Below are 57,671 nucleotides of genomic sequence, written 5' to 3'. Positions count from 1 at the left end.
GTACGTTTGGCAATATCCATTTTTAAATCGGCAATTTGTAGCACTGTATTGGCGTAATCGGTTTGATTGACGCGGCGCAATAGGTTTTTGATTCTGACCAATAACTCAGCAAAGGCAAAAGGTTTGGTCAGATAATCATCGCCGCCGATTTCTATGCCCTTTACGCGGTCGCTTAAATCATCTTTCGCGGTCAAAAACAGCACTGGCGTCAGTTTGCCCGCCGCCCGATAATTGCGCACCAACTCAAAACCACTCACATCAGGCAACATCACATCCATGATGACCACATTAAAATCCTCGGTCATCAAGGCATGATAGCCACCAAGTCCTGTCGTTTGATGCTCAACGATAAAGCCCGCTTCACTCAAACCCTTTTTAATATAATCACCAAGTGACAGCTCATCTTCCACCAATAGTATTTTCATAGCGTACTCATGCCCGTTATTTATAATTTTTATGCGATTGCATCATATACAAGTTGCAAACCTCCAATCATAGAGCAATGCCAGCGCTATGCCTATGCTAGACGGCTAAGATGACAACATTGTCATCTTAGCGTCATCTCATTGTCAGGCTGATACTGCTATCATTTTTGGATAAAAATCAACAAGGTTATTTTGCGCTTTATAAAGCCATGCGTGCAAACAAAGACAGTACAAACCAAGTATACGCGGATGTTGAGTCTGTTAAGCAGCAGTTATAAGCTCATAAAATGCAATAAAAACCTTTTAGTAATTGGCTAGCCTTTAAATAGCCTAAGTAATATAAATTAATAAAAATAATATAAACAACGTAGCGGGAGACTACCTTATGCAGCACTCTAAAGAAGAAAAAATGAACCCGTATGTCAGATTTTCATTGATGATTTTAACGTCGACCATCGTCATGTATATCATGATGTACTTTAATACTTACAAGTGGGATCACGTTTATTTTAGCGAAACCAGAGCTTATATGGCGCTGTATATGGGCGCCGCTATGTCGGTCATCATGTTGGCGTTTATGAGCCATATGTACAAAAAAACCAAAGTCAATCTTATGATTTATGGGCTGAGCATCGTGATGTTTGCCGTCGGTCTTTGGGGCGTCAGATCCCAAGCGACCGTTGATCAAGTTGACTGGATGCAGGCGATGATACCGCACCATTCGATTGCTATTTTGACCAGTACCCGCGCCGATATCGACGACCCGAGAGTGCGTAAGCTTGCTGATGATATCATCGAGGCGCAAGAGCGCGAAATTGGCGAAATGCAAGAGCTGATCGAAGAGCTTAAATAAATTAAAGAAATACATTAGCTTAGAGGCTTAAAAACCCTAGAAGTTAAAGATCTTAGTTCTTAAAGCGCTAGGGTAAGTTAAGAATTCACTAAATATTTTAATAAATGCTCGTAGTTAAATGGCTGTATTTAACGCAGTCATTTAGCTATTTTTTTTCGGCAAATTTTTCTTAATTTGCCATTTTTATGCTTTATTTAAATAAAGGATACACCATGAAAATTATTAACCATTCACGCCTAGCATTGCTTAGTGCTAGTATCAGTGCTGCCTTGCTTATCAGTGCTTGTCAGCCTGCAAATGAAAACGCTGCGCCTGCTACAGAAGAAGCAATCGTCACTGACACGGCAACCAACACAGCGACCAGCCCGCACGCCAATCATGATATGGCAGCGATGAGCACAGATACTGAGCACATGTCGGTGACGCACAAAGCGTACAATGACTCGATGGTAAAAATGCACGATGCGATGATGATTGGGATGAATTACAACGATCCCGATGCCGCGTTTGCGCAAGGGATGCTCGGTCATCATGTCGGTGCGGTTGAAATGGCGGAGATTCAGCTAAAATATGGTACGGATAAAGAGATGCGTCAACTGGCGCAAGAAATCATCGACGCCCAGCAATCTGAGATTGAGCAAATGCAAAACTGGCTGGCCAGTCATCCTGACGCAGCTGAAGCCACGCCTGATACCAAAGCCATGCAGCAAGCCTACGCTGATGGGATGGACGCTATGCACGATGAGATGATGGCGGGTATCGCGGACCCTAAACCTGATATGGCCTTTGCGCGTGGTATGTTACCGCATCATAAGGGTGCCGTTGATATGGCGGAAGTAGAACTAAAATATGGCAAAGATGCCGAAATGCGTGAGCTGGCGCAAGCGGTTATCGACGCGCAGCAGGCTGAAATTGAGCAAATGCAAAATTGGATCGCCAAAAATGGCGGCTAGTATTTTTATATAAAATACTAGGTTTGTTAAGTATGAAAAGTCTGTTCCTTAAATTAAAAAACCCAGCTAAGAATCTTAGCTGGGTTTTTTTTACGAATAATAATTTCTTAAACTTTAAACAATAATGGCATGCTGTTAGACATTTTTACCATGTTGCTTTTGCTGAATGTCTTTTGCCAAGTTATAGCATTCATTGATATGGTCGGTGGCGATTTTTTTAAAAATCATATAGCCCATGGTCGCGGCGACCATTTGTCCGCCTAAAGGAATGAACTTAGTCACTTGCTTAGCAGCGATACGACCACCGAAACCTTGGACGGTCTTTTTCACGATACCACGTGTCGCCATTAAACCTGCAAAATCAACCGTACGGTCTTTTAAGGCTTGCCAATGGATGGCACGTGATTCTAAATCGACGGCAGATTGACGCCCTTCAATCAGTCCAAAACGCTCACTGATTTCAGGTAGCAGAACGGTTAGCATGCTGGCATCGACTGCCACGTCAAAAAATGGAATAGGTACGATTGCAACACCAGCAGAAAGTTTGGCGCGTTTTTTGACCAATTTTTCGCACTCCTTTTTGACTTTATCTAGGTCTAGATTAGGATCGATGGTATTAGGCAGTTTTTCAGCGGTTGGGGTGGTTTTCATAACGCGTCCTTAAAATGTTTAAAAAATAGAAAGTAATTAATATAACAAAAGCAAACATGGCAAAAATGATGAGTATCTTATAATTTTCCAATAAGTCATCTTCTCATAACTCAACTTGAATATTTACCATTTTATGGCTTTATAAGCGCCATACAATCATTGCTTTGTAGCAAAATGCAGAAAATTGCAGGCTCTCTGCACCGTTTTTGTAAATAAAGGGCAGGTTGGCAAGCAAGCGTTCAAACATTCGCCATATATAGCCTTTGTGTTTCCTACATGATATGTCATATAAATTACGCCATAAGGCATAATTGGGCAATCGCCAAACCTAGACGATAGTGCTAAAAATTCCCATTGTGGCTATGTGTCAAAGCCAGTAGAATAGCACCATGCTAAATTTAACCCCCCGTTATACCTGCACTCGCATCGACGAGTTGCCCGCCGCGTTGCAACCACTTGCCGCCCAATCCTTTACCCTTGCTAGGCTTTATGCCGGTCGCGGTATCACTGCGCCTGATGAGTTAGAGACTGGCTTATCTGGTTTATTACCTGCTGAAATGCTGCATGGCGTCACCGAAGCGGTGCGTTTGTTAGATGTGGCCATCGACGAAGGTCAGCGTATCTTAATCGTCGGTGATTTTGATTGCGATGGGGCAACCAGTACCGCATTGATGATGCGCGCGCTAACAAAGATGGGCGCGGTGGTTGATTTTTTAGTCCCTGACCGTTTTAAATATGGCTATGGTCTAACGCCAGAGATTGTTGAATTAGGTATCAAAACTTATAAGCCCGACATGATTGTGACGGTCGATAATGGTATCTCAAGCCATGACGGCGTGGCGCGGGCGCAGGCTGATGGCATCACTGTCATTATTACTGATCATCACTTAATCACCAAAGAAACACCGCCCGCCGAAGCAGTGGTCAATCCCAATCAGCTTGATTGCAACTTTAGTAGTAAAGCCTTGGTTGGCGTCGGCGTGGCGTTTTATGTGCTCGGACGCTTGGCGAAACTGCGCCGCGAAGCAGGCAAGTCTAGCGTGCAAGTCAGCCAATATTTAGATTTGGTCGCACTTGGGACGATTGCCGATGTGGGTGTACTTGATAAAAACAATCGTATTTTAGTGCATCACGGTCTAAACGCCATTCGCCAAGGTCGCTGCTCGCTTGGGATATTGGCACTGCTTGAACAAGCAGGTCGCGACCCAAAACAATTACAGGCGCAAGATTTTGGTTTTGTTTTAGGTCCGCGTATCAATGCTGCGGGGCGCATGGATAATATGCGCATCGGTATCGAATGCTTATTGACCGATGACTGGAGTACCGCCCAGCGTTTGGCTCAAGAGCTTGAGCAGCTTAATCGTACGCGCCGTCATGTCGAAGGTGAGATGCGCGCGCAAGCAGATAGCATTGTGCAAGCGTTAGCTACTGCTGACTCTAATGCTAAGAAGGATGCTGACGAGAGCGATGAAACTCTTATCCAGCCTAAAACTGAAAAGTCGGCTATTGATAATCAAAACCGCAGCATCATTTTATATCAAGACGATTGGCATCAAGGGGTTATCGGTATCGTCGCTGGTCGTTTAAAAGAAAGTCACTATCTGCCCAGTATCGTTTTTGCGCCAGCGGATACAGAACGCACGGGTGACGACGATGCCATCAAAGGCTCGGCGCGCTCTATCGCAGGCGTGCATATTCGTGATGCGATTGAGCAAGTGGCCGAACGTTACCCTGATTTAATCAGCCACTTTGGTGGTCATGCCATGGCAGCAGGTTTAACTATCAAACGGCGTCATTTTGATGGCTTTGTGACCGCATTTAACGAAGTGATGGCGCAGATGGATGATGAGGTATTTGCCGAGCAGAAATTTACCGATGGACCATTGCAAGCGGCTGACTTTAGCTTATGGTTTGCGGAGCACTTAGCCAATGCCAGCATTTGGGGTCATGGCTTTGCGCCGCCGATATTTGACGGCGTATTTGAGGTGTTAAGCTTTAAGATATTAAAAGACAAACATCTTAAGTTGTCGCTACGTTATCCCGATGTGCAATATCCGATTGAGGCTATCCAATTCAATTTTGATAGTAGTGCTTGGGATTACCGCGCCGAAAAAGTGCATTTATTATTCCAGCTAGACATTAATGAGTGGAATGGCAAACAAAGCTTGCAGTTGATGGTCAAAGATTTGGCGCTGGTAAAAGAGACAGTAGAGGAAAGCAAGTAGTTGCTAGGCTTGAATACTTTAATATTTCCATTCAATGGTTGGAAATTGCCAGTCATAACGAATGGCAAGCATCCGCAAAGTAAAAATCGTCGCCATTGCTGAGATATCGGCAATCCAAGCGCTTACGCCAAGATTGTGCAGGGCAAAATAAAGAATGCCGCCCGTTAAAGACGCACTAATATAAATCTCTTGCTGTAGCACCAACGGAATCTCATTACAAATCATATCACGGATGATACCGCCGACAATAATCGTAATCACCCCGAGTAATAATGCCACTGGCACATTGGCACCCATACTATCAGCAACCTTGATACCGATTAAGGTAAAAGCTGATAGGCCAATAGTGTCGGAGAGCTTGAGGAATTTATCAACGCGCCTAGAGTTGGGATGAAAGAATATTTGCATCACTAACGACGAAACAGTAATAAGCGTCAAATAACTCATATCCACCATCCAAAACAGTGGATGACGATCCAAAATGACATCGCGCACCGTACCGCCGCCGATGGCAGTCACAATCGATACCAATAAGCAGCCAAAGACATCAAAGTTCTTATGCTTGGCCAATATCGTTCCCGAAATACTACAAGCGACAATCCCAATCATATCAAACAGATAAATGAGTGAACGCGGGTCAAAAGTAGTCATCAATTCAGAATCTAAAGCGATGGTGAGCATGCATTTTTCTCATTAAATCCCTTATATTAAAACATCAATATCAAAGCACTGGTATTTTTTGCCCATGAGGTTAAGCGGTAAAACGAAGAGTTAATCGACCAAACGAATAGAGGGCAGGTGCCAATCGAATTTAAGCGCCAGCATACGCACGGCAAAGATGATAAATAACATCATAAATTCATTGGCAACCGCATCAACGCCCCAGTAATCAAGCGCCAAATAGCTCAAGGATCCTGCAATACTAGCGGTGATATAAATCTCACGCTGTAGCAGCAGTGGTATTTCATTACAGATAATATCACGCAATAAACCACCGATAATCGCCGTCCAAACTCCCATCATAACCGCAATAACCGGCGATATATCTTGCGCCAACGCCACTTTAAAACCAATGACACTAAAAGCCGCTAGACCAATCGCGTCAAAGAATTTGAGGGCTTTATCAATCTTATGATACAGATGAAAGAAAATTTGTAGAATAAGCGAGGTAATAGTAATGACAATGACATAGTTGAGGTCAGTCATCCAAAATAGCGGATGACGATCGAGCGCCATATCGCGCAATGTACCACCGCCAATGGCATTGACCATAGAAACCAAAATACAGCCCGCAATATCAAAGCCTTTATGCTGCGCCAGCAAAGTGCCGGCAATGGCACAAGCAATGACGCCTACCATATCTAATAAATACAGCAAAACATCGGGGAAAATAAAGTGATTCATCATGACTTATTTTAGCCTCAACCGTCTTTTGCAAATAAAATCAGTCCTAGAATAATTAGCCCAATACCGACCAATCCCATTGCTGATGGTATGGCATTATCCAACAATAGTATACCACCAATCAAAGCAAAGATTACCTCGCTGGCTTGGGTGGAGTCAACGCCTGCGACTTCGCTTGACGTCACCGCTTGCTCACGCGCATAAAAAAATATGCTTGTCGCCGCTACTCCAGCCAGTAATGCTACTAGCAAGGTATTAAATAACTGGGTGGTTGCAGGTGGTTCAGGCTGGATAAAAGCGCCTAAAACCAGCCAAAATGGAAAGCTACCCAAGGTCATTAGCCAGACTTTATTAAAGGCATTTTGTAATAAGCTCGTCTCGATAACTGGAATGCGGGCGATGAAGTTTTGTAAAGGCGAAGAGGGTATGACTTCGATGCTAGAGGGGGTTTTTAAGGTAGCGTTGTTATCCGAAGTGCTAGACATGACAGCAGACAAATCGAAAGCTTCTGAGACAAGCGGTTGGTTAGCATTCTCGTGATAACTTTGTTCGCGATTGGGTTTATTTGCTTCTTTTGCTTGTTGCGTTTTAGCCTTATCTTTATGGGGATGGTGTTTGCGCGAGTTATGGGAAACTTGCCAGACCAGTTGATTGCCGATTGGGTAACTAAAAGCCGCAATTAGCGCAGGTAGGGCACCGTAAAGTAGCATTTCTGCCATCGGCGCGCTATCAATGTCGGCAAGGGCAGAGGCGCGTAAACCTTCGCTGACGTTGACCAATACCACCCCGATAAACACCAAAAACGCATAAATAATAAATTTCTTATCAAACCTTTGCCCAAATGCCAATAGTACGAGCAAACTGGTTACGACGGTAAACATAAAGGTAGCAGCAACGACCCAGCCTGCCACGTGGTCGCCTGCATAGCAAATACCAGTATAAAATACCCCAAAGCCAATACTGCCGGTAAGACACCAAAAGCGCCAGTGCTGACGAAAAATGCTCGCAAGCGCTTGAATACGTCCAACGCCATGTTGCAGGATAATAACGGCGCTGATAATCAGCCACATAAAGACATAGCGTAGGCTCGCTGACCAAAACCAATGGCCGCCAGCATTACTCATCAGCTCATTTAAAATAAATGTCGAGCTAAAGAACGCCCCCGCCAATAAGCCCAGTAAAATCAATTTGACCATGTATGCGTCCTTGCAGTCGGCTGGTTAGCTATAGTCAGAGCACTTTTAAACCGCTACGGTGTTACCCGCCCTAGATGTACTCAATTCAATGTACTATCTGCGGTCGGTCGCCTTGTAGCGATTCTAAAATCCCTTGACTATATTCAGAGGATGTTTAGTTTGGAATTTGGATTGCTTATTTATCCGATCTATTGATTTGTCCAATTCGCATCAAGATTAGGCGATTATTTACCTTTAGCATCGGCCCAAATAATCTTATGCAGTTGTAATTGGAAGCGGACGGGAATGGCGTCTGCCAGCATCCATTCAGCCAGCTCGCGTGCCAATACTGGCACATCGGGGCTGCTCAATGCTTCACTAGCAGCGACTTCTTCTGCGACAGTAAACATCGGTGAAAACCAAACCGTACCGACCAATTTATCAAGTTGATGCTCAAACAGTGTTGCCTTTGCCCACTCATAATCGGCGCGATTCATAATGACAAATTTGATTTGGTCGTGCTGGGTGAGATAGTCGAGGTTTGACCAAAGATTCTTATCGACTTCACCTGAGCTTGGCGTTTTCAGATCCATTACTTTGCTGACCGCAGGCGGTACATTTTTTACCGTCAGCGCCCCTGCGGTTTCAAGTGAAATCTCATAACCGTCATTTAACAAACGTTGCATCAATTCAACGGCGTTTGGCTGCGCTAACGGCTCGCCGCCAGTCAAGCAAATACGCTGACAAGGATAGCTTTTGATGGTCGCGACAATGGCTTCTAGCGATTGCCGCTCACCGCCACTAAAAGCGTACTCGGTATCACAATACACGCAGCGCAACGGGCAGCCAGTCAGGCGCACAAATATCGTCGGCAAGCCTGAGGTCAGCGCTTCACCTTGCAGCGAATAAAAAATCTCGGTCAAACGTAGCCCTGCTTCGGGATCAGTGACAGGAATTGCCGAGGTGCGTAAAGATAACTCACTCATAATATGTCAAATACAGATAAAGATTGATAATGCGGCGCGCATTGACCAAATAAAAAAGGGTTTAGTAGTTTGTTTAGCGCTAATATTTCTAGCGCCCAAACGAGGCAAGGATTATAACGTAATGTCTTGTATTAAGTTAAACTTAAACTGATATTGAACATTAAAAAAGATGCTGAAATTGGGTTTCAACATCTTTTTGATTGCCTGATATCTATGGAAGCTCTAGGAAAATTACATCACTAGGCCAAACGTAATAACTCATTGACCGAGGTTTTGGCTCGGGTTTGCGCATCGACTTTCTTCACGATGATAGCAGCGTACAAACTGTGCGTACCGTCTTCTGATGGCAAGCTACCGGGTACAACGACTGAGCCTGCTGGTACACGGCCGCGATGAATCTCGCCCGTTTCACGGTCATAAATGCGCGTTGATTGCCCGATAAACACGCCCATAGAAATTACTGAGCCTTCTTCTACTATCACGCCTTCAACGATTTCAGAGCGCGCGCCGATAAAGCAATTGTCTTCGATAATCGTTGGACTGGCTTGCAGCGGCTCTAAGACACCGCCGATACCGACGCCGCCTGATAGATGCACGTTTTTACCGATTTGGGCGCACGAACCAACCGTCGCCCACGTATCTACCATCGCGCCTTGGTCGACATAAGCGCCAATGTTGACGTACGATGGCATCAATACTGCTCCAGCTGCGATGTATGAGCCTTTACGAGCAACCGCTGGTGGTACCACGCGTACGCCAGCTGCTTTAAACTGCTCTTGAGTCCAGTCAGCAAACTTCGTCGGCACTTTGTCATAAAACTGCACGTGTTCGCCCGCCGCCTGCACATAGTTATCGTTTAAACGAAATGATAATAATACCGCTTTTTTAGCCCATTGATTGACCACCCATTCGCCATCTTTTTTCTCAGCAACACGCAAGCTACCGTTGTCTAATTGTTCAAGCACTTCGTTGATAGCGTCGCGTATGTCTTGTGGCATGGTAGCTGGGCTATAATCGTTACGATTTTCAAAGGCTTGCTCGATGGTTTGTTGCAATGTCATAAATATTCCTAAAGTTGGTGAAGGGTAAAAAAGATAATAAAAGTGGTCGTTTAAATTAATCAAGCATTTTGTTACTAGGCAGCAGTATTGCTATTTATCCAGTCTACAATATCTTGATAAACCTGCTGCTTATTTTGTTCATGAATCGGCTCATGGCGCATGTGCGGGTAGAGCTGTAGCGTGATATTGCTAAAGTTCTGTTTTTCTAAACGGCTGGCAATTTTGCGAATACCTTTGCCCATATCGCCGATCGGATCGTTCTCGCCACTGACCAGTAACATCGGAAAATCTTTGGCAATGGTCATTGCCCAGTTTTTATTAAGACCCGCTTCCATTAAGCTAAACAAGGTTAAAAATCCATTGTTGGTAAAATCAAAACCCGTCAATGGATCGGCTTCATAAGCTTCGATAGCTTGAGGGTCTTCATTAAGCCAAGCAAATTCTGAAGAAGAAATACGATTATCAAGTTTACTATTGAGTACCTTATTCATCACATTGGCGAAAACTGGGTTTGGCTTTTTGGGCGCTACTTTTGCCAGTACTTTATTAATGGGTAATAGCACTTTGGTCAATGGATTGGCATCAGCGGTACCCATTAAAATTGCACCAGTAAAGTTCTGGGCGTGATGTTTGAGAACATTGCGCACGATAAACGAGCCCATTGAATGACCCATAACGAAATGCGGCACATTAGGATGGCGCGCTTTCAAGCTGTCCGCCATGATAATAACGTCTTTTAATAACGATTGCACCGGATGTTCTTCAGCAAAAAAACCCAAATCATTGGCTGATTTGACCGTCTGCCCATGACCCAGCTGATCGTAAGTGGCGACCGCAATACCGTTATCTGCTAAAAACTGCGCAAGCTCTGCATAACGACCGCTGTGCTCGGCCATCCCATGCACAATCAATAGGGTAGCAGTAATCGGTGTGGTATTATCGCTTGGGTCAAAAAAAGTATGGTGTAGATAATGGGTGTTGTCAGAGGAGGTGATTTGCTCGGTGTTACTCATAAACGAATCCTAATATTGATATAAAAGAGACAGAAAAAACTTTATAGTCAAGCTTATATGAATTTGACTATAAAGCATTAAATTTTTTCTTAGTATGCTGTCATTATAGTTTTACTTTATCGGGCGCTGATAGATTATTTTACCTTCTTTAATGGTAGTGACCACATGAATATCTTTAAGTTTATCTGCATTTACCGTTAACGGATTGGCATCTAATATAACCAAATCAGCGAGCTTACCTTTAGTTAAGGTACCCTTACTATTTTCCTCATAATACTCATAAGCGGCATTGGTCGTGATGGCTTTGAGCGCTTGATAAGGGGTTGCGCGTTCATTGGCGCCGATAATCTTGCCTGAGCGCGAGGTGCGATAAACCGCTGACCAAACGGTAAATAACGGGTCGACAGGCGTCACGGTATCGTCAGAATGGTTGGTGTATTTTAACCCCATTTTATCCGCTGTCGCTATCGGACTTAAAAAATCAGCACGTTTTTTACCTAAATTTTGCACATGCACATCACCCCAAAAATAGGCATGATTGGTAAAAAATGACGGTAGCATCTTATATTTTTAAAGGCTTCTAGCTGATCGGGGCGCGCAAACTGAGCATGAATAGGCACCGTACGGCGATCTTTATCAGCGGCTTGCCCCGTCTTTTTAACCGCATATTCGTGGGCTTTAATAATCATATCTGTCGCGCCATCGCCATTATTATGGATAAACAACTGGTTATCGTGCTTATAAGCCTTGGCAAACATCTCATTGAGCGCATCTTGGCTGATACTCGGCAAACCGCGACAGTCTTTTTTGCAGTCTGGCACTGGCGTCAAATAAGGTTGACTGAAATAAGCTGTTTTACCTTGCGGCGAGCCATCGGCTATGATTTTAGTTCCTTGAACTTTAAAACCGTTTTGATAGGTCTTCCAAACAAAGTCTTTGTCCGCTAAGTTTTCATCTAAATCACTGCTGCCTGCCAGTGTGTAGTGGTCAACTAATTTAGGACACCTGATAAGAGGTTTTTGTTAAAATAGCGTCTCTCTGTTTCTAATGGTGTTAAGTAATTGTTGAAAGTATGGGGTCTCACAGTTTGATAATAGCCCCAAATATAGTCAGTGATAGCACTCTTAGCCTCAAAGATATCTTCATAACCACCCTTTGGCATCCATTCCGTTTTAAAGCTTCTAAAGAAGCGTTCAGTTGGCGCGTTGTCCCAGCAATTACCCTTTCTGCTCATGCTTTGAATCATGCCGTCACAACTAGCCACGGATTCAGCAAATGCCTTGCTAGTGTAATGCGTGCCTTGATCCGAGTGAAACAGCACCCTACTGGGTCTAAGTCTCGTCTGATATGCCATCTGTAGTGCTTTAGCAGTCAGCATACTGTCAGGAGAGTCTGATACGGCAAAGCCCACGACACGACGGGCAAACAGATCTAACACCACAGCTAGATAACACCAGCCGCTCTTGATACGGATATAGGTCACATCTCCCGTCCAGACTTGGTTAGGCATGCTTGGACTAAAATTGCGCTTTAGGATATTGTCGTGGGTTTTATGCATCTGATCAGCATGCTTATACTTGTGTGTCTTTTCCTGAGAGCTTTTAAGGTGCATACTCTTCATAAGACTACCTGCTAGGTAACGTGTCAGCCTGATGTTATGCTCATTCCATAAGATAGCGACAATAGTGCGAGCACCAGCCGATTGCTTGGAGTCATTGAATATCTGACGTATTAATGCTTTGAGTTTGACGCGTTCTATATCAATAGGCTTAGTCTTAATACCATAGTAGTAGCTGCTTCTAACGACACCAAACAGGTGGCATAGCTTACGCTTGCTCAGTCGTTTGTCTTGCTCTGCAAGCTTGCTGATCAGCGATAGACGTTCAGGCTGTCCAAGGCTAGCAGAGCCGAAGCCTTTTTTAGAATGTCGCGCTCCATAGTGAGTCGTTTAACTTGTTTACGTAGCTCTTGTAGTTCTCTTTGCTCATCGGTGAGGGCTAAACCTGCAGCTGGTGCAACCCCTTGCTACTCTTTTTTATACTTGCGTACCCAGTTATCTAGGGTTGATGCACCAATTCCTAAAGACTCTGCCACTTCTGCTACTTTGCGCTTATGATCAACGACTAAGCTGATAGCTTCTAATTTGAATTCTCGGGTATATTCTCTGCGGTTGCTAGTCATACTATGTTCCTTCTTTTGGGTTAGTATAACCTCTTAAGCGTGGTCCGATTTAATTATGCCACTACAATAATCTAAGACATAGTGTGAACACTAGGATCTAATTAATCTAAAGAAACTGTATAACCTATAGTTGTACTAGTTTCTTCATCGCTTTTTCTAAAAGGTAAAAACCAAATATTAATAACCTTTCCTTTTTGCCAAAATTTGAAAACCTTTTCCTGCTCTATAGTATAAGAGGATTTATTTTCTGAATCGACTATTGAGATAGTTAGCGAATCGAGACTATCTTCGAATAAATCATCTTTTACAACAAATGAAAGTGTAGATTGATAAGGACCAATATATATGTAACTAGATATTTTATGAGAGTATAATTCTATAGTGGAACCATGTGGCGGTGAAATATTATAGAGATTAAAAGTGACTTGAACGCTGTTATCTTTTTCAAAGCTATTTAAATAGAGACTATATTCTCTTTTTAAATCTGCCTGAATGAGTAAAAAATCTTTCTCGTCGAATTGTTGATAGTTAAATGCATTCATTGACTTCACCATATAAATATATGAAAAAACTAATAAGATTATTAGCGTAAATATAAGGAATGTGAGCTTTGGTTTTTTGTTAATCATATTATTTAGGACTGAATCTAGTCATTATTGAAGGTAATCCTGTAGGAGTGCTGGCAGCAACTGGTATTTTTAATCCACCCCCTTTTCGCCATAATGAATATCCAACTGTTCCTTCTGATACTGCCCCTCTAGGAATCCATCCCCACATATTTTTATAACCTTCACCCAATTCTGGATGTGTTAATGCTTCATAATTTTCTAATATAGAAATGACATCAATACTATTTGTTTTTCTCTTATTTTTGAGGTCTTCAGCTATTTTTTCAGCATCGTCTTTGGGGTTCAAAATATTACTATATAGTGTACGTTTATGAAATGCATAAAAATCGATATTGTGTCTATTTGCGAATAGTTGAGCAAAACTGTTATCAGGATCTGCCTCGCTAATGTCATCAAACGATCCTTGAGTCCTAAGTGTTACACTATCTGCCATTCCTGTTCTACAAGCATACGAACTAGCTTTAGCTGAACTAAGAAAGTTAGTGTTACCAATAGAATTTATATCTGAAGTAGTTAGGTCGATGTTAGGTCTGGCACTATAATTCAAGGTAATCTTTCCATTCAACCCATGGCAAAAAAAAGCTAAGTCTTTAATTTTGTAGTTTTCTCTATTCGCGTTTAATAGCTCTATAATTTTTGATTTGGTTTTCAACGCGACAAAAATTATATTATCAGTAAATTCTATTTCGTTTTTTAGCCCTTCAATAGCTAGTTTTTCTAAACGAGTATAGCCATAATCAACATAGGCAATAGTCACTTTATCACACGCTCTAAATTTTCTTCTATTTTTAATAAAAGGATAGGCAGCTGCGATAAACATATTTTTTAGCCAAAAGTTATTGTATTCGAATTCAGAACCAATAAATATAATATTCTCAGTTTTTGGTACTTTCGTACTTACTACTGCTCTATTAGTATTACTTCTTGGACTAGTTGATGACTGTCCAATTAATTCCCAATTATCAGCCATTAGAATCTTACCTCTATTTTAAGATCTTCAATTGCATAGCTTTCTATTACTTTTGTTCTGCCTTCATCATCTGTAATCCCTGTTTCAATACTTCCATCAGGTTTCGTAATTTTATAGTGACAGTTTGGTATAGGTTCTTGAGTATCTTCATCAACGATCACGAAACCTTCATCATATACAATTCTTAAGTTGTCATCTGTTTCTATCGATTTACTCGGCAACCCCGCCAAACTAAGCCCATCTATCCCACCCCCAGCCTTACTATGCTTCCCAGCTTTCTCCGTAAACTGCTTCGCTGTTATCGTAATATCACCACCATCTAAAATGATGCTCGCACCACCTGCCGTCAGCGTAATCTTATTCGTTGCTACTATCTCAACTTCCTTAGTCGAGGAGGCGATATTGACATCCTGCTTCGCTGTAGCTTCCAGTTTTCCTGTATGCGCTGAGAGAGTAATATTGTCTTTGGCATTGGTCATGCTAAATTTACCATCGGCTATTATATTGAGTGACTCGCTGCTGACTTGGTTATGGCTATTGCCACTACTAACCATCATGTTCGCTTGAGTAGTGGTTATCATTTCACCCATTGACCGGTGAATGAGTAGGTCATCACTGACATAACCGGTATCAGCCGCACTATCAATGAGCGTGAATGGCGTTGTTTGATGGGTTTTGGTGTGCTGTTCTTCTGCAATAGTCTCAAGTTGGGTTTTAATCGCCTTATGGTCATTCACTTGTCTGCCAAGTCCCGTTGCTAACTGCGTTAAACGCTCCGCTAGGTGCTGTCCACCAAGACCAGTTTGGGTGAGGGTCGGGGTGTGGTGCTGGTAGTTATGCTGTCCAGATTGTGTGTGGGTTTGCGGTTGAGTGGAAAGGGCTAAATATAAGAAACCACCCAAAGGTGGTTCAGATCGAAATATTAAAACTAAGCTTTCTCACCATCGAACTGCCAAATAACCTCACCCCAATTATTGTGAGGGTAATCGGGCATGATATCGCCCTGCTTAAAATAGGCTCTACTATCTTTCTTGGCAGGTGTGAACCAGTAACCAGATATAGGGCAGGGCTGATTTGCTGGGCAACGCCCTTTGGCTTGACTAGTGATTTCAGGTTTAGCGGTAGGCTGGTTCTCGTAGTAGGGCGTCATATCTTCGCCAGCCTCTTGACGCTTTATAAACTCTTCGTAAGTTATTTTATAGGGATCGATAGATACAAACTTGCTGGTATCAATACCTGTCTTTTCTAGTATGAGTGGTAGGGTGTAGTCAGGTTGATCTTGTTGGATTTTTAGACTCATTCTTATAGCGGAAGTTTCATTTTCTAATCTCCATAAGGCTAATTCTGGATAGATTTCTGTATAGGCATTCTGCCATCTGCCTCTGTCCTTAGAGTCTAAGTTTGTTTGAATTTTTTCTAATTCGTTATAAACATCTAAACTGATAAGGTAATGACGCTTACTAGTAGATGGGTCTGTTTGTCTATTTATCCTAATGTCCATATAAGTTTCTGTGCCATACTTTAATCGCCATAACTGTAGATCGCTAAGTTGCATCCAATCTTTAAAAGTAAGTGGGTAGCTGTAGTCAAGATATAATTCAGAGCCTTCTTCTGTTATTGCATAGGTAAAACTGTCTTTGGCAGTCAATCTAGGAGCACTGTTTGAATGGGCGTAAGTCCAACCTTTTTCTTGCAGTTCTTTAAATAAAGACATCATTTCTTTGTAAGCGCGTTCGTCTGTTATGCCACTTACTTTGTGATCAAACAAAAACCCAAGACTGATCTTAGATAGTCTATAGTTTTGCTGTTTATTATCGTCATAAGCTAAAATTGACATGACACCGTCAATACTTATTTCACCATTTGGGTATTTGATAGTAACGGTAGGCTCTTTATATCTTGGAAAATTATATCCTTGAAAAGTAACTCCCATAGGTTGAACATCACCTTCTTGAAACGCTTTATATTCAGGGTTTGCATCGTATAGTTCTTTTGCCGTCATGTTCAAGGCGATTTCTAACGGTTTATCAGGCATAGTAACCTCTGGTTTGGCTTGACAGGAAGTAGTTAGCAAGCTAATAAAAATATAAAGTATAAAATAACCCAGTTGTTTAAACATAATGATCTACTTTTCTAATTCAAATTAATCCAGCGATCTGCCTTGTTGTGCCATCCTGCCATAGTTTGGAGTTGTGTTTCCATATAGGTAGATTCATTTTGCATTAGCCCATGAAATTTCTCAGCCGCCTTCCTAATCCAGTCCATACGGCTTTCATAGTCATAAACGACAGTACCTTCAGGTGCCCGTGAGGTATACTTGCCAGTATTCGTAGAACAGTCGCTAGTAAAAAATAGCGCTACTTCTGGCGTAAACCAACTAAACAGTCCCATTGAGTCAATTTCACGCCTGTTTCTCCACCCTTCATATATTAATGGCTGTAAAATTTTGCCTTGCTCATGTTCAGCTATTATCAATACATTTTGATATTGAGCTAGAATTTTTCTATCTTTATTGCTACTAGTTTCGAACTTTTGAACTTCACTAAAACCTTTTTTTATGAAGTCATTACTTTTAAGGTTATTAATTTTGGATAATGAACCTTTTGCCCAGTCTGCTTTATAGATAGCTGATTTTATTTCAGGAACAAGTGTATTAGTGTTTCGCTTACTCATACAATTGAAAAAAACTTCAGACCCAAACTTACTGTAATAATGATGCCACCCTGCGATATCTTGGAACAGCCAAAAATTGCCTTGGCCAAACCAATCACTAGCAGTAACGACAATGCCATGCTTAGTTGATGTCAGTGTCCAATGCTCTAGCGTACAAGCTACAGTTTTGCTCGCAAAAGCCCCGAGCGCCATCCAATAGAAGCGACCTTTTTTACTTGAATTACCATTTTCTTCAGTTTCCAAATAAAACCTTGCATAAGTACCTGCTATTCGTCTTGCTCTTACGCTATAACTGTCTACAAAATTGTAAGAGTTTGCTGATACTTCCTCACTTAAGCGTTTTAGGCAGAACTGTTGAGAGACAGACCATAACTCTTCACAGGTACATGTCGTTGGCAAACAGCTATTTAAAGTTGTATTGGTTTTAGCCTTTGCTTTGGTTACCATAGTTTTCCCTTATTTATTGTTTTTCTTATTAAACGTAGACCAAACTAGTTTTACCTTTAGTTCATCTTCTTTATCACCCGAGTCTACGCGAGGTGTCTTACCCTCAGTATCTGACTCTGACTTTATATTTACATTTTTACCCGTTAACAAGTATTTCATACTAGGTAATGGATTGCCCATTGGGTCAACCAACTGAATTTGCTCATCAAAGAATTCTTTTTCTAGCAGCTTATCAAAAGGTAGGCGCGATAAATAACTACTATCAACTCCGCCCCCAGTCTTACTATGCTTCCCTGCCTTCTCCGTAAACTGCTTAGCCGTAATGGTAATATCAGCACCATCAAGCGTGATACTGGCTCCACCAGCCGTCAGCGTAATTTTATTCGTCGCTACTATCTCAACTTCCTTAGTCGAGGAGGCGATATTTACATCTTGTTTTGCCGTGGCTTCCAGTTTTCCTGTATGCGCTGAGAGGGTGATATTGTCTTTGGCATTGGTCATACTAAATTGACCATCGGCTATTATATTGAGTGACTCGCTACTGACTTGGCTATGACTCTCCCCACTACTAACCATCATGTTCGCTTGAGTAGTAGTAATCATTTCACCCATTGAACGTTGAATGAGCATGTCTTGACTGACATAGCTACTATCAGCGGCACTATCAATGAGCGTGAATGGCGTTGTTTGATGGGTTTTGGTGTGCTGTTCTTCTGCAATAGTCTCAAGTTGGGTTTTAATCGCCTTATGGTCATTCACTTGTCTGCCAAGTCCCGTTGCTAACTGCGTTAAACGCTCCGCTAGGTGCTGTCCACCAAGACCAGTTTGGGTGAGGGTCGGGGTGTGGTGCTGGTAGTTATGCTGTCCAGATTGTGTGTGAGTCTGCGGCTGGGTTGATAGAACAAGTGCTTCGCCAGATTTGATACTGATTTGGGCATTGGTAGTGGCGCTGATGCCTTGACGTTTGGCGGTGTCTAATGGACTGATAACTCCCATTTTTAGACTGGCAGATATCCTGGCACTGTCTACTTTTAGCTGAGAGTAAGCTTGCTCTGTACGATGGTCAGTCACCCATTCAGATAGGCCGTTACCCGTGTTGCGATAACCGCTTTCGATCGCTTGTTCATTGTCAGTGGCAAATAGACTTGGGCGCGTAGATGACAATAGACTACCAATATTAATTAAATGTTCACCATCACCGATAGACTGCATGAGGGTTTGGTCATCTGCTCTATGGGTAAAGTGGCTACCATAATTGCTTCCTGCTTGGGCTTCAAGGCGATTGATAGGTTGGGCGGGGCTATCTAATAAATAGCTTTTGGTCGGCGTCATATGATTACGGCTATCAATTTCATTTTGCATTTCAGTAATGCCCGTCATTGGTGGCAACGCGTGTCTACTATAGAGCTGACCGACCCACGGAGTATTAGCAGTGATTAATCTAAGTTGGGTTAGGTGAGAGCCAGCCTCTAAAGAAGAGGCGTGACGCTGATGATGGCGGCGACTACTTGTTAATCCTGTCATATGAGCGAGGCTATTACGTGCTAAATGTACGATATGAGTGGTACGGTAATGCTGATTCAGTGCGCTATGCTCGGCTAATACAAAGGTATCAGCGATATTTAAATCTGTAGCATGGCTAAGAGCATGATAGACGCTATACTGACTTTGATGGCTGTTTGCGATGATAGCCGCCTCATCTATGGCCTCGGTATCCGTCACTGGAGCAAAGGCGGCAGGACTATCGAAAGTCAGCGTATTGTCGTTACCATTATTTTGCTTGGGGTTGTCATCGCCAAAAATAATCTCAGCCGTTTGAGTAGGGTGTGCAACCTTTGCGGCATTGAAGCGTTGCATGATGACAGAGTCAGGCTGTACCATAACATGCTCGCTGATTGCTAAGACAGGCGCATGAACACGATCGTGTAGTACTTGCTGATAGCGTAATGCGCCAATATTCTGACTGATGTTATCATTATCGCTTGGATATACTGAAGTTATGATCAGCTTCGGCGGGCGGTGCTCAGAAGTTTGCTGATGTCGCAGGTAAGCGGTTAAACCTTGACGCGAGAGCCGCTCACAAATATGTGACCAATCACTTATTTGCCATTGGGTCATACGCGCAGGTGCCCAGCTTGCATCTTCATCCCTGTTACTGTCATCGATGACTTCGATGTCTAGCGCCGCTGTGCGCTGTGCGACCATCGTTTGGACAGAAGTTTCAGTATCTATATGACTGCTTAAATGTTGATGCAAACGATAAGTAATAGGCTGTGCGAGTAGGCGGTAATAGCCATAGCTGCCATCATGATCCAATTGACAAATAGCGGTTAGATATAGATGGCGATAGCCGCTGCCATTCGGCGTATCAAAGCATAAGGTTAAAGGACTACCAATTAAATCCGTACAAGAAGAGAAGAACAAATGATGGCCTTCGTGAATGTAGACCTGTAGCACATAAGTGTCGATACCATGCTGTTGATGCTGATAACCGCTATTAGGATTTAAGCGCTCAATGATAGCTGCCTCATACTCGGCATTGAGCAATTCATCTTGCCATGTTTGATGAGCAACAATATCTTGTTTGGCACTGGCATAAGGAGCTTGGCTACTGCCTTCACTGGCATATAGCCTATCAAGATGCATGGGTAGCGCCGTATTAAGCAAACGTAGCATGATTGTTGTCCCATTTTATTAAGCAATGTAAAGCGGTGCTATGAAGCGTATAAATTGCCAAGTTTTATCATTCTGAGTGAGTTATCACTAATAATGGTTACTAGCAAATAAAGGTTATTCAGCAAGGGTAAACTCGATACGCCGATTACGCGTGCGTCCTTCTTCATTATCATTGCTAGCAATAGGGTCTAGATCCCCCTTGCCAGCAGTACTTAGGCGAGCAGCATCAATGTTGCGACCAATAAGATACTGTTTTACCGCTTCTGCACGCTGATTCGATAGTGTTAAATTACTAGCAGAATTACCGACATTGTCTGTATGTCCGGTGATAGTTACAGGTTTATCACCGACCCGCTGTAATACCCCTGCCATATCATCTAAGATACCAAGCCCCATTGGGGTTAAGTTGGCACTTCCTGATTCAAACTCAACGATACGATTGCCTAAAGTCTCATCTATGAGTTGTTGTTCGCCTTGAGTGACAACAAGCTGATTCTCTAATTGATAAAGATCGGTCAAACGCGTATGAATGCGGTTTTGGATGGCTTGTTTTTGTTCAAGGCTGCTGACTTTGCCATGTAGGCTAATAGTCGTACCATGAATATCTATCCGACCTTGACGTATATTGGCGATATCGCTGTCAATAATGGCAGTGGCTACTTGTTGCCAATTGGTCGGTATGTTGATATTTGAGCGCACCTCGATTTCATCTCTGACCGGTTTATCAGGGTACTGAGCCTTGAGCTTATCAAGAAGCTGCTGCTTATCTGAGCTTGTGGCAACGACGCCTTTTATAACCACAGGTACATCTTGATCGTTAGGTAGGCTATCTTGAGCAGCAAAGACCATCGCGCTCATAGATAAGGTAGTGATTGTTGCCAATAATAGGTTTTTTCTACTTCCTATTAGCCTAGAATTCTTGATTGAGAAACGAGTTAGCATGGCAGTACCCTTTTTTACTTCAATGTTTATCAGGTGTATAAATAGGAAAAAATAGACAATAAGCCTCATTGAGCTAAAAATATTTGCTTAAATAATTGTCTGGTGTCATACAAATAAAGATCGTCTTGCAACAATATTTTGTTGAATCGAGTCAAACCAATATCCTCATCGATATAGCTTTGTGTCCAACCACTATCTCCAATTGAGACCCAATCAGCAGGTAGAGTGTTCTTATGCGTTAATAATTGAGCAAGTAGCTGACTGTCCGGTTTGCTAAAGCTCAATAACAGCTGGTAATGCGCAGTGGTTCGATAAACATAGGTATTAAGCTGTAGTTGATGAGGCTGATAAAACCCATGAATCAAATCATGCCAAAAGGTTGCCATGTATATAGCAGTGGCCTTTTCAGCAGGTAGCGCCCAGCTTATAGATTTGTTTAACCCATGAAAGCCTTTAGCGTAAGTTGGTAAAAATAGTAAACCCGTGGCAATAATTTGTTGGACCAAATGCGCTTTATCGACACCTATTAAGTCTGCAATATCTTGCAGCGTGGTGGTATTGATGAAGTTGTAGTAGTGGGTACTGGCATTTTGATCGATAGCCAATGAGCAATCATTTAAATCTTCCATTACTTTGACAGTGTCGGTTTGAGATTTAGCGATCATTAAGGCGTCAGACACGTCATCCCATAAAGACAGAGACTTAATCGGTACATAATTCATCCAACTTTTGGGTTTATCGTGATACATCAGGCCAAAGCCAATCAAAGGGTAGCTGCGTTGATTGCTATCGTGACTGGATATCAGGACACCAGTGACGATTTTATTGGCCGTCGTATCGATGTGACTGAAATATAGCGCTGTGTCTTCTTTTACAGCGCCATTTCTTAAAGGTTCTTTCTCTAGTGAGTGCTCAGTTAATGCAGCTTGCGTCGTTGTGACTCCTAATATTTCTGATTCTGTTAGTGCCTGACTGACCCAAGTATCAATATCGTTGGTTTCACTGATATGAGTGCGCGTACGAATAAAGTCACCACGTGCAGGCAGTTTGCCAAAATATACTAATGGTAATGATTCAGAAGTCATGGATTTTGCTCCTGCGGCTCAGAGCTGGCATTAGCATCGCTAGTAGCAGTGTTCAAATGAGACGCTTCACTGACATCGTCATTGCCTGTTGCAGAGTTAGCTACGCCATTCGCCGCCCGTTCACTAGCATTCGGATTTTGCGATGCGGTGTTTGTGCGTGGCGAGCTACTCAAGGGTTGGTTTTGAGCGTTTGTATCACGCTCATTGGTATTACCACTATTGGATGCTGCTGTTGTAGGCTTTGCGGTACGCGTAACCCCAAGCCCAATCACTTCGTTAGGCAGTTTCATACCTGTAAAAGGATTGCTTGAGCGACCTTGACTGGCGGTGCTGCTATTGCCACTGATAATCCTAAAGCGGACGGAGACAGTGATACCATCACCTGACCATGCCATCTCAAAGATATTATCACCAAGCTCGGTGCGCCGCGCGCTATTGATAAGGCGCTCCACTCCAAAGCTACCAGCCTCTTCAAAGACAGTGTAGTCTTTGCCATCATAATCCTTGGCTCTAATACTCGCACCTGGCTGGCTACTAGGGTTTGGCCATACAAATGTCGTCCACGCCTGGGTGCCCATGCGATAACGCAACTGCTGACCATCGACGACAATGGTGTATTCTGTTAAGCCACTAACTGGTAATGGCATAATCTGAAAGGTGGTTTGATTCGAGGCACCATTAGCACCTGCGCTGCCGTTCGTGCCACTGCCATTACCACCAGTGTAATTGACGAAGTAGCGACCAAAGTCAGCCACAAACTTCGGACTGAGTCCCAAACCTGCACCATTCCAAATTTTGCTAGATATCTGATCACCGCGGCGAATGATAAAGGGCGACAAGGTTTCATTGACGAATTTTGCTACATAGCCATCCTCACCAAAGAACTGCCCAATCTCAGCAGGCGTGGCTTCTAAATTGGCATTGGCAGTAAACGGATATTTATTGCCCAAATTGTCAAGAAAAGGCTTATAGACCTGTGCTTGCCAAACTTTGTTAATCTCATCTTTGGTAGGCTTTAAAAGCATATTAAATGAGCGCGTAAGGGACTCACTTAATAATGGGCGTACCAATTGCTTCATCTCAGAGTTGGCTTGACTGAGTATTTGTTCATCTAATATCTGTAAAGATTTGGTAAGCTCTGAGCCTTCAGGACTTAAAGTTTGTGAGGCAAACAACAAGGCATCGGGACCAATATCATCACTACGAGCGATATTATTAAAGCGGGTTCTAATATGACCCAAACTTGCCAAGTAGTTATCCAACAAAGACAGGTTTTGGTTGTCTTCTCTTGGCGTGACCAAATTATGAATAGCGGAGAACTCTTGCGCAATCAAGCCTGAATTCACGGGTGCAGCCGTAGGATTAGGGCTTGATTGGTTGTTATCTATCATGGCTTCCGCCTGACGGAGCTCCGCTGGGCTTTGACGAAGAATGGTTTGCTTAAACCAAGTTACAAACGAGCGCCGAGATTGCGCGCCATCAGCCGAAGACGAGCTTGTGGATTTATTATCCCATTGGGTCTGGCGATCAACGGTTTCAAATAGAGTCTTTAAAGGGGATTCTGTGGCATTAGACAGCTGATTTAATAGTACCGCATGATCGTCAAAGCCTTTACTGTCACGAATATAGACTTGTGATAAAAACCGCTTCCATTCGCTGATATATTCCTGCTTATAACGACTGACCAAATATTGGCGTATTTGTTCAGGACTACCGGTCAAGGTCAAGTCGTTTTGGCTGCTGGTTGCCAATACCCAATCGTCAGCCACCATCTTATTGGTCGCCGCTTTATCGATTTCATCACTGATAAAGGATTCCCATGCTTGCTTGGTAAAGGTGCCAGAAATCACATAGCTACCTAATAATGCTTCGTTACCTGTATTTTGAATAATCTGTGCCACCGTCACTGCTGGAAAGCGTGCTGATGAGCGCATTTTTATCTCAGAATAAACACGCTCACGTGCAGGCTGGCCCTTACTGACTTTAGATAAGTTCATGCGGGTTTTATCAATCAATCCTAAGTCGTTTTGAATCAAAGGAAAGTTTGGGTCGTTAATATGAGCCAAGCTAAAACTTAAAATCCGTTCGGCTTGTCGAATCATTTTATCGCGCGGCATATCTGCGCGATTGGCCTCAAGCCAAGTACGCCAAAAGCGTGTCATCTGATCGCTCAAATGGCTGGTTTCTAAATGTTCGTGATTGCTTAGCATCAAATACGCTTTGAGCGCATTGTAAGCATCTTCAACATCGGTAGGGTCTGATTGAATATAGGTATCAGTATTGCCAGCTGCAGACTCACTTTCTTGCGCCTCTGGCTCTTTAACGGCTAGTTGTGCCGTATTGGCATTGACCTCAGTAAGGAATTTTTCTATATTTTGTTTGGTAGGTGCTAAGACAATGATGCCAATACCGTTATAGTATTCTGATAGCAGTTTTTCTTTGAGCTTGTCGCCTTGATATAAGCCAAAACTTAACGAGAGAGGGCGATTTTCTTCGTACGCCTCAAGCTGCTCTATGCGACTTTGTAAAATACTGAGTGATTCTAGTTGTGATTGCAAATCACCGTTTGAATTTTTTTGGATTTGAGCCACTTGTTGTAAATCTGCTGCTACCCGTTCAGTTAGCTGTTTATTATTGGCATATGACAATGTCCATAGCCCAGCCGCCGCGCAGAGCACCACGACCGATGCTAAGGTTGCCAAGGCGCGATGGCTACGTTTATCACGGTTCTTGTACTGCTTAACCAAATGTTTGTCTTTTAAAATAACCTTGGAAAAAAGATCGTTTAAAAAATAAGGTTTATCGGTGCTAGTTTGCTGAGAATTAAGAGGAACGGCTGGTGGCTGCAAATCAAAATTTTGTACCATTTGTAGCGTCATCTGACTGCTAACTTGGCCTTCTTGGAGCGAACTGGTGAAATAAAAGCCCCGCAATATCGGCTTAAATTGAAAAGGATTGTCTTCAAACAGAGCGTGCATGAGGGTACGTATCATAGGACGCAATGACTGAAATTCCATTGGAAATGTCATTAAACTTGGTGAGACAGTACGCTGATGGCGTAACGACAGTTTGGTGGTGCTTAAATCTTTTAGACCATTGACTAATACGCCAAAATGCTCTTCAAAAACATCTGTAATATTGATATTGTCGGGATCTTCTGGATAAGGAATGGTCGCTCCCCATACTTGCCCGCGATCTTCTTGCTCATAATCATGAAAGAAATCACGAAATCCTGATACCAAATCCATCTTGGTAAATACCACGTAAACAGGGGCATAAACTTCTAGTTGTTCGGTCAAATCCTGCACACGGCTACGTAAGTTTTTGGCCAAATCCAGCGCATAGCTAGGCTCGTTTTTAGTCAATTCTGCAATGCTAACGGCGATAATAATGCCATTAATAGGGGCCTTGGGACGGTTCTTTTTCAGTAGGTTTAAGAATGACAGCCATTCTGAACGATCGTCTTCATAAGCAGAATAACGCCCTGCGGTATCGAGTAGAATTCCTTCAGTAGAAAAAAACCAATCGCAATTACGCGTACCACCCACGCCTTTGACTGATAGCTTGTTGGTTTGCTCCATAAATGGAAACTTTAACCCAGAGTGCAGCACAGCCGAGCTTTTACCGGCTGCTGGATTACCGATGACCATATACCATGGCAGCTCATACAATGCTGCTTTACCAGTTTGATCGCCGATTTTTGATTTACGAATGGTTTTAATAGCGTCTTGCATTTGTTGACGTAATGCTTGTACCTCTTGCGCGTTCTCATCTTTAGCAATGGCGTCTTTATTATATTCGTCGCCATTGTCTTCTACCAAATTTGCCAAGTCTGCCGAGGCAAGTTTGCGTTTTTTCCAAAAATAGTAACCTAAGGTGGACAGTAGGGCACACGTAACGGTAACAGCAAGAATAATGATGAAGGTTTTTAGTGGCACATAATCGTAAAGTAAAACCAAAGCGACGATAACCCCTAAGACTAATAATACTCTTGGGTGGTAAATAAGATGAAAAAATCTTGCAAACATACTTGCTACCTAATGTAATCTTAAAATAGTAGGGAGTTATCAGATCAGAGTGAACGGCGACTATAATGTCAAATAATGAATAAAAACATACTTAAGCGGCTTCCGAAAAATATTTAAGCCATAGCATACAATTATTCTTATGTTTGGTAATTAAAAACGATAAGACTGACTCTTGTTTATCGAGTTCATCTTGAGAAACCAGTAAAGATAAGCTTATATATGTCTTTAACCATAGGTTTGATGGCATATAATGCCCTAAATGATGTTCGTTTACCAGTACGTCTTTTTCTATTAATGAGTCGATAAATGTCATAAACGCAGATAGGTTGTAAGCCTGCTCTAATGGATTAATGTCCGTTAGCGCGTTTATATTGTTTTTAGAGGTTATGGCTTTAATGGTTGATCCATCAGCAATAGGTTCAAGATTTTGTCTTTCTATGCTTTGCATTTTAGGTTTGTCAACGGGGGTTATAGTCGACGTACCATTTAGTAATAAGTGCTTTATCTTTTGTAGGTTTTTTGCGTAGTGCTGGCGAATATCTCGTTCAAGAGGAGTCGCCTCTAAAGAATCGGAGTCAGCATCTGTAGTATTGTCTAGCGAATTGAGAGTATCGTTAGGAACCTTAGTCAGTAAGATAGAGCTGTTATTTTCTAAATTAAGAGCTTCTTGAGCAGCTTTATTAGAAAAGAATAACAAGGTTCCTGCTTCAGTTGGTATCGTATTATCGAGCGCAGTTTCATATAGTGACGACTCTACCCAAGCCTCATTAATTTGGGAATCTACTGTGATAAGCATACAAGCTACAGGAGTAGTGGCTTTGGCAAGCGTTATAAGATGCTCATCGATAAAGTCGAGCGGCTGATGGGAGTCATCATCAGCAAGTATAATGCTGACCTCGAATGACGAATCTGCTATTCCATAATCAGCCAGTTGCTGTCTGATAAAACGTATCAGAAAATCAGCGTCAGCAAGGTTTGGTATACACAAATAAATAGATAATTTTGGCAGAGCTGGGGCAGGCAAGTCCTTACGTGATTCTTCATCGTCCATATCACTACTGTGATTACTATTATGATTACTGCTATTAGCACCCATAAGGTAATGCGGCTGCCAATCAGGATGGATATGAATGGCTGAATTTGGCTTGTCATTATCTTGTTCAAGATAAGAGAAATGTTGAGCGAGTAGGGAGAGTAACTCATCACTCAGTCGTAGCTGCTCATCAATTAAAGCGCACAAACGCAAGGTCAGCGTGTCTGTAGATTGCGCCCGATCTTCCTCATCGTCGTCGTTATATGTTTCGTCATAAATCTCATAATTGTCTGCTTCGATTTCAAAATCATTCTTATTTTGAGAAAGATATAACGGGTTTTGCTCAGTTATCACTCTCTCTATTGGCTTGATTAGAATCGGTAAACCATCAAAATCAGATAAATCTTCACTCAATACCGTGAGGTCGTTTTTATTATCTATTATCTCAGACCAGCTATTCCCTTCCGGTAAGCTGATGCTAGCTTTGATAAACAATCGGTAGGTTTCTAAAGACGATAGTTCTGCCTTTTCGTTGGTAATAAGCTCGGTTTTATTTTCTTTACTGTCAGACTTATCTCTAAACCATCTTAATATTAATATGAAACCAAACAAAGATATCGGGATAATGATAAACCAAAGTAATAGTCTAAAGGCAGTAAGTTGTACTGCATTGTCTTTAAAATACATCCAAGTCAATAGTAAGTAAGCAATAAAAATAAAGGTTAAAGCATATAATGCATAGCTTAATCGTTTCTTAGAATGCACTTCAATACCTCTGATAGAACAAATTTATGACAGGCAGTTTATGGTATTTTCTTTATTATGGCTACTAAATATACCTACTTTAGTTTGTCATGGTTTTTAGACTATATCTATCAACCGTTTATCAGTTATTTATTAAATAATATAACTAAGTTCGGTATTTTAAGAAAAAATTTTGTTTTGTCTATATAATAGCGGGCAGTTTTAACGGTAATAAGTAAGCGATAGAAGCATTTAGAAAGGTACTTGCTGCTTACTACGTATCTTAAGAGTCTGACGGAATAACGTATTTAGCCCTATGATTTATTTGATAACCACGATATTTACGCTTATTTCTATTGTAGTGATAGTCATGCTATTTGATCGTCAACTATACGGTCGTTTTTATCAAAAGGCTGGTCATACTTTTCAGTACTTATGGGTATTAAAGGACAAAATTTTTTTGCTCAAGTCACGAGTAAGGCCAAGTATTAAGCTTACGGCTGAGCCTAGTAACTCGAAGGTTAGCCTTGTTACTTTTAAAAGTTTGAATAATCAATCTTTGAATATGAGTGCTATGGCGATACCCGCCTTTAGTTTATTGATTGTCTTAGCAACGACAGTGCTTTGTTATTTTCTAGTGACGCATAATTCTCTTGAGGTATATCGCACTCAAAGTGATACGCCAAATAACACCAATGCCCAAATCAATCAATTACTAATCGGGGAGCAGTTGCACCCGCCGCCACCACCACCCGTAGAATTGTTTGCTGAGCTTGAAGCGGAAATAGCCAGTTATCAAGCTACTCAAATGGAAGCCGGTTATTGGCCTGAAGCCGACACTGATGCATTATCAATCACAAGACCGCTTATGTTGCCTGAGCCTGACCTCTCTGATTTAAGCGTTCAAGACCATACTACCGGCTACTCAGGCGATATATTGGCCTCACATATCACAAACGGTCATATTAATATCAAAAATGCTGACCGTAATTGGAATAAAATGAATTCTGAATTTGTTCAGCGAATGTTGACTGTATATAAAGTGATGAGTGAGCAATATGGCTATGATATGGTGTTACTAGAAGGGTATCGTAGCCCTGGGCGACAAGCAAAACTATTGAAACAAGGGACGCATGTGACGAAGGCAGGCTCGTATAAAAGCTATCATCAGTTTGGTCTAGCAGGGGACAGTGCTTTTATTAGAAACGGCAAGATTGTCATTAGTGAAAAAGATCCATGGGCGATGCATGGCTATAAGTTATATGGTAAAGTGGCAAAATCAGCAGGGCTGGTATGGGGTGGTGACTGGCGTATGATGGATTTAGGGCATGTTGAGCTACGTAAGCCTGGGGTGCTTGGTCGCCCACAAATGGCTGAGATTTTAACCAATCAATAAATAGTTAGTAATGATGATCAAAAATTTATATATGAGCAATTGTATGGAAAAAATTTCAATAAAAGCAATAACGTGTTGTCTGTTAAGTATAGGGTTGGTTGGTTGCGGTAGTGATGGAGTGAGTCAATCAAACCAAACATTAAAATCCAATCAATCAACTTCATTGGTAGACAATTATCAATCTGCTAAGCAGCTTTATCAGGAAGGTGTAAGTAAGAAAAGTACCGACGCTAATGTAAATAGCAATGATAACGCTTATACAGATCTAGAAAAACTGAAAGCCCAACTTGAGCAGCAACAGCAACAACTTAGTGCGATGAATGCAGAACAGCAAGCGCTACAAACTCAGTTAAAACGGCAAACTATTAGTTTACAGATACTTCCAAGCATTGATGCAAATGCGGGTCGTCAAAAGCAAGGCACCGCCAGTATTGCTCATATTGCATTTTTAGAAGATGAAAGTCAGTTTTCAGAACTGTTAGAGATGGCGACTAAAGAGGTAAACATCATTCCTGGGCGTCAAACAGCGCTGAAGCTCAGTGTTCCGCAAGAGGCACGCTTTATTGCGATTAAAGTGGGGCTAAGGTATACCAAGAAGCGCTCACAGCTATTGATTCCTCTAAGTAGTGTCGACTTTGAAAAGCCGTTAACCCTGAATGTGGGCGCATGTGACGTGAATATCAAAGAAGGTATCAACCCAGAACTGGCACCTATTCTTGCTAGTAAACTTAAATATTATCAACAGTCACTGGTTGGTTGTGCGTAGGAGATGGTCTTGAGTAAAAACAGAGTATTATGGGGCGAGGGTTTATTTCTAAGGCCTCAGCATTTTCAAATTCAAGACACTTATCATAACTTGCAGCGCGCGCTCAGTATGATGCTCGTGCATCCTTACGCTTATGGTATCGCTGATGTGCAAATAGATAGCCAGCTGCTAGAAAGTCATATCTTAAGCTTTGAGACTATCTATGCCGTTTTACCCGATGGCACGATATATCAGGCGCCGCGTACAGATGCACTGCCTAAAGCGGTGAGGTTGGACAGCCAAGATAACGGCGATGAGGTTTATGTGTTTTTAAGCCTAGAGATTGTGCAAAGTAATGGTAGCAATATACAGACAGAGCATAGCGATAATCCCGCCCGTTATATAAGAGAGGGTATCGAAGCCCAAGATTTATATACTCAAGGTGCAGAAGCAATGATTGATATTCTGAAGCTATCACCAAGTGTGCAATTGAACCATACAGCGCAAGTACCGAGTCAAGATACGCTTTCTATTTTGATTGCTAAGCTGACGCGCAGTACGCAAGGTATCTATCAGTTAGATGAAGACTATATGGTGCCAAGCGTCCATATTATGAGCAATTCGGCGCTACTCAATCAGCTCTATCGTTTGATGACGATGATTAATACCAAATCAAGCTCGCTCTATGATCACCATCGCCAGTCTAATAATGATTTGTTAGAATTTCGCTCATCAGATATTGCCTCTTTTTGGCTATTACATACCCTAAATACTGCTTATTCACAATTGAGCCATTTATATAATAATGCAAAATTACACCCAGAACGATTGTATGAAGCGCTCCTAAATGTTGCCAGTCAGTTGGCGACTTTTAGCTCATTATATAAGGTGGGCGACTTACCACAATATCACCATAATAATATCAATGATTCGTTTACCAGTATCATTGGCATCATCCGTGAGCTTATTAATACCGTTATTGCCAGTAACTTTATCTCCATCCCTTTACGTCAGACCAAACACTCATATTATATGGGCGATTTGAGCAGTGACAAAATCACGCGTAACTCGCAGCTATATTTATCTATCAGCTCATCGCTACCGATGCATGAGTTAATAGATTTGGTGCCAAGACGCTTTAAAATTGCGACACCAGATGCCGTAGAGAAGCGCGTGCTATCTGCACTACCAGGTTCACCGATTTCACATGTCTCGCAAGTGCCAAGTGCTATTCCTGTCAGACCGGGCTTTAGTTATTTCACCATTGAGCCAGTAGGCGAGCTGTATGACGAGATGATTAGAGCTGAATCCATCTGTATTTATGTACCAAATGGTTTTGATGATTTAAAAATTGAGCTGATGGCTATCGTACAGTAATTTTTTTAGCATTTTTAAAATGGTTTTTAAGTGGCTTTTTTTAAATGAGTTTTTTAAGCGGATTTTTAAAATAATACGGATTAGGAACAATCATGCTCGGAAATAATTCAATCGGTTCCGCACCTTCTTTACTAGACTCAGGTGAGGTTGCTTCAAAAGTTTCAACCGCAGGGCTTGATAGACGTATCAACAGTCAATCGCTGGTTGATATTATGTATGACGGCTTTTATTTGGTTTTTTTATTACGCAATCATTATTTCAGTAACGAGCCTTGTCATTTTCGTCAAAAAATCTATGATTTTTTAGATAAGTTTGAGATGAACGCTCGTAAAAAGGGCTTTCTATCAGAAGATATCCATGAAGCAAAATACGCTTATTGTGCGTTGATTGATGAAACCATTATGACGTCTCAAGAGTCAGACTTTCAAACTCTAAAAGATGCGTGGGAGCTCAACCCTTTGCAGTTAGATTTGTTTGGTTCACAAATCGCCGGTAATGAGTTCTTTGAGCGCTTAGATGGGTTGCGCGAACAAGGAGAGCAGCGTTTAGCGGCATTAGAAGTTTATCACTACGCGATGTTGCTAGGATTTCAAGGAAAGTATCGCCTCGAGGCCCCTGAAAAGATTCGTTACCTTATCTCACGCTTGGGCGATGAAATCGAGCATTTACGTGGTAATAAAAACGAATTTTCACCGTTCTGGGCAATTCCTGATCAAATTAGGCATAAGCTCACCAGTGAAACGCCGCTTTGGGTGATTCTTGCAGTGATGGCAGTGCTGTTAAGCGTAATATTTGCAACCATGTGGCAGTTTACCAACAGCTTTACAAATAACCAGTTGGCCGCATACGACCATGTTATTCAAGAAAATAAAGAGCAGGCTCATATCTCAATCTTCTTACCCTAGTGCTTGTCTTCATTCAGATGATTATTTAGATAACTATTGATTAATGTGAAGGTGTGCCCTCATTATTAGCAATCGTTATCTTTAAATAATATATCACTTACAAAGAAACGGCCATAAAAAAACCCCCATCAAAGTGATGAGGGTCTTGGCAAATGCCATAATCGAATCAAAAATGATTCAAAAGATTTACGACTAAAATATGGCTCTCCAACCTGGGCTCGAACCAGGGACACACGGATTAACAGTCCGTTGCTCTACCAACTGAGCTATTGGAGAATAAGCGGTAAGGGTTTTATGACTTACTGCGAGCTTAGAAAGTCTCTAATGAGTTCTTGCTAAGTGGGGCGTATTCTAGCAAAGATAAAAAATACGTCAAGCTTTTTTTTGCAGATTTTAAAAAGATTGCGTTTTTACGGGGTAGATCACAGCGTTTGCACACCTTTCAGTCAAAATTTAATTCTAAAACAATGAGAAAAACTATAGGCATCTAAGTAAAAAATATCTCCTACACTCGCTCTAACGGTCTTTATTTGCGATTTAGCAACACCTGCTGTATAACGGATATTTAAAATAGACAGGTTTTACGATAACAGCAAGGAATATTATGTCGCAATACAATACCAGCTCTACTGCTAAAAGCGCCCCTTTAAATCATGAATTGTATATGTCGGTGCTGATGACGCCAGATATGGCCAATTTCATCGGCAACGTCCATGGAGGTGATTTGCTGAAGATGCTTGACCAAGTCGCTTATGCTTGCGCCAGCCGCTACAGTGGTAGCTATGTGGTGACGCTATCGGTCGATCAAGTGATGTTCCGCGAACCTATCTACGTGGGCGAGTTGGTCACTTTTGCCGCTAGTATCAATTATGTCGGCAGAACATCTATGGAAGTGGGCATACGGGTTGAGGCGGAGGACGTTCGCGCCCGTACGATTCGCCATACCAATAGCTGCTATTTTACCATGGTAGCGATTGATGATAACGGTAAACCGACGCCTGTGCCTGCCCTTGAGATTAAAAATGCCATGCAGCAGTGCCGTTTTGACGCAGGCTTGGCGCGTAAAGAGCTACGCATGCAAAGCTCGCATCGCCCGAGCTGCGACATCAATCAAATGATTGGCGAAAGTCTAGGCGCTGATAAGATGACGGATAAAAGCGGCAACGACAATGATATGATTGGCGAGCTTGCTCAGCATAGCAATGCCAAATAAGGCGCATTTTACCTAGCAAAATCATCAATACTTAAACAAAGTCTCACGAAAACCTTACTGACCAGTAGCGGCTATTTGGTTAAATTTAATGATAAGTAAGGCAGTTAAAAATAGTTAGCGCTCATGGCTTAACTTTTTTGATGGCTGTTTTACTTCATTATATTAACCATTTATTGAGACTCATATGAGTTCAAAAAACACTGAATCATCAAACATTCCTTCCAAAGATCAGCCAGCACCGCAAGCCGTTCGTACTCGCGGTGCTGGCAGTGCGCGTTCTATTGCCAATTTAACCAAAGATACTAGCAATCCCAAAGACGGTATCAATCCTAACCTCAATTTCACTAACGTCACGAGCCCCGAAAACATTCAGGAAGATAAGAGGCAGGAAGACGAGAAATCCTCGTCGCTGGTTACTGTGCTAATTGCCGTAGGAGCGAATGTTATTATTGCCATTGCCAAAACCGTTGCGGCATTTATGACTGGCTCTGCTTCTATGATTGCTGAATCAGCGCATTCGTGGGCAGATGCCGGCAATGGCACTCTACTCATCGTGGCGGAGAAAAAGGCGGTCAAACCTGCCGATAACAGTCACCCGTTAGGCTATGGTAAAGAGTCATACGTATGGTCTATGATTGCCGCTTTTGGCGTTTTTATGGCAGGCTCGATTGTTTCTATCTATACCGGTATCACCGAGTGGAATGCGCCTGAAACAGAAACCAATTACACCATTGGCTTTATTATTTTGGCAGTGGCCTTTGTGCTTGAAGGTTTTTCTCTAGTGCAGGCTTATTTACAAAGTAAAAAGCATGGTCAGGCTATCAATGTCAGTGCGTTAGGTTATGTGGTGAATACTTCAAACCCAACGTTGCGCGGGGTGTTTTTTGAGGATTTGGCCGCGGTCATAGGTTTGGTGGTCGCAGCAGCAGCGATGGGTATGCATGCCTATACGGGTGAGCCGTTCTGGGATGCCCTTGGTTCTATTATCGTTGGCATATTATTGGGTATGGTTGCCATCTTTTTAATCAATCGCAATCGTGATTTTTTGGTTGGCTATAAAGTCTCAGAAAAGACCCATTGCTATATCTTAACGGAACTATTGAACCATCCTGATATCGACAGCGTCTCTTATTTACACTTAGAGTGGGTCGGACCCAAAAAAATCTTTATGGTGGCAGCGGTCGATATCGCCGGTAATCAACAAGAACAGCAAATCGCGCAAAAATTTGAAGATATTGAAAACCAATTCCGTGCCAATCCATTATTTCAAGAAGCGATTTTGACATTATCTGTTCCCGATGCTGAGGTTTTACGTTTACCGGATGAGCAGTGTGCTTAATAAATCTTGCCAAATAATAAATAATCGTCACCTATAATAATAAGAGTCTTATATGAAAAATTACCTAAAATCTTCCAAAAAAAATACCAGTCGGCGTCCTACTAGCATCAATCCATTGCTTACTTTGGTGGTGACAACGCTTCTATCAGCACCTATCGCCAATGCCAATGCAGAATTGATTGTCCATAGTGAGCCAAATAGGGTTAGTAAGGGCACCAATAATATTGCCAAGCAGCAAATGAACAATCAAGCACCAACTGATGTGTCTATCATTAAACTGATGCAAGTGATGCATATCGACGCGCAGATTCAGTCTATCGTCAATGGCCAACAAGCGGCCATCGATGCCATTAATACGCAAACCAAAAACCAGAATCAAAGTAGTAATCAGCGCGCCAGTGACCAACAGTTAAATAAGCGCCAACGCGAGCTACAAGAGCAAATTCAGAGCGTGTTAGGTCAATATACGAAGATTATGACTGAGGGTATCGGCAATGCAGCCGACGCACAAACTTTGACGCAAGCTTATATCAGTGCCGCTAAGACTTACTATACGCAGGCTGAAGTCGATGCCCAGATTAAATTCTACGATACGGCGGTAGGGCAAAGTATCCTTGCCAAGCAGCCACAAATTACCGCGGCTTTTTTACAGCAATCCTTGCCTGAAGATACCAGCGAGACTGAAGCGCAATTAAGCGAGCTATTGCCGCAAATGAAGCAGATTATTAAAGGCGTATTTTAAAGTCATTATTTTTTAGTCTAATTCTAACCCGTTTTAATACCCGTCTTTAAAATCAATTTTTCTTGCTTGCTTGCTGTGCCTTCGCAGACAGAGTCTATAAAAAATTTATATCAGCCATACCGTCGCGTTTTTAGGATGTTTTGACTATAACAGCAATTTATAAACATAAGGTTTTAGAGATAAAAAAAGGTCACTATAAAAGTGACCTTTTTTTATACTTATCTGAATACCATTTATAGATTTATTCAGTCATTGTTATTTTTTCTTGGGGGCATTAGCACCGATGAACCAAGCGTCTTTATCGACAATACGGCTTACTTCGGTCAATAAATCTGCCGTATCTTCATCGCCTGCATCACCCGCGGTATCAATACCTTCACGCAGTGAAGCGGCAATGGTTTTATAGCGATTGGTAAGCTCGCGTACGTGCTCATCAACTTCTGTGATATCAGTTGGATAAGTCTCTAAGATAGAGTCTTCGACCACACGCTTAGAGATACCGTTGGCTTTACCGCCAAGAATAACGATACGTTCGGCAACTGTATCAAATGCTTCAGTCAAACGCTCATAAGTCTCATCTAACAATTGATGTACGCCAATAAAGCCAGTACCTTGTAAGTTCCAATGGCACTGCTTACTGTCCATACTTAGGTCAATCAGATTGGCTAAGTTAGCGTTTAACAGTTCAACCATTTTTTCAGCGGTTTTATCATCAATACCACTTGCGTAACGTTCTCTCATAATTTACTCCATTATTTTAAGTTTTTATTAGTTGTTGGATTAATTTTTAAGCGTGTTGTTGCTTGTATTTATCGCTTCTTAATACTGCTTGTTCATTAATTCAGTGCCCATAGTAGCAATTTATGAGCGCGATTGAACCCCTAGGTTTTAGGCTTTATTAAGTGGTCGTGTAATGACTTTGTTAATCGTGAAAAGCTTTGTAAATTTAGCTGCCATTCTGTGCCTTTCCTATAAATAATAGACATTAAATGAATAGTAGTCGTTTTAAAATTACCACCAATGTAGCGCAAATTTTAGCTGTTAATTATGTGTGTAAATAGGAAATGAAACTCACGATTATCCTTTAAAAACTGAGCTTTAGACCCCACATTGTTATAAATCCAAATTCTTATAACCTTTTATAAATGTCAGGAAGAAAGCCATTATGCGAATGCCTGAACCGCGCTCGTCGCGTCAGTTAAACCAATTGGCCACTCAGCTGCAAGGCGAAGCTGAAATCAGTGGTGTCAACGCGTCTGGTACGCAAATATCAAGCCGCGCCTTTGAGATGGTCACCGACTTTGAGCCGGCAGGCGATCAACCGCAAGCGATTGCCAAGCTTGTTAATGGTATAAATGCTGGGATGGATGAGCAGCTGTTACTCGGTGTGACCGGTTCCGGTAAGACTTATACCATGGCAAAAGTCATCGCTGAATGCCAACGTCCAACCATTATTATGGCGCACAACAAAACCCTTGCCGCCCAGCTCTATGGCGAATTTAAAGCGTTCTTTCCAAATAATGCGGTTGAGTATTTTGTCAGTTATTACGACTATTATCAGCCGGAAGCCTATGTTGCTGCCAGCGACACCTTTATCGAAAAAGACAGTGCCATCAACGACCATATTGACCAAATGCGCCTATCAGCGACGCGGGCGCTGCTTGAGCGCCGTGATGCGATTATCGTGGCTTCGGTCTCCTGTATTTATGGTTTGGGCGATCCAGAAAGCTATCTAAAAATGCTTTTGCATGTCGTCGTCGGTGACAAAATCGATCGGACGGCGACCATTAAGCGTTTGGTTGAAATGCAATATAACCGTAATGAGTTAGATTTTGGCCGTGGTACCTATCGCTTGCGCGGTGAGCTGTTAGATATTTATCCTGCGGAATCTGAGCAGCTAGCGGTGCGCGTGCATTTATTTGATGATGAAGTGGAAAAAATCACTTGGTTTGACCCGTTAACCGGCAAAACCGTCCGAAGTGTGCCGCGTATTACCATTTATCCAAAATCGCACTACGTGACCCCGCGCAATAAACTGGAAGCAGCAAGTCATACCATTCGCGCCGAGCTTGAGCCGCGCTTAGAGTATTTTCGCGACAATAATAAATTGGTTGAAGCGCAGCGTCTAAAAGAGCGCACCCAGTATGACCTTGAGATGATTCAGCAGCTTGGCTACTGTAACGGTATTGAAAACTACTCGCAGCATCTCTCTGGCCGTCCGTCAGGAGAAGCACCGCCGACCTTGTTTGATTATGTTCCAGAAGATGCGTTGTTATTTATCGACGAATCACACGTGACGGTTTCGCAGATTGGCGCGATGTATAAAGGCGATAGATCGCGTAAAGAAAACTTGGTCAATTATGGCTTTCGTCTGCCAAGTGCGATGAATAACCGCCCGATGAAGTTTGAAGAGTGGGAGCGTATCAAGCCCAAAACCATTTATGTCAGCGCGACGCCTGCGCAATATGAGCTTGAGCATAGCGAGCAAGTGGTTGAGCAAGTGGTGCGCCCAACTGGTTTGATTGACCCTGAGATTGAGATTCGTCCGGTATTAACGCAGGTTGATGATGTATTGTCGGAGATTACCAAACGCCGCGAGCTTGACGAGCGCGTCTTAATCACAACTTTGACTAAGCGAATGGCAGAAGACTTGACCAGTTACCTTAAAGAATACAACATCAACGTTGCCTATTTACACTCGGATATCGATACGGTGGAGCGTATGCAGATTATCCATGAGCTACGAACGGGTGTCCATGATGTGCTGGTCGGTATTAACCTTTTACGTGAAGGGCTTGATATGCCCGAGGTGTCACTCGTCGCTATCTTTGACGCCGATAAAGAAGGCTTTTTACGTTCTGAGCGCTCTTTGATTCAGACCATTGGCCGTGCTGCGCGTCACTTAAACGGTAAAGCGATTTTGTATGCCGACCGTATTACACCGAGTATGGAAAAAGCGATAGAGGAGACCGACCGTCGCCGCGAAAAGCAAATCGCCTTTAACCTTGAGCATAATATCACGCCAAAAGGGGCGCGCCGTAGTATCACCGATAAAATTGATACCGGTGAAGACCTTGATGCTAATGACAATCAAGTGATTCCTGTGAAAAGCAATTTGCCTGATGTCGATATCAGTATTTTACGCAGTCCTGATTTGCTCGCCAAAGAAATCAAACGCCTTGAGAAGCAAATGCAGCAAATGTCACGAGATTTGAAATTTGAAGAGGCGGCAAAAACGCGTGATAAAGTATTGGAATTAAAAGCGCATTTGATTTAATGGTTTAATTCCGACTGAATGTAGACGTAGAAAGGTGAGTTGCATAGGCTGCAGCTCACCTTTTTTTACGGGATATTTAAAGTTAAACGTACTTCTATCTAGGTATATTAATAACTAATAATTTGCCATTAGATAACTTGTAATTATGAGAAATGCCACTTAAGATGATATGACGCAGCTGCATGCGCTTTATCATTCATGGACGACTTAGGCGGATTACCTATCATGCATAATATTATCAATAACAACAGTCATAAATTACTGAAGTTAGACTTTAATGAAAACTCTTTGGGCATGTCAGACTCTGCCAAAGAAGCCATCGCTAATGCTTTGGCTGGCGCTGCTCGCTATCCTGATAAACATCGCGCTACGCTGCTGAGCAAAGTAGCGGCTCTCAACGGCGTATCTGAAAATCAGGTTTTATTGGGCAATGGCTCAATCGAGAGTATCAGAGCAGTGGTGCAAATGCTGCATGACAAAGCATTAAAAACAGATACAAGGTTTCAGCTAATCATTCCAGACCCAACTTTCGGCTGTGCCGAGCTGTATGCACGCTCCTTAGGTATTTCAGTAGTCAAAGTGCCATTAACGCGCGATGACTATGATTTAGACTTTGATAATCTACAAAAAGTGGCTGCTCAATTTGACGGTATCAGTCTTTTTTATTTGTGCAATCCTAATAATCCAACGGCTATCATTACCGAAACGGATACGCTCAAAGCGTGGATAAAAAATGCGCCGAAAAACCACTATTTCTTAGTGGATGAAGCCTACTTTGGCTATATCACCGATCCAAGTTTTGTGAGCGGCGTTGAATGGATAAAAGAGGAACTATCAGATAACTTGATTGTCGTGCGCACTTTCTCAAAATTATTTGGGCTAGCAGGCTTGCGCGTCGGTTATGCGATTGCCAATCCACCGATGATTGCAGAAATCGGGTCTTTGATGTCTACGGATAATATCAACATGTTAGGTGCGGTTGCAGCAATAGCAACGCTAGAAGACGAGGCGTTTTTGGCGCATAGCTTACAAACCACCAATCAAGCAAGAAAAATGATGCAGACAGCGCTCGATGAGCTGGGGCTGCGTTATTTGCCCTCGCAAACCAATTTTATTTTTTATGAAGTCAAGGGTGACGTGCAAACCTATATCGATCGTATGCTCGAACATGGTATTGCCGTTGGTCGCGAGTTCCCTTCGATACCAGGTTTTAACCGCATCACACTTGGCACACCCGAAGAGATGACAGTCGTTATTAAGACGTTACAGTTATTTCGTGAAAAAGGCTGGGTGTAATTACGCACAATCGTATGATTGGATTTACCAAAAAAGAAGGGATGCTTAGACGGCGTCTTTTTTTTACCAACATCAAACGCAGTTTTACATATACTGTCTTAAAAAGTATCCGTACACCTTATAGGATAAGTTAATAAAGCATGATCTATCATAAGCAGATATGCGAGACGCATACCATTAAGACCATAAGAATAGACGTGCTAAAGGTTTTTAAAATTTTAAGACAAAGGGTGTATGTATGTTTGATATCAAATCTTTTTTTAAGAGAGAAGTAGAAAAAAAGCTCATGGATGTGGATGATTATATTTTTATGCCTGAGCGTATCGAGATGGCGCTTGAAGGCGGAGAGTTGAATTGTGTGTTAAATAGTGATGGCCGCGTCGACATTTTTTATAGTAAGCAGGGCGTGACAGAAGTCAGTTCGGCATCGCGTAAGCATCCTTTTACAGCGTTTGAGACCGAGTTATATCATGGCGTTTATGATGATGTCATCCATGCTTTGGTCAAAGAAGTAAATAAGATAATCGACGGCTCATCTAAGTATTTTCATCGCAGTAAAATATTGCCATCGACCGCGTCTTTGCCCGTTCGTCCAACGCCTAGCAATGAGTTATAAATTGACTAATCATAAGTACGTCAGTATTTCATAAATCCCATTAGCTAAATGAGTAATAAAAAAGGGTAAATCATATGACTCACCCTTTTTTTTGGCTACTATTTTTTTACCTTAAGTATGCAAAATACTGTGCGGAGCATATTGTGCTAAGCGCCACTTAAAACGGCAGACTTTTTCACTGCCATAGATTTGTTAGCATCAGATAGGGCAGCGACGTTAGTAAGCGGGCGCGATTGACTGCCGTCAATCAAGTGGTTAGTCTGTGTTTTAGTAATCAAGCTTTTTGCAAATTTTACGCTATCATCTCGTTTTTTTAAGGTGTCCGTATAATACCATTCACATTGAAACGCCTGCTCAGTGATATCGAGGAGCATATAACCACGTTCGGTCTGATTGTTAAATTTCTGATGCGGGTTTAGCTCAACACCTGCAGTTTCAGGAAAGGGCGAAGACGTCAATGCCGGACAGACGAACTCTACAGCTAAAGAACCTTTGCCGGTTAGAGGATTATAGCTACTTGCTTCAAAAGGGTTTTTTGCAATATCAAATGCAAAGGAAGCATGATAATCCCCAGTTAAAACAACCGTATTGGAGATATTATTTTCTTCGATAAAGTTGAGCAAACGTGTGCGTGCACTGGCATACCCATTCCAAATATCGCCAGAATTGGTGGCAAAAGTGCCTTTAAATGGCGCTAAAATAACTTGTTGCCCGAGTATTTGCCATGTTGCTTGTCGGCGTTTACCTTCGAGCATCTTTAAATAGAGCCAGTTTTCTTGTTCAAGACCTAATAATTGACGTTCAGGCTCGTTGCTGGCTTTGGCATCAAGCTTTTCGCGACCAAATATGCGCGTATCTAGCATGTTTAAATCGAATAATTTACCAAACTCAAAACGTCGATAGATGCGTAATTGACTGTCTAGCTCGTTGCTACTGTCATCGCGGATAGGCATCCACTCATGATAAGCGCGCACGGCCGACATTTTGCGTTCTATATAGCTGCCTTTACTCTCAGTATGAAAACCTGCACCACCTTTCCATGAATTGTCTGCGATTTCGTGATCGTCCCAAACAGCGATAAACGGATGCTGACGGTGACATTCTTGCAAATCGACATCGGTACGGTAGCAAGCGTAGCGGCGACGATAATCCTCTAAGCTGATAATCTCGTTTTTTGGCTCTAGCGGTCGCTCTTCTTTTAAATCGTTATCACGATAGAAGCCTTCTGGATACTCATAGATATAATCACCCAAATGTATGACGGCAGAGATATCGGCTTGCTTGGCGATATTGGCATAACCATTAAAGTAGCCAAAGCCATAGTTTGAGCAGGAAACCACGGCTAAGCGCACACGATCAACTTCGCTTGCTGGCAAGTCTGCTTGTGGTATGGTGCGTGTGCGACCAATAGGAGAGCGATAGCCTAGTGCTTCAAAAGCATAATAATAAGTGGTATTGGGTTGTAGGTCTTTAGGGTCGACTTTTACGGTGAAGTCGGATTGCGCTGTCGCTATTGCGCGACCTTGAGTAACGATGTTTTTCAGCGCTGGGTCTGTTGCTACCCTATAAGCAACAGGAATGCTGGCGGCTTGGATACTGCCGTCATTGGTAATTCGTGTCCATAGTATGACCCGATCTTGGAGCGGGTCACCACTGGCAATGCCATGCACAAAAGGTGCTGCGCCTTGATAGCCTAAGTCATCTAAACCATCTAAACCATCTAAACCATCGAGGTTATTTGGTGGCCTAACGTCGTCATCATCTGATGAGCAAGCACTGAGCTGAGTCAACACAGTACCGGCTATCGTTACCTGACCACCAAGTTTTATAAATGCACGTCTTTTCATCAGTCATCCTTGACATGGGTTAAAGATAAATTCCATTTGTCATTCACAATAGTAAATAAACTATATGAATAAGTTGGGTTGTGCAATTAATAACCCAACTTATTTCGTGAAATAAGCCCTTTAGTCAAGTCGCTGATCCAGCATCTATTTTCCAGCTACTTATTTAACGATACTGCCATAACAGCTTTGCAGCGTTTTTGCTACCACTTTAGTGACCAGCTGTGTGCGATAGTTGGCATCAATTGCCGCATTGCCAAGTTCAACAAGGGTCACTTGCTGCGGCGCTTGCTCGCTGACGCAGCCGCAAACTCGACCTTTTATCTCTTCCTCTTGGGCGTCCGTCATCGCCACACTAGCAATGCGCCAAGCATTTTGTTTTTCAATCTGACTGCGGCATTGGTTATCAATAGCGGCTTTAAAGATATTCATCCCAATCTCGTTTGCCGAGCCAATCGCCGTGCCAGCATTGGTATTCATATCAGAAGTGGCACAGCCAGCTAGGACAAATGTGGCAAAAACGATGCTCGAAGCAAATAGTTTTTTCATAATTTTTCCTTTAAGGTTAGCAATATTGGTAGCGGTTTTATTCTACAGATTTTTCAGACTATAACGGTAAAGATAAAAAATAAACACAAAAAAAGAGACCATGATAGGTCTCTCTTTTATAGGTATAAAGGTTTTAGAATCTAGCAGCCAAGCTTACCTTCTGCTTCAAGCGCTTTTTTGCTACGAATTGGTGCTGGGCAATCTTCACCATAGTATTGACGATCGGCAAAGTAGCTTGAGCGTACCATTGGGCCGGCCCAAATGCTAAAGAAACCAATCTTTTTACCATAGTCCATATAACGCTGGAATTCGTCTGGATGTACGTAACGATCAACTGGCGCATGGTCTTTACTGGGTTGCAGGTACTGACCGATGGTAATCATATCGACGTCATGGGCTTTTAAATCATCAAGCAGCGCATAAATTTCTTCTTCGGTCTCACCAAGTCCAACCATAAAACCGCATTTAGTGGCGATATCAGGACGGCGCTCTTTATAGAGCTTGAGCAAGTCTAATGAATGCTGATAGTCAGAGCCTGGACGGAAGGCTTTATACAGACGCGGCACGGTTTCGATATTGTGGTTAAACACATCTGGCGCGGTTTCAGTCAATAAATCTAAGGCTATTTCCATACGCCCACGGAAATCTGGCACTAGTATTTCGATCAAGCAATTTGGGCTTAGCGCGCGCGATTCATTGAGAACTTCAACGAAATGTCCAGCACCGCCGTCTTTTAAATCATCGCGGTCAACTGAAGTAATCACTGCGTATTTCAGACCTAGACCTTGAATGGTCTCAGCGGTATGGCGTGGCTCGTCTTTGTCCAATTCATTTGGACGACCATGACCGACATCACAAAACGGGCAGCGACGGGTACAGATATCACCCATAATCATAAAGGTTGCCGTACCATCAGCGAAGCACTGCGGCAAATTCGGGCAAGCGGCTTCTTCGCAGACGGTATAAAGCTTTTGCTCACGCAGAGTGGCTTTGATACGCGCTACTTCCGCAGGTGACGACATTTTAACCCGAATCCAATCAGGCTTTTTCTTTGGCTCGACGGTCGGAATCACTTTAATTGGGATGCGCGCGACCTTATCGTAGCCACGTAGCTTTTCGCCTTGGATGGCTTTTTTCGGTTTTGCACGGGCAGCGGGGACATGGGTTTGTACGGCGTTTGTCATAATCAAATGTTCTCTTAACCCTTGATATGATAAGGGTTTTTGGCATTATTAGAATGTTTTATGGATGCAGCTATTATAGCAGATAATGGCTCAAGGTTTTTTGGGCAATCTTGTTAAGACAATCAAAAAAGCTACTAAGGCTAAATAAGGTTTTATCACTAATAAGACTACTACGAAGCGCACCTTTACCCTAGTTTTATTTATTGATATCAATGTCCATGTCATTTAGCACATCTATGGCTGCGCGAAACGCTTCTTGGGTAGCAGGTGCGCCGCAATAAGGCAGGCTATGCATCAGTACTTCTCGGATTTCAGCGACGCTGGCGCCATTATTAATTGCTCCTCGGATGTGTCCCTTGAGCTCATTTGGGCTTTTTTGCGCAATTAAGAAAGCCATGGTAATTAATGAGCGATATTTGCGCGGTAATATGGTGTCGTCTTGCCACGTGCTGCCCCAAGCATGTTCGATAATCCAGTCTTGCAGCGGCTGGGTGAATGACGTTGCCGAATCGAGCGAGCGTTTGACATGTTGCTCGCCCATCACTTCGGTACGAACTTTTAGACCGTTTTGATAGTTGGTATTATCGTCCATCTTATTATCCTTAATATTTATTGGCAAAGTGTGTTTTATCAAGTCGCATATAAAAATTCGCTGATAAAAAATATCTGATCGGTTTTGAGGTTGTCAGAGTATAGCAGGCACAGGGTTTTTATTTAACCGCGTCAATCATATTGGTTATGGCACTATTTTTATAATAAATGTCCAATATGGCGTTATTCTGCGCCTTTTCGCGCCTCAGCCATTAACATTTTGAGCGTTTTGAGCTATGATTGCACGGATAATTATTCAATGCAGTACATCGATGTAGGCTGTCATCCTGACTACTCACGTGATGTACTGGTCACCAACCGACGAGGACGACTATTGTGTTAGAAGCTTATCGTAAACATGTCGCAGAACGTGCTGAGCTAGGGACTGTACCACTTCCATTAAATGAGAAGCAGGTAGCAGAATTGGTAGAGCTACTTAAAAACCCACCAGCGGGCGAAGATGCGTTCTTGATGGACTTGTTAGAAAACCGTATTCCTGCCGGTGTTGACCAAGCCGCTTATGTTAAAGCTGCATTTTTAGCTGCTATTGTTAAAGGCGAAGCGACTTCACCACTTATCAGCAAGAAAAAAGCCGTTGAAATCTTAGGTACCATGCAAGGTGGTTACAACGTTCAGCCATTGGTTGCAGCATTAGACGACGCGGAAGTCGCACAAGAAGCTGCTGATGCGTTAAAGAAAACATTACTCGTATTTGACGCGTTTAATGACGTGACCGAAAAAGCCGAAGCTGGCAATGCTATTGCTAAAGAAGTGGTGCAATCTTGGGCTGACGCGGAGTGGTTCTTAAGCCGTCCTGAAGTACCAGAGAAAACTACTTATACCACCTTTAAAGTCACTGGCGAAACCAACACTGATGACTTGTCACCAGCGCAAGACGCGTGGAGCCGCCCCGACATTCCATTGCATTCACTAGCCATGCACAAAAACTCTCGCGACGGCATCTTTGCTGACGAAGAGGGTGTTGTTGGTCCAATGAAGCAAATCGAAGCGTTAAAAGAAAAAGGTCATCCACTTGCCTATGTTGGCGACGTGGTTGGTACCGGTTCTAGCCGTAAGTCTGCAACCAACTCGGTACTTTGGCTCATGGGCGAAGACATCCCGAACGTACCAAACAAACGTGGTGGCGGTTTGGTATTAGGTAACAATATCGCTCCTATCTTCTTTAACACCATGGAAGATTCTGGCGCCTTGCCAATCGAAAAAGTGGCCGTTGATAACCTAAACATGGGCGATGTGTTTGACATCTATCCGTATGAAGGCAAAATCACTAAGCACGACTCTGACGAAGTATTGTCAACCTTTACGCTAAACTCGCCAACCTTGCTTGACGAAGTGCGCGCAGGCGGCCGTATTCCATTAATCGTTGGTCGTGGTTTGACCAATCGTGCTCGTGAATATATGGGTCTTGGTCATTCAGACGTATTTGCTAAGCCAGAAGAGCCAGCTGATACCGGTAAAGGCTTTACCCTTGCGCAAAAAATGGTTGGTAAAGCTTGTGGTCTAGAAGGCGTACGTCCTGGTATGTACTGTGAGCCAAAAATGACTACCGTAGGAAGTCAGGATACCACTGGTCCGATGACTCGTGACGAGCTAAAAGATTTGGCTTGCCTAGGCTTCCAAGCCGACCTAGTGATGCAGTCGTTCTGTCATACCGCTGCTTATCCAAAGCCAGTTGACGTTGAAACTCAGCACACACTACCTGATTTTATCATGAACCGTGGCGGCGTCAGCTTACGTCCTGGTGATGGTATCATTCACTCGTGGCTTAACCGTATGCTACTTCCAGATACCGTTGGTACTGGTGGTGACTCGCATACGCGTTTCCCAATGGGTATCTCGTTCCCAGCCGGTTCTGGTTTGGTTGCATTCGCAGCAGCAACTGGTGTGATGCCACTTGATATGCCTGAGTCTGTTCGTGTGCGCTTTGTTGGCGAACGTCAACCTGGTATCACGCTACGTGACTTGGTCCATGCGATTCCTTATCAAGCGATCAAAGAAGGTTATTTGACCGTTGATAAGAAAGGTAAAATCAACGAGTTTAACGGTCGTATTTTAGAGATCGAAGGTCTAGAAGACCTAACCGCTGAGCAAGCGTTTGAATTGTCTGATGCGTCAGCTGAGCGTAGTGCTGCTGGTTGTACCATTACTTTGTCTGAAGAATCAGTAACTGAGTACCTAAACTCAAACATCACCTTGCTTAAGTGGATGATTTCAGAAGGCTATGGCGATGCGCGTACCATCAGCCGCCGCGTTGAGCAAATGCAAGAATGGCTAGCGAACCCAAGCCTCATGCGTGCTGACGAAGATGCAGAATACGCCATCGATATGACTATCGATATGAGCGAGATCAAAGAGCCAATTCTTTGCTGCCCGAACGATCCAGACGATGCTAAAACATTGGCTGACGTCGCTGGTGATACCATTGATGAAGTATTCATTGGTTCATGTATGACCAACATTGGTCACTTCCGTGCTGCGGGTAAACTGCTACAAGATGTACCAGCAGGAAGCCTCAAGACTCGTCTATGGATTGCGCCACCGACTAAGATGGATGCGCGTCAGTTGATGGAAGAAGGTTATTACAACATTTACGCTCAAGCTGGCGCTCGTACTGAAATGCCAGGTTGTTCACTATGTATGGGTAACCAAGCACGTATCGCACCGAAATCTACGGCGGTATCAACATCTACGCGTAACTTCCCGAACCGTTTAGGTCAAGGCGCAAACGTCTATCTCGCGTCTGCAGAGCTTGCAGCGGTAGCGGCGGTGCTTGGTAAATTGCCAACCAACGACGAATACCAGCAATACGCTGGCATGCTAAACAGCATGGGTGATGAAGTTTATAAATACATGAACTTCGACCGTATGGAAGATTACACTGAAGAAGCGGACAAAATTAACGTGGCTCAGTTGACCTAGTTTTTCATTCGAAAGCTACTTAATGTTTTGAAAACAAACCCCGTATCGTGATGATACGGGGTTTTTTACATGTTTGAAAAATATGAATAATGGTTTGCAAACTTTTATTGAGTGCTTATAATCAAAGTCGTTGATTAAATGTTTTAGTTGGCGACTCTACCGTTAAAGGTGAGTGATAATAAATCCTATGGAAAATAAAAATATGCTTGATAAAGTAACGCCGCCACCTTTACCAAATTCTGGGATGGTTAATAATCATAGTGCTGAGGCAAACTATGGCATTATGGACTGGTTTAAAAAAGGTCTAAGGAATTATGCCAATTTCTCTGGACGTGCTCGGCGTAAAGAGTATTGGTATTTCGTATTGGTGCAAATGGGATTGGTCATCATAGCGATGATTTTAGATGCGATTATCTTCAATTCAGAAATAGGGTTATTTTATATTGTTGTAGCGCTTGGTTTGTTCTTGCCGGGCTTAGCAGTGACTATTCGCAGATTGCATGATACTAGCCGTTCAGGATGGTGGTTTTTGATATCTATTTTGCCATTGATAGGCTCTATTATCTTACTGGTATTTTTAGCGAGCGATACCAAGTTCGAAACCAATCAATGGGGTCCGCCAGCAAAATAAGCTGCGACTAGTTTCTCTCATTATCTTATGTATAATATAGGGGCAGGCGGAATCCGTGGCTCTGCAATTTTTCTCATTTCTATCTCGGGACGGACCGATACTTTACTAAGCAACTTTTTGTTTATACTTAAGTGCTAAGTGTTTTGGAGTCTTGGTTGATTACTTTATCCCCACTCAAACGTCGTATTGTCTATGTGACCATCTTTGAGATTATCGCTATTATTGCTTCTACCTTTGTGCTGATGAAACTTAGCGGCGGCGATGCGGCAGAGTCGTTACCCGTTGCGGTGATGGTCTCATTAGCTGCGGTTATCTGGAACTTTTTATACAATACTGCTTTTGAAGCGTGGGAGCGGCGCAAGCAGGTTAAAAAGCGTACCTTATTAATCCGCAGCGCTCATGCGATAGGGTTTGAAGGCGGTCTAGTATTGATTTGCCTACCGCTATATATGATTTGGTATGACGTTGGTTTAATCAAAGCCTTTATGATGGAGGCGGCGTTACTGCTATTTTTCTTGGTTTATACCTTTGTATTTACCTTAGGTTTTGACAAGATATTCACCTTACCGCGTTACGATAAGAGCGCTTCTGCTTCTTCATAAATACAGAGATGAATCGTATTAAATGACTCAAAAAAGGCTGCTATTAGATTAGGCAGCCTTTTTGTTGATCGTGTAAAAATTAGCGTTATAAACTTTTATTTACCTTGATAAACGGGCTGACGTTTTTCCATAAAGGCAGTGATACCTTCAGCAAAGTCAGCGGTTTTTGCCATCATAGTTTGTTGGTCAACTTCCATATCGAGTGCTTCATTTAAGCCTGAAAAAGCATGTACGTTAATCATATGCTTCATCGAAGCCAGTGCCTTGCCCGGTAAATTACTTAGGCGCGTTGCCAATGCTAGTACGCTGGCGTCAAGCTCATCTTTGCTCACGACGCTATTGACTAAGTTTAGACGCGCGACATCTTCGCTAGTGAGTTTTTCACCCAGCATCACAAGCTCAGTCGTTTTCGCCGCGCCAATCAATTGATTGAGTAAGTAAATGCCGCCCGCATCAGGAATCAAACCGATATTAACAAACGCTTGCACGAATTTGGCATTGTCAGCGGCAATACGGAAATCACAGGTTAATGCCAAGTTCATCCCAGCACCCGCGACGGCACCTTCTAATTTGGCAATAATGGGTTTATGAATATTACGCAGTTTTAGGCTCACTTCTGCTACTTCTCTAAGCATAAAATCAAGCTTTGCCACGAGTGCTTCTGATTCCATGCCATTCTCTAACATCTCACCGATATGACCGCCACTAGAGAAATTATTATTTGATCCTTGCAAGACAATCACGCGTACGTCGGCATCTTGATCAGCTTCGTCAAGCGCATCCATAACCGCGCCCTTTAATGGTGTGCTAAAGGCATTTAGCGTCTTAGGGTCATTCATGGTAATGGTGGCAATATGGTTTTCGCTGTGATATTCGACCAAAGGTTGTGACATAGTTGGTTTCCTTAGTAAGAAGTTCTAGATAAGCATTGCGGATAACAATGGACGTTATAATGGACAAGGTGTAACAAGTCATGCAAGCTGATTACTATAGCAGCTTGTTATGATTATAAAAGCGAGTTTTGTGGGCGCTAAAGGCACGGACATAAATATTTGAGTTTTTTATTTTGTTATATATTTGTATTAATAAATATATACGATCTGCCTACAAAAATAACGCTATGAAGTATTTGCTTGGTGCATTATGCTAAACATCAGTAGTGTTAAGGATTTCGTTAACCAAACAAGCAATCAATAAGCAACAAACAAGGAAGTAATTATGCCAGTGATAAATGTGAATAACGTTGATATTTATTATGAAGACAGCGCGCCGGATGATAAGCAAAAACCAGTGATGGTCTTTGCCCATGGGCTGCTGTGGAATACGCGGATGTATGATAAGCAGGTGGAGTACTTTAAATATGGCTGCCGCTGTATTACATTTGATTTTCGTGGACAAGGTCAGTCGGAGATTAGCAAATCGGGCTATGATATGGAGACGCTGACCGAAGATACGCTAGCGTTATTGGATGCGCTTAAGATTGATAAATGCCATTTTTTAGGGTTATCGATGGGTGGTTTTATCGCTCAGCGTATCGCGCTCAAACGTCCGGAGCTACTGTTATCGCTGACCTTACTTGAAACGTCAGCAGACCCTGAAGACCCAAAAAACGTCCCGCAGTATCGCAAATTGATGAAGGCTATCCGCTGGCTGGGTATGAAACGCGTCAGTCAAAAAGTCATGCCTATTATGTTTGGCAGTAGCTTTTTGAACGATAAGTCGCGTAAGGCTGACCGTAGAGCGTGGCTCACGATGTTACAAGGTAATCGTAAAGGTGGCGTCGTAAAGGCGACCACAGGTGTCATTGAGCGCTCGGGCACTTACGATCAGCTAGGCGAGATTAGCACGCCGACATTGATTATCGTTGGTGATGAAGATGTGGCAACGCCTTATTCAAAAGCGGAGCGCATGCATTTTGCCATTAAAGGCTCTAAGCTTGCGGTTATTAAAGGCGCTGGGCATACAGCGACGGTAGAAGAACCTGAGCAGGTTAATAAAGTGATTAATACCTTTTTAGCAAACTGTGTCTAACTTTGAGCGAGACTGGAACCAGTTTTGAATCAGACATAGCAATTAATAAAGTGTTTATACGAAAAAAAGCCGTTATCTTAAATAGGATAACGGCTTTTTTATTGAAACTATTTAAGAAATTAACATTAAAATATTAATTTCAAAACAGCAAGGTTAACATCTTTATTTATAGCCTTGCCGTATAGTCATTATTAATATCATCAAGGGTGCCAAAAACCTCAGCGCGATTGACGATTTCAGTAGCCCATGCACGGTGCGTGGCAGGCTCGAGCATGGTATCGTTATATTTAAATACCGCTTTTGCCTCGCTATGTAAGATTGCCTGCGCTTCATCCAAGGTGCTTAACGGTACGCAATACGCTTGCTGTACCAAAGCAATCTGGCTTGGGTGAATGACCGTTTTGCCGACCAGTCCCAAGTTCACATCACGCATCAGCTCTTTCATAAATAGTGTTGGCTGCTCTAAGTATTCAAATACTGGCGCGGTAAGATAAAAACCATGCGGTACAAAGCAGCCAAGCAGCTGATAGGCAAGCGTACCAATCGGGGTGTCATAGACGATGCTATTTTTAGGACGGCGTAAACGCAGCGCTGCAAATAAGTCATTACCACCGATACGCAGGGCAAAAACTGGCTGGCTAAAGGCTTCTTTAAAGCCAATCGCCAATTCTTGATTGTGATGAGGATTAAAGAGCGCTGCCGTCTCAAGCGTCGGCATCAATAGCTGCTCAGTGCTTAAATTCTGAGACGCCATGCGCCAATTAGACAAACTATACATATCGACTTTTGGCATGACAAAGCCATCGACCAAATCAATATGGGCAAAATCTGCCAGCTGCTCGAGCATCGCCGGATGACGCGGGCGAATAAATACTAACGGTCTGGTTGGTTGAGCAGTTTGCGCTTTTGATTGAATGTTCTCTTTTTTTGCAGGGTCATTGATACTATCGACATGCGCCGCCCACGTATGTAGCAGCGTTTGCAGGCGTATGAGCGCCAGCTCAACATCGCCATGGCTGACCGCATCTTCTAAGCAGATAATAATACTGTTAATGGTCGGTAATTTTTCACGCGTAATGACCTGCCAAATATCTTGCCGCGTCGCAGGCATGTAAAGACTGGCACCCAACTGATACGGATGATGGGTAAGCGGCTTAAGCATCGCATGACGCTCAGTAATCAGGTGGGCGTAAGACTGATTGTTGTTATAAAGGTTGGACTCGTTGTGCGGTATATCGGACATAGTTGGCATCGTAGATAGTGATAAATGAATGGTTTATAGAGGGAGGCTCATAGCGTAAGGACGTATGATAAAAACAGCGCTGCTGATGCAGTATTAATGCATTTCTTTCGCAAGACATCATTATATCAGGGCATCAATACATTAATAAATCATGGACGGTTTGTTGACCGCTGCTTGATCAGTGTAATCGCTTGATAGGGGAGTATTTTAGCACCTAATACTGTGATATTGATATCACGCTCGCTACATAAATGCCGCAACAACACCGTACCAGGGTGATCGGCGGTGGCCAGTAAGATACATTCAGGATCACGGCGTAATATCGCCCGTGTCGCCTCTGCAATGGTCGGCTTAATACGGTTGCGATTGCTAATGTCATACTCTACTGCCAGCGTATCAATTAAATCCGCCGTCTGATAGCGAGGTTGCTTAAACGTTTGCAAGTATTGTGGAGATGTAGACAATGAACGCCGCGTGCTATCAATCTGCTCAACAAAGGCTAGGCTATGGTCTACCGTAACCAAATTATCGTAAAAGACGCTACGATGTAGTCCCGATTGTGGCTCGGTATATAAACTGCGTGATATCAGCCCAGATACCGTACTGTTTAATAAACCTGATGGAATCAGCCAATCTTCCTCACTTGCCGCCAACCAAGCAACGCCTGCGGGGTCAGCAAGGGTTAATAGAGGAATAACATTCTCACCTTGATGAAAAATATTGGCAAAGTTTGGATGATTAGGGTCACTAAAGGCGTCTAAGCTACGCGCCAGCTCTTGATAAATAGCGCCTTTGCCTGTCCAGCCATCGACAAATATGATGGGACTATCTGGATAAGAATCCAATATCATCTGCAGCGCGACTGGATCAAGTCCGCGATCGCGAATGATACTGATACCATAATGCACACTTGGCCGCGCATAGCTGCTATCAGCATCTGCTAATGCCCGCTGCAACAATACGCCAATGGGTAAACCTGCGCGTACTAAGCTGACTAATATTAATGGACATTGAAGATTTACTGTTTGCTGAAAAATATGATGTAGCGTATAAGCCAAGTTAACAATATCTGTCGCGGTTCTCGTGGTACCTTGCTCTAATGCCTGCTGATACAATTGCTCATGCATGGCAGTTGGCGCATTCTCTAAGGTTAACATATCTGAATAATGGCGCTGACCGCTTTGGATCAGCGCTTCTTTTTGGCTGACGGGTACATCAGCAACCGCGTCTTTATCAACGATATCAAGCAGTACGGTCACATCGCTGGCAAGGTAGCTGCCCGAGCCGTATTCCTGTATTTTTTGAATATTTGGGTTCGTTAGAGGATGGGTCATAAGATGGTTTCTACTTACAAAAATGAGTTCTACTACTATTGTTGTTATTTAAAAACTATTGCGAGCTAAAGCGCTCATGTAGCTGACCATGATTGGGCATGCCGTACCAGTCAAGCAATTGCAAAAATGGTAAATCGGCCAAGCTATCACCAAAACCAAAGCTTGGACGCTGATGGTCTAAATGCTGGTCTAATAAAAACTGCACTGCACGGCGTTTATGAACCGCGTGCGGCAATATCGCCAGATTATTGGCATTCACATGCACATAAAAATCTTGCTCAAAGTTACGTATTAACGTTGGTAACTTTTTAGCTAGCTCTACTAACGCTTGATGGTCCTTTTGCGCATGCTTAATAGCCAGATAAATGGTCAGCTCTTCATTATCAGCGCCATTATTAAAGCTATCGATATGCGGTGTAAATACCAGCTGACTGTTGTCATTTCTACTATGATTGGCAAATAATTGGCTTAGCTGCTGTAATTTATCTTGCAATGGTGCAAGCTGACTATGCATATGCTGTTGCCACTGAGCTTGTAGCGCACCGTCTCTATCAAGAATAATCGCACCGTGGGTTAAGACCTGCCAGCTATCAAAAGGCAGCTTAACACGTTTGATTTCACTGCGGTCGCGTGCGGTGACCACTATCAGCTCTGTACTAAGCAGCAGCCAATTAAAGAACGCAGCTTGGCGCTGACTCATAAAACTTAGTGGCTTACCTTGTTTATTAACGGTCGCGCAAACTAGATTTTCAGGTTCAGACGTTGGCAATTCCCATGCATCAATTTTACGTTGGGTTTGAAAAAGCGTATCGTCCAAATCCATCAGCGCGTAGGGTTTGATAATATCGGGATTGGCTTGAAAAAATGGGCTAGTCATAGTATTTGCCATAAAAGCGTGCGTAAGGGTTAAATGTGAAAATTAAAGCAGAACTTAAAGGATAGTTTTAATAGGACAGCTTTTATAAGATAGCCTTTGTAAGCTAGCTTTTATAAAACAGCTTAAAGCGTCGGACTCACCACCAACACATTATCCAAACTTTGCCACATGTCATCGACGCTATCCGCTGATGTTTCAACGCACAAAACAATTAAGTCCCAATCGTTAGGCTCAACATTATAAGCAAAGTTGGTCATACCAAGCCCATAGTTGTCGCTAAAACTTAGCATAGTGTTAATCGCGCCACCAAGGGCAATCGGTGAGCGCGTTAACGCACTAAAATTAACGGTAGAGTTTTGAGTTTGCGTCTCAAGCCATTCAGCCAACAAAAACGGCAGCCAGACAAACTCATTACTGCCCAATACTAAAATCCGCTTGGGCAACTGCTCTTTCTCAAACTGTTCTTTCTCAAACTGTTCTTTCTCAAACTGTTCTTTCTCAGATTGTTCTTTCTCAGATTGTTCTTTCTCAGATTGTTCTTTCTCAGATTGTTCTTTCTCAGATTGTTCTTTCTCAGATTGGGCTTGCTTATTAAACACCTTGAATGCGGTTTGAAACTTCAAAAGGTAATTATCAAAGCCGTCGGTGCTGTCTAGGGTTGGGAAGCGTCCCCAGTTGCCAGTATCACCTAGCATGTGACTGCCAGCCTCAGTGGTATCGACCGATGGCATGGTAATCGGCTTAGGATTGGGCGCATCCGTCCATGTCCATGCACCAGATAACAAGTGATGACGTTGAAACTTGATATTAGGTAGACGTTTGGCGATTTGATCAGGCACAGCGTCATCCGAGTCAGCTGTATCCTGATGCTGATGTCGTTCCTGATTTAGGGACCAATCAACCAAAGTGGTCAGATGTACTTGCTCTAATTGATCAAGCCCTGCGTTACGTAAGGCCGTGACAACATTGACGCAAGTATTGCCCGTTGACGCTTCGTCATCCACCATAATCAAGGTTTTACTCGCTAGTAGCTGCGCTTGAGTGACGTTATCTGCACTTTGATAAATCAGATGCTGGCTGGCGTGACTATGGTCTTCGCTAAACGTGGTCAATAAAGAGTGGCTGCTTTTGTCATGACTGTCATCATGTTGCGCATGACGCGTAGAATTTAATAATAAAGCTTGTGGATAGCGAGTTTGTAGCGCTTGATGTACCCCCGCAGATAGCCCAACCGCCGTCTCTGCCATACCGATGACCAAAATAGGTTCAGGCAAATCATCTGGTACTAAGTTTGCCAAATCACTAAAAGCATCACGCATGGTGCTAGGCGCGACTGGAATATGGCGACCTAAGACTTTTGAGACAAACAAAAATGCGCGTTTAGGATTAATGCGCTGCGCAAATCCAAGCAAGTCTTCTAGCTCGTAGTTTTTACTGTCACCGCTAAAATTGGTTTGATAAGTTAAATCAAGAGTGCCGCGTGGTAAGTTAATGGTCGTGCTGTGTTGCTTATTTGGCATTTATTTTCCTTTGGTCTTACAATTTTTTGTCTTTATTTTTACTTACTCGCTAGCATTTTCTGCTTCAATCTTTACGCTAACCATAATTGAGCGTACTTGGCAGGGCATGATTTGCTGTGCAATATCTGCAAGCTTTGGCTTAGCGGTTAAGCCAAGCCAATTGCCAAATGCAACTTGGGTTAAATCGACACCGCTATGAGTGGTGTAACCGATACCACCAGAGGGGCGACTATTAATCTCAAGTACGCGGTGCTGCCCGTCATCGTCGGCCTTGGTTTGTACGCTGACGATACCATCACAGCCAAACGCTTTAATCAGTGGAGTAACCACATCCATGACCGCTTGCTCGTAGCCGATATGCTGGATTTTGCCTGTTTTATAACGGGTAACAGCCGCCAATACTTCGCCGTATTCACAGACGACATCGATAGAGTATTCTTGCCCTGATAAATATGGCATCAGCAACATAGGAATTGGGCGCTCGTGCACCATCAGACTGTTTGCATAGGCATGAATAAACTGCGTGGTATTGATTTTTTTCTCTTCGGTAAAGTATAAATGCTCAAAGCTGTCATATCGCGCGTCAGTTTCCTTGTCGGTATCAAGTCGCCAAAACCCTTGGGCAAAAATACCTGTCACTGGTTTGACGCATAAAGGCTGATGACCGTGCCTAGCAAGGAGTGATTTAAGCTCTGCGACATTATCAAAGCGCCACGCTTCGGCGACGGGAATATCATGCTCATGACACTGCTGCATAAAGGCAAACTTATCATCTATCGCTTCTAATGCCGCCACACTTGTCGCGCCAGTTAATAAACGAATACCCGCCGCGTCAAATGCTTCCCGCTGCGCTTCATAATCAATGCCATTGCGCCCCGTGAGTAGCACTTTAACGTTATTATTTTTGGCTTGCTCTAAGACAAACTGCCAACGCGGCATCAATGGCTCAGCAGTTTCAAACATCGCTTGCTCATCGCTATCTATGGCGCTTGCAGAGGGCTCACGGTAAACGCTATCAGCAAATTTAAAAATCTCAGGTCTATTATGACGGTGTGACGCGATGATGTTAAATGGCGGCTCAGATTGGGCTTTTAAGGATTGTAGGCTGGCGAGCATATCACGCTGGCTTGACTGACCTTCCGCTAACCAAACGGCAGATGGCGTAGTAGACGTTGTATGAGGGCTTTGGTTAGCAGGGGATTTCATAATTCTCTCAGCGTTATTAAAATTTAGGTGGTGTTCTAAAAAGTATGCTGGCATCAGAC

General features: G+C 42.8%; 50 protein-coding genes and 1 tRNA gene (1 of these 51 running past the window's edge). 17 read left to right on the top strand and 34 right to left on the bottom strand.

Going from position 1 to position 57,671, the window contains the following annotated elements:
- On the bottom strand, positions 1-425 hold the 5' portion of the coding sequence (locus IQ457_RS09075) for a heavy metal response regulator transcription factor (protein WP_200662907.1). Its footprint begins 295 nt before the window's first position; only the first 425 of its 720 coding nucleotides appear in the window; its start codon is at positions 423-425; the stop codon falls past the left edge of the window.
- A gap of 385 nt (positions 426-810) precedes the next feature.
- Here IQ457_RS09075 and IQ457_RS09070 point away from each other — a divergent pair, with 385 nt between their 5' ends.
- Positions 811-1,278, top strand: a complete 468-nt coding sequence (locus IQ457_RS09070; protein WP_242465398.1) for a DUF305 domain-containing protein — start codon at positions 811-813, stop codon at positions 1,276-1,278.
- Positions 1,279-1,490: 212 nt separating this feature from the next.
- Positions 1,491-2,231 (top strand): CopM family metallochaperone, encoded by a 741-nt coding sequence (copM, locus tag IQ457_RS09065; protein WP_200662906.1) that lies wholly within the window; start codon positions 1,491-1,493, stop codon positions 2,229-2,231.
- A gap of 135 nt (positions 2,232-2,366) precedes the next feature.
- Here copM and IQ457_RS09060 read toward each other — a convergent pair whose 3' ends face one another.
- On the bottom strand, positions 2,367-2,882 hold the full coding sequence (locus tag IQ457_RS09060) for a hypothetical protein (RefSeq protein ID WP_200662905.1): 516 nt from the start codon (positions 2,880-2,882) through the stop codon (positions 2,367-2,369).
- Between the two features lie 389 nt (positions 2,883-3,271).
- Here IQ457_RS09060 and recJ point away from each other — a divergent pair, with 389 nt between their 5' ends.
- Positions 3,272-5,107, top strand: coding sequence for a single-stranded-DNA-specific exonuclease RecJ (gene recJ, locus IQ457_RS09055; RefSeq protein WP_200662904.1), 1,836 nt, complete (start codon positions 3,272-3,274; stop codon positions 5,105-5,107).
- Between the two features lie 18 nt (positions 5,108-5,125).
- Here recJ and IQ457_RS09050 read toward each other — a convergent pair whose 3' ends face one another.
- The 20 genes from IQ457_RS09050 to IQ457_RS08960 form a co-directional block, all read right to left on the bottom strand.
- A complete protein-coding gene (locus tag IQ457_RS09050; protein WP_144297167.1) occupies positions 5,126-5,788 on the bottom strand; it encodes a trimeric intracellular cation channel family protein in 663 nt (220 codons plus the stop codon).
- 90 nt (positions 5,789-5,878) lie between these two features.
- On the bottom strand, positions 5,879-6,514 hold the full coding sequence (locus IQ457_RS09045; protein WP_144297166.1) for a trimeric intracellular cation channel family protein: 636 nt from the start codon (positions 6,512-6,514) through the stop codon (positions 5,879-5,881).
- A gap of 14 nt (positions 6,515-6,528) precedes the next feature.
- Positions 6,529-7,707, bottom strand: a complete 1,179-nt coding sequence (locus IQ457_RS09040) for a multidrug resistance efflux transporter family protein (protein WP_200662903.1) — start codon at positions 7,705-7,707, stop codon at positions 6,529-6,531.
- A gap of 224 nt (positions 7,708-7,931) precedes the next feature.
- The gene (queE, locus tag IQ457_RS09035; protein WP_200662902.1) at positions 7,932-8,672 is read right to left on the bottom strand and encodes a 7-carboxy-7-deazaguanine synthase QueE; all 741 of its coding nucleotides are present in this window, start codon (positions 8,670-8,672) and stop codon (positions 7,932-7,934) included.
- A 239-nt stretch (positions 8,673-8,911) separates the two neighbouring features.
- Positions 8,912-9,733 carry a 2,3,4,5-tetrahydropyridine-2,6-dicarboxylate N-succinyltransferase gene (gene dapD, locus IQ457_RS09030; protein WP_200662901.1) on the bottom strand — a complete coding sequence of 274 codons (822 nt, stop codon included), beginning with the start codon at positions 9,731-9,733 and terminating at the stop codon, positions 8,912-8,914.
- 74 nt (positions 9,734-9,807) lie between these two features.
- Positions 9,808-10,746, bottom strand: coding sequence for an alpha/beta hydrolase (locus IQ457_RS09025; protein ID WP_144297162.1), 939 nt, complete (start codon positions 10,744-10,746; stop codon positions 9,808-9,810).
- A gap of 111 nt (positions 10,747-10,857) precedes the next feature.
- The gene (locus IQ457_RS13660) at positions 10,858-11,256 is read right to left on the bottom strand and encodes an amidohydrolase family protein (RefSeq protein WP_342343312.1); all 399 of its coding nucleotides are present in this window, start codon (positions 11,254-11,256) and stop codon (positions 10,858-10,860) included.
- Positions 11,244-11,723, bottom strand: coding sequence for an amidohydrolase family protein (locus IQ457_RS13655; RefSeq protein WP_274600270.1), 480 nt, complete (start codon positions 11,721-11,723; stop codon positions 11,244-11,246). Before IQ457_RS13655 ends, IQ457_RS13660 begins: the two co-directional genes overlap by 13 nt.
- Positions 11,724-11,737: 14 nt before the next feature.
- On the bottom strand, positions 11,738-12,616 hold the full coding sequence (locus IQ457_RS09015) for an IS3 family transposase (protein ID WP_227679700.1): 879 nt from the start codon (positions 12,614-12,616) through the stop codon (positions 11,738-11,740).
- A gap of 155 nt (positions 12,617-12,771) precedes the next feature.
- Positions 12,772-12,927: a transposase gene (locus tag IQ457_RS09010; RefSeq protein WP_200662900.1), complete on the bottom strand. Its 156-nt coding sequence runs from the start codon at positions 12,925-12,927 to the stop codon at positions 12,772-12,774.
- Positions 12,928-13,028: 101 nt separating this feature from the next.
- Complete coding sequence (locus IQ457_RS09005; protein WP_200662899.1) at positions 13,029-13,469, bottom strand: hypothetical protein; 441 nt, start codon at positions 13,467-13,469, stop codon at positions 13,029-13,031.
- Positions 13,470-13,557: 88 nt separating this feature from the next.
- On the bottom strand, positions 13,558-14,526 hold the full coding sequence (locus IQ457_RS09000) for a hypothetical protein (RefSeq protein ID WP_200662898.1): 969 nt from the start codon (positions 14,524-14,526) through the stop codon (positions 13,558-13,560).
- Complete coding sequence (locus tag IQ457_RS08995; RefSeq protein ID WP_200662897.1) at positions 14,526-15,428, bottom strand: DUF2345 domain-containing protein; 903 nt, start codon at positions 15,426-15,428, stop codon at positions 14,526-14,528. The genes IQ457_RS09000 and IQ457_RS08995 overlap by 1 nt, the downstream gene beginning before the upstream one ends.
- Before the next feature lie 26 nt (positions 15,429-15,454).
- Entirely contained in the window at positions 15,455-16,645 is a 1,191-nt protein-coding gene (locus tag IQ457_RS08990) for a hypothetical protein (protein WP_200662896.1), read from the bottom strand.
- A 14-nt stretch (positions 16,646-16,659) separates the two neighbouring features.
- Positions 16,660-17,646 carry a DUF2515 family protein gene (locus IQ457_RS08985; protein ID WP_200662895.1) on the bottom strand — a complete coding sequence of 329 codons (987 nt, stop codon included), beginning with the start codon at positions 17,644-17,646 and terminating at the stop codon, positions 16,660-16,662.
- Between the two features lie 9 nt (positions 17,647-17,655).
- Positions 17,656-20,322: a DUF2345 domain-containing protein gene (locus IQ457_RS08980; protein ID WP_200662894.1), complete on the bottom strand. Its 2,667-nt coding sequence runs from the start codon at positions 20,320-20,322 to the stop codon at positions 17,656-17,658.
- Positions 20,323-20,436: 114 nt separating this feature from the next.
- The gene (locus tag IQ457_RS08975) at positions 20,437-21,264 is read right to left on the bottom strand and encodes an OmpA family protein (protein ID WP_200662893.1); all 828 of its coding nucleotides are present in this window, start codon (positions 21,262-21,264) and stop codon (positions 20,437-20,439) included.
- Between the two features lie 65 nt (positions 21,265-21,329).
- Complete coding sequence (tagF, locus tag IQ457_RS08970; RefSeq protein WP_200662892.1) at positions 21,330-22,349, bottom strand: type VI secretion system-associated protein TagF; 1,020 nt, start codon at positions 22,347-22,349, stop codon at positions 21,330-21,332.
- Positions 22,346-26,377, bottom strand: coding sequence for a type VI secretion system membrane subunit TssM (tssM, locus tag IQ457_RS08965; RefSeq protein ID WP_200662891.1), 4,032 nt, complete (start codon positions 26,375-26,377; stop codon positions 22,346-22,348). Before tssM ends, tagF begins: the two co-directional genes overlap by 4 nt.
- Before the next feature lie 91 nt (positions 26,378-26,468).
- The gene (locus IQ457_RS08960; RefSeq protein ID WP_200662890.1) at positions 26,469-28,175 is read right to left on the bottom strand and encodes a hypothetical protein; all 1,707 of its coding nucleotides are present in this window, start codon (positions 28,173-28,175) and stop codon (positions 26,469-26,471) included.
- Positions 28,176-28,728: 553 nt separating this feature from the next.
- Here IQ457_RS08960 and IQ457_RS08955 point away from each other — a divergent pair.
- The 4 genes from IQ457_RS08955 (at position 28,729) to icmH (ending at position 32,577) form a co-directional block, all read left to right on the top strand.
- Positions 28,729-29,550 carry a M15 family metallopeptidase gene (locus IQ457_RS08955; RefSeq protein WP_200662889.1) on the top strand — a complete coding sequence of 274 codons (822 nt, stop codon included), beginning with the start codon at positions 28,729-28,731 and terminating at the stop codon, positions 29,548-29,550.
- 118 nt (positions 29,551-29,668) lie between these two features.
- The gene (locus tag IQ457_RS08950; RefSeq protein ID WP_200662888.1) at positions 29,669-30,316 is read left to right on the top strand and encodes a hypothetical protein; all 648 of its coding nucleotides are present in this window, start codon (positions 29,669-29,671) and stop codon (positions 30,314-30,316) included.
- A gap of 9 nt (positions 30,317-30,325) precedes the next feature.
- Positions 30,326-31,672, top strand: a complete 1,347-nt coding sequence (gene tssK, locus IQ457_RS08945) for a type VI secretion system baseplate subunit TssK (RefSeq protein WP_200662887.1) — start codon at positions 30,326-30,328, stop codon at positions 31,670-31,672.
- Positions 31,673-31,764: 92 nt separating this feature from the next.
- Positions 31,765-32,577, top strand: a complete 813-nt coding sequence (gene icmH, locus IQ457_RS08940; protein WP_200662886.1) for a type IVB secretion system protein IcmH/DotU — start codon at positions 31,765-31,767, stop codon at positions 32,575-32,577.
- A gap of 200 nt (positions 32,578-32,777) precedes the next feature.
- On the opposite strand, the gene IQ457_RS08935 is transcribed toward icmH, so the two are convergent.
- Positions 32,778-32,853, bottom strand: a tRNA-Asn gene (locus IQ457_RS08935).
- Positions 32,854-33,181: 328 nt separating this feature from the next.
- Between IQ457_RS08935 and IQ457_RS08930 the strand changes: the two genes are divergently transcribed.
- The 3 genes from IQ457_RS08930 to IQ457_RS08920 all read left to right on the top strand — a co-directional run bounded on the left by IQ457_RS08930 (position 33,182) and on the right by IQ457_RS08920 (position 35,871).
- Entirely contained in the window at positions 33,182-33,790 is a 609-nt protein-coding gene (locus tag IQ457_RS08930) for an acyl-CoA thioesterase (protein ID WP_144297161.1), read from the top strand.
- A gap of 184 nt (positions 33,791-33,974) precedes the next feature.
- Positions 33,975-35,129, top strand: a complete 1,155-nt coding sequence (locus IQ457_RS08925; protein ID WP_200662885.1) for a cation diffusion facilitator family transporter — start codon at positions 33,975-33,977, stop codon at positions 35,127-35,129.
- A 52-nt stretch (positions 35,130-35,181) separates the two neighbouring features.
- A complete protein-coding gene (locus tag IQ457_RS08920; protein WP_200662884.1) occupies positions 35,182-35,871 on the top strand; it encodes a DUF2059 domain-containing protein in 690 nt (229 codons plus the stop codon).
- A gap of 255 nt (positions 35,872-36,126) precedes the next feature.
- On the opposite strand, the gene dps is transcribed toward IQ457_RS08920, so the two are convergent.
- Positions 36,127-36,612, bottom strand: a complete 486-nt coding sequence (gene dps / locus IQ457_RS08915; protein WP_068406213.1) for a DNA starvation/stationary phase protection protein Dps — start codon at positions 36,610-36,612, stop codon at positions 36,127-36,129.
- A gap of 424 nt (positions 36,613-37,036) precedes the next feature.
- On the opposite strand from dps, the gene uvrB reads away from it, so the two are divergent.
- The 3 genes from uvrB (at position 37,037) to IQ457_RS08900 (ending at position 41,060) form a co-directional block, all read left to right on the top strand.
- Positions 37,037-39,148, top strand: coding sequence for an excinuclease ABC subunit UvrB (gene uvrB, locus IQ457_RS08910; RefSeq protein ID WP_200662883.1), 2,112 nt, complete (start codon positions 37,037-37,039; stop codon positions 39,146-39,148).
- 225 nt (positions 39,149-39,373) lie between these two features.
- Positions 39,374-40,444 (top strand): pyridoxal phosphate-dependent aminotransferase, encoded by a 1,071-nt coding sequence (locus tag IQ457_RS08905; protein WP_207161727.1) that lies wholly within the window; start codon positions 39,374-39,376, stop codon positions 40,442-40,444.
- A 238-nt stretch (positions 40,445-40,682) separates the two neighbouring features.
- Entirely contained in the window at positions 40,683-41,060 is a 378-nt protein-coding gene (locus IQ457_RS08900) for a hypothetical protein (RefSeq protein WP_102077848.1), read from the top strand.
- A gap of 146 nt (positions 41,061-41,206) precedes the next feature.
- Here the strand turns inward: IQ457_RS08900 and IQ457_RS08895 are convergent, their stop codons facing one another.
- The 4 genes from IQ457_RS08895 to IQ457_RS08880 form a co-directional block, all read right to left on the bottom strand.
- Complete coding sequence (locus tag IQ457_RS08895; RefSeq protein WP_200662882.1) at positions 41,207-42,907, bottom strand: alkaline phosphatase D family protein; 1,701 nt, start codon at positions 42,905-42,907, stop codon at positions 41,207-41,209.
- 159 nt (positions 42,908-43,066) lie between these two features.
- Positions 43,067-43,453 carry a hypothetical protein gene (locus IQ457_RS08890; protein WP_200662881.1) on the bottom strand — a complete coding sequence of 129 codons (387 nt, stop codon included), beginning with the start codon at positions 43,451-43,453 and terminating at the stop codon, positions 43,067-43,069.
- Positions 43,454-43,593: 140 nt separating this feature from the next.
- Positions 43,594-44,637 carry a lipoyl synthase gene (gene lipA / locus IQ457_RS08885; RefSeq protein WP_200662880.1) on the bottom strand — a complete coding sequence of 348 codons (1,044 nt, stop codon included), beginning with the start codon at positions 44,635-44,637 and terminating at the stop codon, positions 43,594-43,596.
- Positions 44,638-44,833: 196 nt separating this feature from the next.
- Complete coding sequence (locus tag IQ457_RS08880) at positions 44,834-45,229, bottom strand: carboxymuconolactone decarboxylase family protein (protein ID WP_200662879.1); 396 nt, start codon at positions 45,227-45,229, stop codon at positions 44,834-44,836.
- A gap of 335 nt (positions 45,230-45,564) precedes the next feature.
- Here IQ457_RS08880 and acnB point away from each other — a divergent pair, with 335 nt between their 5' ends.
- The 3 genes from acnB to IQ457_RS08865 all read left to right on the top strand — a co-directional run bounded on the left by acnB (position 45,565) and on the right by IQ457_RS08865 (position 49,401).
- Positions 45,565-48,168, top strand: a complete 2,604-nt coding sequence (gene acnB, locus IQ457_RS08875; protein ID WP_068406186.1) for a bifunctional aconitate hydratase 2/2-methylisocitrate dehydratase — start codon at positions 45,565-45,567, stop codon at positions 48,166-48,168.
- A gap of 187 nt (positions 48,169-48,355) precedes the next feature.
- The gene (locus tag IQ457_RS08870) at positions 48,356-48,799 is read left to right on the top strand and encodes a DUF805 domain-containing protein (RefSeq protein WP_242465397.1); all 444 of its coding nucleotides are present in this window, start codon (positions 48,356-48,358) and stop codon (positions 48,797-48,799) included.
- Positions 48,800-48,954: 155 nt separating this feature from the next.
- Positions 48,955-49,401, top strand: a complete 447-nt coding sequence (locus IQ457_RS08865) for a PACE efflux transporter (RefSeq protein ID WP_200662878.1) — start codon at positions 48,955-48,957, stop codon at positions 49,399-49,401.
- Between the two features lie 95 nt (positions 49,402-49,496).
- Here IQ457_RS08865 and IQ457_RS08860 read toward each other — a convergent pair whose 3' ends face one another.
- Positions 49,497-50,294: an enoyl-CoA hydratase/isomerase family protein gene (locus tag IQ457_RS08860; RefSeq protein ID WP_200662877.1), complete on the bottom strand. Its 798-nt coding sequence runs from the start codon at positions 50,292-50,294 to the stop codon at positions 49,497-49,499.
- Positions 50,295-50,619: 325 nt separating this feature from the next.
- Here IQ457_RS08860 and IQ457_RS08855 point away from each other — a divergent pair, with 325 nt between their 5' ends.
- Entirely contained in the window at positions 50,620-51,432 is an 813-nt protein-coding gene (locus tag IQ457_RS08855; protein ID WP_200662876.1) for an alpha/beta fold hydrolase, read from the top strand.
- 166 nt (positions 51,433-51,598) lie between these two features.
- On the opposite strand, the gene IQ457_RS08850 is transcribed toward IQ457_RS08855, so the two are convergent.
- From IQ457_RS08850 to IQ457_RS08830, 5 genes are all read right to left on the bottom strand, one after another.
- Positions 51,599-52,675, bottom strand: a complete 1,077-nt coding sequence (locus IQ457_RS08850; protein WP_200662875.1) for an HpcH/HpaI aldolase/citrate lyase family protein — start codon at positions 52,673-52,675, stop codon at positions 51,599-51,601.
- 149 nt (positions 52,676-52,824) lie between these two features.
- Positions 52,825-54,009, bottom strand: coding sequence for a cysteine protease StiP domain-containing protein (locus IQ457_RS08845; RefSeq protein WP_200662874.1), 1,185 nt, complete (start codon positions 54,007-54,009; stop codon positions 52,825-52,827).
- A 55-nt stretch (positions 54,010-54,064) separates the two neighbouring features.
- A complete protein-coding gene (locus IQ457_RS08840) occupies positions 54,065-54,886 on the bottom strand; it encodes an HAD hydrolase family protein (protein ID WP_200662873.1) in 822 nt (273 codons plus the stop codon).
- Between the two features lie 122 nt (positions 54,887-55,008).
- Positions 55,009-56,406 (bottom strand): phosphoribosyltransferase domain-containing protein, encoded by a 1,398-nt coding sequence (locus IQ457_RS08835; protein ID WP_200662872.1) that lies wholly within the window; start codon positions 56,404-56,406, stop codon positions 55,009-55,011.
- A gap of 42 nt (positions 56,407-56,448) precedes the next feature.
- Positions 56,449-57,671, bottom strand: a 1,223-nt coding sequence (locus IQ457_RS08830) for an ATP-grasp domain-containing protein (protein WP_446737539.1), incomplete at its 5' end; no start/stop codon positions are given.

The organism is Psychrobacter sp. M9-54-1, from assembly GCF_016613355.1.
In the GTDB taxonomy this organism is placed as follows: Bacteria; Pseudomonadota; Gammaproteobacteria; order Pseudomonadales; family Moraxellaceae; genus Psychrobacter; species Psychrobacter faecalis.
This window is presented reverse-complemented; position numbering and strand designations above follow the sequence as displayed.

Excerpts from the sequence above, each read along its gene's own strand:
- IQ457_RS08975 (WP_200662893.1), bottom strand. The coding sequence starts at position 21,264 with ATGCTAACTCGTTTCTCAATCAAGAATTCTAGGCTAATAGGAAGTAGA.
- IQ457_RS08860 (WP_200662877.1), bottom strand. The coding sequence starts at position 50,294 with ATGTCACAACCTTTGGTCGAATATCACAGCGAAAACCATATTGCCACC.
- icmH (WP_200662886.1), top strand. The coding sequence starts at position 31,765 with ATGCTCGGAAATAATTCAATCGGTTCCGCACCTTCTTTACTAGACTCA.
- IQ457_RS08990 (WP_200662896.1), bottom strand. The coding sequence starts at position 16,645 with ATGTTTAAACAACTGGGTTATTTTATACTTTATATTTTTATTAGCTTG.
- IQ457_RS09070 (WP_242465398.1), top strand. The coding sequence starts at position 811 with ATGCAGCACTCTAAAGAAGAAAAAATGAACCCGTATGTCAGATTTTCA.
- IQ457_RS09005 (WP_200662899.1), bottom strand. The coding sequence starts at position 13,469 with ATGAATGCATTTAACTATCAACAATTCGACGAGAAAGATTTTTTACTC.
- dps (WP_068406213.1), bottom strand. The coding sequence starts at position 36,612 with ATGAGAGAACGTTACGCAAGTGGTATTGATGATAAAACCGCTGAAAAA.
- IQ457_RS08920 (WP_200662884.1), top strand. The coding sequence starts at position 35,182 with ATGAAAAATTACCTAAAATCTTCCAAAAAAAATACCAGTCGGCGTCCT.
- IQ457_RS09045 (WP_144297166.1), bottom strand. The coding sequence starts at position 6,514 with ATGATGAATCACTTTATTTTCCCCGATGTTTTGCTGTATTTATTAGAT.
- tssM (WP_200662891.1), bottom strand. The coding sequence starts at position 26,377 with ATGTTTGCAAGATTTTTTCATCTTATTTACCACCCAAGAGTATTATTA.
- tagF (WP_200662892.1), bottom strand. The coding sequence starts at position 22,349 with ATGACTTCTGAATCATTACCATTAGTATATTTTGGCAAACTGCCTGCA.
- IQ457_RS09060 (WP_200662905.1), bottom strand. The coding sequence starts at position 2,882 with ATGAAAACCACCCCAACCGCTGAAAAACTGCCTAATACCATCGATCCT.
- uvrB (WP_200662883.1), top strand. The coding sequence starts at position 37,037 with ATGCGAATGCCTGAACCGCGCTCGTCGCGTCAGTTAAACCAATTGGCC.
- IQ457_RS08955 (WP_200662889.1), top strand. The coding sequence starts at position 28,729 with ATGGCGATACCCGCCTTTAGTTTATTGATTGTCTTAGCAACGACAGTG.
- recJ (WP_200662904.1), top strand. The coding sequence starts at position 3,272 with ATGCTAAATTTAACCCCCCGTTATACCTGCACTCGCATCGACGAGTTG.
- IQ457_RS08845 (WP_200662874.1), bottom strand. The coding sequence starts at position 54,009 with ATGACCCATCCTCTAACGAACCCAAATATTCAAAAAATACAGGAATAC.
- IQ457_RS09040 (WP_200662903.1), bottom strand. The coding sequence starts at position 7,707 with ATGGTCAAATTGATTTTACTGGGCTTATTGGCGGGGGCGTTCTTTAGC.
- IQ457_RS08895 (WP_200662882.1), bottom strand. The coding sequence starts at position 42,907 with ATGAAAAGACGTGCATTTATAAAACTTGGTGGTCAGGTAACGATAGCC.
- IQ457_RS08985 (WP_200662895.1), bottom strand. The coding sequence starts at position 17,646 with ATGGTAACCAAAGCAAAGGCTAAAACCAATACAACTTTAAATAGCTGT.
- IQ457_RS08855 (WP_200662876.1), top strand. The coding sequence starts at position 50,620 with ATGCCAGTGATAAATGTGAATAACGTTGATATTTATTATGAAGACAGC.
- IQ457_RS09010 (WP_200662900.1), bottom strand. The coding sequence starts at position 12,927 with ATGACTAGCAACCGCAGAGAATATACCCGAGAATTCAAATTAGAAGCT.
- IQ457_RS08840 (WP_200662873.1), bottom strand. The coding sequence starts at position 54,886 with ATGACTAGCCCATTTTTTCAAGCCAATCCCGATATTATCAAACCCTAC.
- IQ457_RS08870 (WP_242465397.1), top strand. The coding sequence starts at position 48,356 with ATGGAAAATAAAAATATGCTTGATAAAGTAACGCCGCCACCTTTACCA.
- copM (WP_200662906.1), top strand. The coding sequence starts at position 1,491 with ATGAAAATTATTAACCATTCACGCCTAGCATTGCTTAGTGCTAGTATC.
- IQ457_RS09050 (WP_144297167.1), bottom strand. The coding sequence starts at position 5,788 with ATGCTCACCATCGCTTTAGATTCTGAATTGATGACTACTTTTGACCCG.
- IQ457_RS08925 (WP_200662885.1), top strand. The coding sequence starts at position 33,975 with ATGAGTTCAAAAAACACTGAATCATCAAACATTCCTTCCAAAGATCAG.
- IQ457_RS08880 (WP_200662879.1), bottom strand. The coding sequence starts at position 45,229 with ATGGACGATAATACCAACTATCAAAACGGTCTAAAAGTTCGTACCGAA.
- IQ457_RS08835 (WP_200662872.1), bottom strand. The coding sequence starts at position 56,406 with ATGCCAAATAAGCAACACAGCACGACCATTAACTTACCACGCGGCACT.
- IQ457_RS08850 (WP_200662875.1), bottom strand. The coding sequence starts at position 52,675 with ATGTCCGATATACCGCACAACGAGTCCAACCTTTATAACAACAATCAG.
- IQ457_RS08900 (WP_102077848.1), top strand. The coding sequence starts at position 40,683 with ATGTTTGATATCAAATCTTTTTTTAAGAGAGAAGTAGAAAAAAAGCTC.
- lipA (WP_200662880.1), bottom strand. The coding sequence starts at position 44,637 with ATGACAAACGCCGTACAAACCCATGTCCCCGCTGCCCGTGCAAAACCG.
- IQ457_RS08930 (WP_144297161.1), top strand. The coding sequence starts at position 33,182 with ATGTCGCAATACAATACCAGCTCTACTGCTAAAAGCGCCCCTTTAAAT.
- IQ457_RS09000 (WP_200662898.1), bottom strand. The coding sequence starts at position 14,526 with ATGGCTGATAATTGGGAATTAATTGGACAGTCATCAACTAGTCCAAGA.
- IQ457_RS08905 (WP_207161727.1), top strand. The coding sequence starts at position 39,374 with ATGCATAATATTATCAATAACAACAGTCATAAATTACTGAAGTTAGAC.
- IQ457_RS08980 (WP_200662894.1), bottom strand. The coding sequence starts at position 20,322 with ATGCTACGTTTGCTTAATACGGCGCTACCCATGCATCTTGATAGGCTA.
- queE (WP_200662902.1), bottom strand. The coding sequence starts at position 8,672 with ATGAGTGAGTTATCTTTACGCACCTCGGCAATTCCTGTCACTGATCCC.
- IQ457_RS09025 (WP_144297162.1), bottom strand. The coding sequence starts at position 10,746 with ATGAGTAACACCGAGCAAATCACCTCCTCTGACAACACCCATTATCTA.
- IQ457_RS08890 (WP_200662881.1), bottom strand. The coding sequence starts at position 43,453 with ATGAAAAAACTATTTGCTTCGAGCATCGTTTTTGCCACATTTGTCCTA.
- dapD (WP_200662901.1), bottom strand. The coding sequence starts at position 9,733 with ATGACATTGCAACAAACCATCGAGCAAGCCTTTGAAAATCGTAACGAT.